Here is a 43100-nt window from a genome sequence, read left to right as displayed (position 1 = left end):
ATAATAACTCCCCTAAGCGTGTACAGATTTACTTGACCACATCAGATGGACTCTATTCCTGGTTTTTATAAGGATGTATTAGTTCTCGATTTTAAAAGTTTATACCCTTCAATTATTCGTACTTTCTTAATCGACCCCAAAGGATTAATAGAAGCGGAAAATCAACTTAAGGAGCATACGGTCCCAGGTTTTTTAGAGGCTCAATTTAGTCGTGACAATCCCATTTTACCAAAACTTATTGCTCAGCTCGCTGTGCAAAGAGAGTTAGCTAAACTTAATCATGATAAACCTCTTTCTCAAGCTATTAAGATAATCATGAACTCTTTATATGGGGTTTTAGGCTCTAAAGGTTGTGTGTTTCATGATGCAAAACTCGCAAGCTCAATTACGATGCGTGGCCATCAGATAATGAAGCAAACTAAAACATGGATTGAAGCAGAAGGTTATAAAGTAATTTATGGCGATACTGATTCAACTTTTGTTTGGCTTGGTCAACATCATCAAATTGAAGATATCGCCAAGTTAGGAAATAAACTTGCAAAAATGGTCACTGACAAGTGGACGAAAACCTGTAAGGAGCAATACCGAATTGAGAGCTATCTTGAGTTAGAATTTGAAAGTCATTTTAATCAATTTGTGATGCCGACTTTAAGAGGCTCTGATGCGGGTAGTAAAAAACGTTATGTAGGCGCAACAGAAGATAAAGAAGGACAAATGGAACTTACCTTTAAAGGAATGGAGCAGGTGCGAAGTGATTGGAGCCCTGTTGCGAGAAGGATTCAATATCGCTTGTATTTTTTACTTTTTACTAAAGGTGACGTGAAGGCGTATTTGCAACAAGAGCTGCAAGATCTTGATGACGGTAAATTGGATGATGAACTTATATTTAGAAAAAGATTAAAAAGACATGTTGAAGAATACACTGCGAAATCGTCACCTCATGTAAAAGCTGCGATTAGACTTTGTCAATTAACAGGAAATGATAAAGCGGGCAAGCGGGGCACTATGATTGAATACCGTATGACATTAAATGGCGCTCAGCCCATAAAGGCTACCGGTGAAAAAATTGATTATCAATATTATGTTGAAAAACAGATAAAACCGATTGCTGAACCTGTTTTAGCGTTACTTGGAGAAGGGTTTGAAAGTCTAAGCAGTAATCAGATGATGTTAATTTAGTGTTACTTAATATTGCATTTGTGGTAAATCGTTACTATTTTTGAGTGGTTTGGTAGTTGATTGTGCTGTTTGATGTGTTGTTTTAGTTTATTCAGGCGTAAAAAGCACGCATTTCTTTGTTTTGATATATTTCAGCATGCTAGCCTTTGATGAAAGGATAATACAAACAAAATGGACTGTTATCAGAAATTATGATGAAAATAAAATGGGAAGGTTTAGTTTAATGAAAAAGACTTTAATCGCTTCGACACTGGCAGCAGTGATGTTCGTACCAACAGCTTCAGCAATTGAAATCTACAAAGATAGCAAAAACTCTGTAGAAATTGGCGGCTTTATTGATGCACGTGTATATCATGGTCAAGACACAACAGAAGTGGTCAATGGTGCATCACGCATTAATTTCGGCTTTGATCGTCAAATGGGCGACGGCTGGAATGCATTTGCTAAATTAGAGTGGGGAGTTAATCCATTTGGTGACAGTGAAATTATTTATAATAACGACCAACTTTCATATGAAAACGGTGACTTCCTTTCTAATCGTTTAGGTTATGTTGGTGTGAATCATGACACTTACGGTACGTTAACTGTTGGTAAACAGTGGGGCGCATGGTACGACGTTGTTTACAACACTAACTACGGCTTTGTATGGGATGGTGATGCTTCTGGTACTTACACATACAACAAAGGTGATGGTTCTGTAAACGGAACTGGTCGTGGTGACAAAACGGTTCAATACCGTAATGCATTCGGTGATTTTAGTTTTGCAGTTCAAGCTCAACTAAAACAAGATGAGTTTGAAGTTACTGCTGATGGTACCATTGATGGTCAACCTCCTGCATCTCCAATGATCAGTGCTCAACAGACTGTTGCGACAATTGATTATAACAACACTTATGGCTTAGCATTAACTTACCAAGCCACTGACAACTTTGTTGTTACTGCAGGTGCTAACGTAGGTGAGTTTAAAGGTTCTACAGTTGAAAATGAAAAAATCAAAGAAACTGATATCATTTATGGCTTCGGTTTAACTTACGGTGGTTGGGATGCTGAAGGCCTATACGCAGCGGCTAACTACAGCAAACAAGAATTCCATGATACAGATAACCTAGGTCGTCTGATTTCAAAAGCTTATGGCGTGGAAACGCTTTTATCATACCGTTTTGATAACAACATTCGTGCGTTCCTTTCATACAACATCTTAGATGCTGGTGATGAATATAAAGCAGATTACAACGGTGATACGTTTAAGCGTCAATTCACAGTTGCTGGCCTACATTACATCTGGGATGCTAATACAGTCATCTACTTAGAAGGTCGTGTTGATAACAGCGACTTTAGTGGAAGTGAAGAAGCTGCAATGAAGTTATCTGACGATGACGGAATTGGTTTCGGTATTCGTTACACTCTTTAGTACCTTATTAAATGAAAAAACACCCTCTTAAGGGTGTTTTTTTTGGCCTTTTTTTTATGAACGCAACAACAAATGTTAATTACTTGTACATGCTTTGTGCTTTTATTAGGCATATCTTCTACTTATTAGAGCTTAAAAAAGAACCAGTTAGAAACAAATTTTTAACATTAAGCGTTTTTGATGGTGATTAATTTAATTGTTTATTTTCAAATGGTTGAGTGGGTGTTGCAGAGTATAACTCTGTTTGTGTTCATATATTTGAACAGATCAACTGCATTAATGCCTCAATCTCTCGTTATGTTAATGAAACATATGTTGAATAAATGTTTTATTTGTGATTTTATTGCTCTTGAAATGTAGTAGCGGTGTAACTCGCACACATTCACCAACTTGATTTTGTTCAGTTGGAAAAATAAGAAAGATATAAGTCCAGGGAGATTGACAATGCATAAGAATTTATTAGCGAAATCAGTGCGTCTAGCAATGATTAGCGGTGCAGCTGCGGCAGCACTTAGTTCACCGGTAGCTTTTGCTGCTGAAGAAGGCGCTAAAGTTGAACGTATCGAAGTAACAGGTTCACGTATTAAACGTACAGATATTGAAACCTCTACTCCAGTTCATATTACAACAGCTGAAGATATTAAATTAGCCGGTTTTACCAATGTCGAAGACATTATGAATAACCTGCCTCAGATCGAAACATCAGAAAACTCACTTTCATCAAACGGCGCTTCTGGTACCGCGACACTTGATTTACGTGGTTTGGGTGCTAACCGTACTCTAGTTCTTGTAAATGGTCGTCGTTTGCCGTCAGGTGGTGTTTACTCACAATCTCCTGATGTTAACCAAATTCCTGCTGCGTTAATCAAACGTGTTGAAGTATTAACTGGTGGTGGTTCATCTACTTACGGTGCTGACGCTGTTGCGGGTGTTGTTAACTTTGTAATGAATGATGAATTTGAAGGTTTCCAAGTAAATGTTGGTGCTTCTGGTTATCAGCATGATAATGATAACAGCTACATCCAAGGTTTAATGGATGATAGAAATTTTGAATACCCTACAGGTAGCTCTGGTATTGATGGTAAAACTTTTAATATCGATGTGACTATGGGTAGTTCTTTTGCTGATGGTAAAGGTCATGCAACTGTTTACGCTACTTGGAAAAAGACAGATGAGTTACTACAAGGTTCACGTGATTACTCTTCTTGTGCATTGAATGGTGCTGGTACTTCTTGTGGTGGTTCTGCTAACGCTGTTGTTCCAAACTTCTTCTTCTACCCAGTTGTAGATGGTGCAGTTGATTACACTAATGAGCTTTTTTGGGGCTTAAACGAAAATAATGGTTTCACTCCAGATGATGGAACAAACCGTTATAACTATGCTCCGGTTAACCATTTTCAACGCCCTGATGAACGTTACACTATGGGTGCATTTGTTGATTATGAAGTAAACGAAAACTTCCACCCATATTTAGAAGTTTCGTACATGAATGATAACACCAATGCTCAAATTGCTGAGTCTGGTACATTCTTTAACGAAGAATATCTTTTAGATTTTAATAATCCTTTATTAAGCGATGGCCAAAAAACACAATTACAAGATGCTTTCGGTATCGGTGCTGATGATCAATTCGTTGCATATATTGGTAAACGTAACGTAGAGGGCGGCCCTCGTGCTTCATTACTAGAACATAACTCTTTCCGTATCGTAGTCGGTGCTGACGGTTACATTAATGATAATTGGTCGTACGATGTAAGTTATGTACACGGTCAAACAAGCTCACGAGCTGGCTATGTAAATGATTTCTTTGGCCCTCGTATCGGTACTGCAATCGGCGCAATCGGTTCTGATGAATGTACTGATGAATGTATTCCTTATGAAGTATTTACTTATAATGGCGTAACAGAAGAGGCTGCAGGTCAGTTAACTGGTACAGCAATGCTTTCAGGTGTAACTACTCAAGTAGTTTACAACGCATTCGTAACTGGTGAGTTTGATTTTGCTTTACCGACCTCTGAAAACCCAATTGCTGCAGTATTAGGTTTCGAAAGAAGAGAAGTTGAATTCGATAGACTTTCTGATGAAGTTTTCGAAAAAGGTTTACTACTTGGTCAGGGTGGTCCAACGCCAAGCCTGAACGGTGGATATGATGTTAATGAAATATTTGGTGAATTAAGTATTCCTTTAGTTGAAGATGTATTCTTAGTTGATAGCCTAATTTTAGAATTAGGTGGTCGTTACTCTGATTACAGTACTTCAGGTAAAGAGCCTACTTACAAAGTCGGTATTGATTGGGGTGTACTCGAAAACTGGAAAGTACGTGGTAGTTATAACCGTGCAATCCGTGCTCCAAATGTTGCCGAGTTATTCTCAGCACAAAGTGTAGGTTTGTGGAGTGGTGATGATCCATGTACTGGAACAACTCCATCTGCATCAGCAGAAGCTTGTGCTCGCTCTGGTGTAACTGCAGCGCAATACGGTAATATCTCTGCTTCACCAGCGGGTCAATACAACCAATTTGGTGGTGGTAACCCTGAAGTTAAACCAGAAACGGCTGATACTTATACGGTAGGTTTAGTTGGTCAGCCATTTGATAGTCTTGGCTTTGCTCTTGATTACTGGGATATTGAAGTTACAGATGTAATTGGTACACCAGGTGCTCAACTATCATTAGATGCCTGTATTAATGATAATTTATTCTGTGATAGTGTGAATCGTAGTGCTGCAGGTAGTTTATGGATTGGTGAAACTGGTTTCGTAAACAACCTAACTTCTAATCTTGGTGGTCGTCATTGGCAGGGTGTTGATTTAAGTGCTAACCATGTTACAGATTTATTTGGTGGTACTTTATCTACGAAATTAATTGGTAGTTATAACATCAAGAAAGAAGTTGAGCCTGTATCAGGTCTTGATGAGCTAACTTACGAGTGTTCAGGTAATATTAGTGTAGATTGTTTTGCTCAACCTAAGTGGAGACATAACCTTTCTATTAGCTATGGTATGGACACTTGGTGGATGGCTACTGCTAAATGGCGCTACTATGGCGAAGTTGATTACACATCAACTAACCCAGTAGATACTTTAGTCGCTGATGGTATCGATGCTCAAAACTACTTTGATTTAATCGGTACATTCTACATCACTGATAATTTATCTTTACAAGCAGGTGTTAATAACCTTCTTGATAAAGAGCCTCCAATGGTTGGTAATACACTAGCGTCAAATGGTAACCAAGTTTCTGGTTTCTATGACACGTTAGGTCGTTACTTACATGCAAGTGCAACATTGAAGTTCTAAAATTATTGTATAAATATTTTCATTGATAAATGGCCTCTTATGAGGCCATTTTTATTTCAAATTCGAATGGATTCAATTATGAAAAAAATAACAACTCAATTAATGTGTTTAAATGTTGCACTGTTAACTTGCACAGGTGTTATAGCGAGTGAGATTTCTGACAAGTTCTCTAAATACGATGCAAATTCAAACATTGAAATTTTATATGATGATTACGATGCGGTATTGAAAGCCAGCGTACTCGCTGTTGGGCAGTCAACTAGAGCTAAAGCTAAAGAATCTAATGCCTCTATTGGCACAAGAATGAAGGTAAGGATTAATAAATTAACAGCTTTAGAGGGAAACCGTTTTTTTTATGAACAATTTCAAGATGATGATAATCAAGTATTATTAGAAAATATTCAGAAAAGTCTTGAAACTGTCCCTAGTGAGGTTTCATTAAGTAAGCTTAATCGAGATGAACAATTAGCTTATTGGTTAAATTTGTATAATTTGACCGTGTTAATTGAGCTAATTGACATGTACCCAATAAAGAAAATAGATGATGAATTTGAAGATGATGAAACTATATTTTCAAAGAAAACTCTGACTATTGAGGGTGTTGAACTAAGTTTAAATGATATTGAAAATGAAATATTATTTAAAAATTATGATGCTAACCCAATAATCATATACGGTATGTACCAGGGAAATGTAGGAGGACCAAGCATTCGTAAAAATGCTTTTACCTCCCGAAATGTTTATCAGAATTTAAGGTCTAATGCTAGTGAATTCATTAACTCTAATCGAGGCACTTACTCCCAAGGAAAAAGTACCTTTAGAGTTTCAAGTCTCTATGAGAGAAAAGAGAAGTACTTTCCAGAGTTCCAATCAGACTTAACTGCACATTTAAGTAAATATATTCATGGAACAATGAGTAATTATTTAAGAGAAGGCCCGACGCTTAAACCAAATATTAATGATTGGAAAATAACTGACCTTTATAAATCTCAGAAAAGTCGAGGTATGTCCAGTGCAGCAAATAGCGCAGCATTAATGGATTCTGTTGGCATCACTTCTGGCGGAAAAGGAGAAGGGGTTCCTAATGCATCATCTCCGACCTTAGGGCTAGCTGCTGAAGTCTATTCTGACAGAGGTGTTACTTATGGTCGTTTTTCACCTGAACAAATTGAAATGTTGATGAAAGTTGATGAGATTCGATTAGAGAATGCTGGTGAAGTAACAATAACTGACATTAAGACTGAAGAACAATAGAGATAATTTGTTTTTATCAAAATGGCTGAATTTGTTCAGCCATTTTTTTATGTTCTGAATAGGTGATTTTATCATTGTTGATGTTTATTTTATTACCGAGGTAATCCTTACTACTTGTGGTAATTGTCTTTACTTTTATATTTATTTTGAAAGGATAAATAAGATTAAACTGCATGTTTATTCGAAGAGAGTTTATCCATTACACATTTTTCCATTTATATTATTGGCGTACTGAGCCATTTTATTAATGTGATGAGATGATATTTACTCCTGTTGAAGTGATTTTGAGCTTACTGGATATTTCTAATCTATTTCTCAAAGTAAGAACCTTTTTGATATGTGTATAAATTGAGCTTTCAGTAGTGAGTTTAAATGAAACACTTCTTTATGGCTGTTTTGATGTTCTCAATTGTTGACACAGGTCAACATATTGTGAAATGATGCGAGCGGGTCTATGCCTTAGCAGGTATAGAATAGGGAAGAAAAAACTAACAATCACAAGAGAAAGATAGACTTAGTAGCAGCAACAAAGATTAACAAATTAATCTTGGTTGTTACTCATTAGTTAAGCTTTCTAATTCACTATAAATTGGTTGGGAACTATGTCCAAGGTAAGCAATAGAACAAAAATCGCTACTGCACTTGTTGGCGCGCTTGCATTAGCTAGCAGCAACTTCGTGATTGCAGATCCTCTAAGCGATGTACAAAAAGCAGATACTAAGATTCATACAGATGCTGCTGCGTCGCAAAACAAAGTAGACAAATATTTTGATCAAGCACAAGACATGCTATTTGAGTATGGCTCAGTTGCTGATGAACGTGAGTCTCTTAAATCATACAACGATTACGTTGCAGGCTTAGTTGCAGATCAAGAAGCAACTATGAAACTAATTCAAGATGATATCGACGGTGTTGATGCTCTTAGACAAGGTGTTGTTCCTTTAATGTTTAAAATGGTTGATGCACTAGAGCAATTCATTGCTTTAGACCTACCATTCAATCTTGAAGCGCGTGAAACTCGTGTTCAACGCTTAAAAGATACATTAAACAGTGCTGAAGTTACATTAGCTGAAAAGTACCGTTTAATCCTTGATGCATACAATATTGAACGTGAATACGGTTCAAAACTTATTGCAGAAACAGGCCAATTAGAACTTGACGGTAAAGAAATCCTAGTTGATTTCTTAAATTTCGGTCGAGTAAGTTTATATGCTCAAAGCCAAGATCAAAAGTCGGCTTGGATGTATAACGAAGATTCTAAAAGCTGGGATAAGTTAGAAGATAGCTATCTTCGTAACTTAAGCAAAGCAATTAAACAGGCTCGTGGTCAAGGTGCTCCTGATCTATTCGCCTTACCAATCCCTGCTGCGGAGGCTGCGCAATAATGAAAAAGTTTATTACTACAGCAATCGTTGCTGCAACTCTGTCACTAACGTCTGGAATGGTTAGTGCTGCTGATGCACCAAAGACGATTGAACAATTGTTGAAACAAGTACAAACAGATCGTGCAAACGCAAGTAAAACAAACAAAAAGCGTGAAGCAGAGTTTTTGAATGAGCGTGGCGATAAAGCGGCTCTTTTAAAACGTGAAAAATCAGCTTTAGCTGCTGAAACTCAACGTGGTAAAGATTTAGCTCAAGCTTTTACTGACAACGAACGTAAAATTGCCCAACTAGAAGAAGATCGTAAGATTGCTTCTGGTGATTTAGGCGAAATGTTTGGTGTTGTTAAAGGTGAAGCCGGTGATTTTGCTGGTAAGTTAGTTTCATCTAACATTACTGCACAGTTCCCAGGTCGTGATGCATTTATTGCAGAACTAGGTGCTCGTAAAGAATTACCTAAAATTAACGAACTAGAGCAGTTTTGGGAAGCACAGCTTTTCGAAATGGTTGAATCTGGCAAAGTTGTTAGTTTTGATGCAGACGTTACAGGTTTAGACGGTAGTGTTCAGAACACCTCTGTTATTCGTGTTGGTGCATATAACTTATTAGCTGACGGTCAATATGTTGTTTACAACGCAGACCTTGGTTTAATTCAACAACTATCACAACAACCGGGTGGCGCTCAGGTTTCAAGTGTTAAGTCATTCACTAGTGCAACTTCAGGTTACGAAAAATTATTCGTTGACCCTGCACGTGGCGTATTACTTAGCGTATTCACTCAAAAAGCGACAATCGAAGAACGTATTGAAGCGGGTGGACCAATTGGTTACATCATTATTGGCTTACTTGTTCTTGGTGCTTTAATTTCGATTGAACGTCTAGTAACGCTATATGTTGTTGGTGCTAAAGTTAAAGCGCAACGTAAAGATATCAATAATCCAGGTAACAATGCATTAGGTCGTGTTCTTAAGGTTTACCAAGAGAACAAAGATGTTGATGTTGAAACACTTGAGTTGAAACTTGACGAAGCAATTTTGAAAGAAACACCTGCTCTTGAAGCTCGTATCTCAATCATTAAAGTACTAGCAGCTATCGCTCCAATGATGGGTCTACTAGGTACAGTAACGGGTATGATTGCAACCTTCCAAACAATTCAATTGTTCGGTACAGGTGACCCACGCTTAATGGCTGGTGGTATTTCAATGGCATTGATGACAACTGTTCAAGGTCTAGTTGCTGCACTACCATTAATGCTTATGCATGCAATCGTAGTAGCACGTAGTAAAACAGTGGTTCAAGTTCTTGAAGAGCAAAGCGCTGGTATTATTGCAGAGCATGCTGAGAAGAGGGCTGACTAATGATGCTAATCCTGATGGATGTTTGGGACTCTGTCAGGGGCTTCATGGCCACCGGAGGAGATATCCTCTGGCTGGTAGCGGCTGTACTATTCCTAATGTGGGTATTGATGCTAGAGCGCTTTTGGTATGTCAATTGGGTAGCACCAAAAGAGCATAAAGGTATTATTAACTTATGGAATAATCGAGAGGATTCAACCTCTTGGTATGCGCACCGTATCCGTGAAGCTTGGATGTCCCAAGCAAAACAAGATATGAATGCTCGTATGCTGATGATCAAAACCTTGGTAGCCATCTGTCCTATGATTGGTCTACTTGGTACCGTAACCGGAATGATTGCAGTGTTCGATGTGATGGCAGTTCATGGTACGAGTAACGCTCGTATGATGGCGGCTGGTATTTCAATGGCAACCATGCCGACAATGGCAGGAATGGTTGCAGCATTATCTGGTGTATTTTTTAGCACTCGATTAGATGCAAAAATGAAAATCAGTCTCGAAAAGCTTAAAGATAGCTTGCCACACCACTAGAGAGAGTATTTAAAATGGCACGTAAAAAGCATTTAAATGTAGAAGAAGAAGCACAAGTAGATATGACTCCGATGCTAGATATCGTGTTCATTATGCTTATCTTCTTTATTGTGACGACTTCGTTCATTAAGCCTTCAGGTCTTGATTATAAGAAACCTGAAGCTTCTACAGCGACACAACAGAAATCTGCAAACATCTTTATTGGTGTGAGTAAGACAGGCGTAATTAAGATGGAAAACCGTCAGGTTGACATCGAGCGTGTAACAGCAAACGTAGAACGTATGTTAGCTGAATCACCTGAAGCGGCTGTATTAATCGAAGCAGACCAAGAAGCCGAGCATGGCCTTGTAGTTAAGGTTATGGACAACGTTAAGAAAGCGGGTATCGATAAAATTTCGATTTCAGCGGGGAAAGACTAATATGCTGAGAGCAATAGTATCACTCATTTTAGGTGCTGCTGTTACTTTCGCCCTGTTTGTCTTCATGGCCTTCTTGGTCGGTGGCGGCGCCAAGCGCGCCGATACCAAAACTGATTCTCCTATTATTGAGATCAGTATGGATAAGCAGGATACGAAAGTTCAGGACAAGCCAAGGGTTAAACCGAAGCCACCAGCGCCACCTGAGCAACCACCAAAGCCGGATACGACTCCGCCTGACACGTCATCAGATATTGATACGAATATGGCATTTAATATGAGTGGTGTTGTGGCAGGCGGTGCTAGCACAGGTTTTAAACTTGGCAACATGATGACGCGAGACGGTGATGCAACACCAATTGTACGTATTGATCCTCAATACCCAATTGCTGCAGCACGTGATGGTAAAGAAGGTTATGTTCAACTTTCATTTACTATTAATGAACTCGGCGGAATCGAAGATGTTAAAGTTATTAAAGCTGAACCTAAGCGTTTATTTAACCGCGAAGCAGTTAGAGCACTAAAGAAATGGAAATATAAGCCTAAGATTATTGATGGAAAAGCAATGAAAGTTCCTAATATGACAGTACAGCTTGATTTCTCATTGGATAAAGGAGGTAACTAATGCGTAAGATATCTACACTAGCTAGTGCGTTATTACTGACTTTATCATCTAGCTCTCTACTTGCTGTTTCAACAGCTCAAGCCGCTGAAAAGTGTCCGATTGATGACCGTCAATCTAGAGCTGTTGGTGCAAGTGCTGGTAAAAAAGTGCAAAAAGCTTTTGAAGAATATACAGAAGGCCGTCTTGACCAAGCGATTGAAATCTTATTAGAAGTTAATACTAAAAATGATTTCGATAAAGCGTATATCGATCGTATGATCGGTTCGTTTTATGCTGAAAAGGGTCAAATGGCGACAGCAGTTAAATACTTAAAAACTGCTGTTGATGCTGATATTCTTGGTGGTACAGATCATGCTGCGACATTACGTCTCTATGCTGATTTGTTACTTCAGGAAAAGAAGTTCAAAGACGCTATTCCTTACTACTACAAGTGGATGGATTTCACTTGTAAAGTTGACCCAGTAGTATTCCGACGTGTCGGTATTGCCTACAGTGAACTTAAACAGTGGGATAAAGTCCTTGAAGTAGCCGATAAAGGTCTTTCGTTAGTTGAAAAGCCTGATAAAGGCCTTTACCAAATGAAGTTGACTGCTTTCTTCAACCAGAAGAAGTATAAAGAAGCTGTAAAGATACTAGAAGTTATGGTGCCTTTATTCCAAGACGACAAACGTCTTTGGGTTCAGCTTGCTCAATTTTATTTGATGACTGAAGATTACACTAAGTCATTAGCAACTTACGATTTAGCTTATAAAAATGGTTTTCTTGAGTCTGACGGTAACATTACTCGTCTAGCTCAGCTTATGTCGCAAAACGGTGCTCCGATTAATGCTGCTAAGCTTTATGAAAAGCATATGAAATCTGGTTTAATCAAAGAGTCTGAAAAGACAATTAAGATTTTAGCCGGTTTCTATCATAATGCTAAGGACTTCACGAAAGCTGCTAAACTTTATGGCCAAGCCGCTGAGTTGTCAGGTGACGCTGATCTTTACCTTAAACAAGGTAAGATTTTAGCAATAGCTGAAAAGCCAAAATCTGCAATTCCTGTGTTTGAAAAGGCACTGTCAATTGGCTTAGATGAGCCAGGTGAAGCAGAACTTGAGTTAACATTAGCGCATTTAAGTTTGAAGCAGTATAAGTCTGCTTACAAACGTGCAAATCGAGCTGCTAAGTACAGCAAGACGAAGCGTAGTGCTAATAGCTATATTTCTTATATTAAAGAAAAAGCACGTATTAACAATATTACGTTATAATATTTGTTAATAAAAAAGCCCCATTATGGGGCTTTTTTTATGCCTGTAAATCTTATAGTTATCTGTAATAATCGGTTTTCTTTGTTATCCTCTGTTACAGTTTTCTACTGGCTATTAGTCGCTAAATTTCATAAATTACTCATAAAAATTAAAACTAGATTAACAATTGATTTCGGTAAACTTGTTGCCGCAAATAGGGAAATACCAATGAACAAAAATATTCTAGCAGTAGCTATAGCAGCTGTTGTTGCCTTATCAGCTTGTAGCGATAAAGATATTACTAATAATGTTAGTAACAAAAATACTTCGACTACAGAAGCACCTGAATCTGCAACACAATCAGAAGCAGAGCGATATAACCAAATGGCTGATAGCTATTTTAAAGATTTATTGGCTTTAGAACCCATTTATGCCACATATGTAGGAGTAAATGATTACAACGATCAGTTTGGTGGTTCATTAACACCGGCCTACCTTAAACAAAGACATGAGCTTAATTCTCGCTATTTAAAGCAAGCTAAATCTATTGATGTCGAGCAACTACCTGAAAACTTAGCGCTGAGCTTTGACATGTTTATCTATGATCGTCACATGGATTTAGTTGCTGAGTCTTATCCTGAATACTTGATGCCTATGAATCAGTTTTATAGCACTGTCATTAGTATGATTCAGTTAGGCAGCGGTGAGAGCGCCCAACCATTCAAAACAGTTGAAGACTATCAAAATTGGTTAGGTCGTCTAAAAGGTTTTATTAATTGGACTGTGTTAGCCCAATCTCAAATGGATGAAGGTATTAAGAGCAAAGTTGTGCTGCCTAAAGTGTTAGTTGAACGTATTATTCCTCAACTAGATGCACAATTAGTTTCATCACCAAGTGAAAGCTTATTTTATGCGCCAATTAATGCACTACCAGATGATTTTAGCGAAGCTGAAAAGAAAGCCATAACAGATGAATATAGTGTGTTAATTGAAGCTGATTTATTACCAGCATTAACACAATTACGAAACTACTTTAATGAGACGTATTTGCCTCATGCTAGAGCATCTGACGGTTGGTGGGGACTTCCTAACGGTAAAGAATGGTATCAATCTCTAGCCAATAGCCATACAACAACAAAAATGTCAGTAGATGAGATTCATCAAATTGGTTTGTCTGAAGTAAAACGTATTTTAACTGAAATGGATGTGGTGAGAGAACAAGTAAAATTTGAAGGCGATTTAACTGCGTTTTTTGCATCATTAGGGAGTGAACCTGAGTATTTCTTCAGTGAAAGACAGGGGCTTATTGATGGTTATATGTCGTTGAAAGATGACATTAATAAAGAGTTACCAAAATACTTCAATGTTATGCCCAAAGCAGATTATGTTGTAAAACCTGTAGAAAGCTTTAGAGAACAATCAGCAGCAGGCGCTTCTTATCAATCTCCTGCTGTGGATGGGTCTCGCCCAGGTGTGTTTTACATCAACACTTATAACCTAAAAGCTCAACCAAAGTGGGGCATGACGACGCTCTCTTTACATGAAGCCGCTCCTGGTCATCATTTTCAAATTGCCATCAAGCAAGAGCTTACTGGTATACCTGAATTTCAACGCTTTCAAGGTTACACGGCATTTGAAGAAGGTTGGGCGTTATATGCGGAATATTTAGGGATCGAAATGGGCCTATTTAATGACCCTTACCAATATTTCGGTAAGCTGTCAGATGAAATGTTACGTGCAATGCGCTTAGTGGTCGATACTGGTCTGCATGCTAAAGGTTGGAGTCGAGAGCAGGCAATTCAATACATGAAAGATAACTCGCCAATGGCGGAGTCAGATATTGTCGCCGAGGTTGAACGGTATATGGCAATTCCAGGCCAAGCCTTATCTTATAAAATCGGTCAACTTACGATTTTGAAGCTAAGAGCTGATGCTGAAGAGCAACTGGGTGAGAAATTTGATCTGAAAGGTTTTCATGACCAAATATTATCCACTGGTTCATTACCAATGGCGGTTATGGAGAAAAAGATTGCACGTTGGGTTGAAACTGAATTGGCAAAATAGTTAATTACTGTTAGCTTAGCGATTGTTATTTAAATTTAGGGAGCAATTGATGCTCCCTAATATTTTACGTTTTATTATTTAAAAGTAGGGGTTCACCATGGTACAGGCAACAGCAAGACACCTTTTAGTTAGTTCAGAAGAGCAGTGTGAACAATTGAAGCAACAAATCGTTGCAGGTGCTGATTTCGCTGAAATCGCAAAAGCGAACTCTTCTTGTCCTTCAGGTGCGCAAGGCGGTGAATTGGGTTCATTTGGCCCTGGAATGATGGTTCGTGAATTTGATGAAGTGGTATTTAGTGCTCCATTAAATGAAGTGCAGGGTCCTGTAAAAACTCAATTTGGTTATCACTTGCTTGAGGTGACTAGCCGCGGTTAATTCAACATTAATCGTTGAAGGCAGCTTCGGCTGCCTTTTTTGTCTTTAAAATATGAAGCGCATAAGGAATGTGAAATGGTTGAACTGTATACGGATAGGTTAGTGATCAGAACAATTAAAAAGGAAGACTGGGCTAATGTTTTCGCCATAAATTCAGACCCATCGGTTTTGAAATATATTAGGGAATTTACTTCAGAAGAAGATATTAAAACTACTTTTGAGCAACGCTTATTACCTTGGGATTTTCAATCAGGTAAATGGCTAACATTGGTTATTGAAACTTTTGATACTCATGAATTTGTGGGGTTGACGGGATTTATCCGTGATTGTGAAATAATGAATAGGGCTGAAGTGGGTTACTTGATCACACCGAGTAAGCAGGGATTTGGTTATGGTACAGAAAGTCTTAAAGCGGTAATTGATTGGGGAATTTTCCAGTTTAATATTGAAAAGTTTATTGGTCATTGCGCTGCAAAGAATAATGCATCAGCACAAGTCATGAAAAAGTGTGGTTTCATTGAGGAAGGTTTGCTTAGAGAAAACCATAGAATCGGTGATGTGAAAATTGATGAACATATATTTGGTCTGCTTCAATCTGACATACGCTCTTAATCCTAGATAACACGAAAGACAACACGAATTTCTTTTATCTGTAAATTTACAAAATTAATACACAAAATATCTTCTTAAACATGGATATTTATCACATAATTACCAATACAATTGAAAACTATTCTCGTTTCCACTTGCAAAACATGATCTAGGTAAAGGTATTGCTTACATGGCTCATATAAAATCAGCCCATAACAAAATTTTTGAACGCAAGGTGAATGTCTAATGAAGCTCAGTGAACTCAACCCCGGAGACACGGCGAAGATTGCTGAAATCGGTCAACTTTCTTTACCTCAAACGGTAAAGCGTAAATTGTTATCAATGGGGATTACACCTCATACAGCGTTCAAAATGCTCCGCCGTGCACCGATGGGATCAGGCGTTGAATTAGAGTTACGAGGCAGTCGTTTATGTATGCGCCGTGATTTAGCGGATATTATTGAGGTGGTAGTAACAAATGACTAAAGAATTCCATTGCGTAACAGTAGGCAACCCAAATGCAGGTAAGTCTACTTTATTTAATGCTTTGACAGGTTCTAACCAGCAAGTGGGGAACTGGTCTGGTGTGACTGTTGAGAAAAAAACAGGTTATTTCACCCTAGATAGTACAGATGTTCATTTAACAGATTTACCGGGAATATATGATTTACTACCAGCTGGAAATAGTTGTGACTGTTCTTTAGATGAGCAAATTGCACAACAATATCTCGCTGAGCAACGTGTTGACGGCATCATTAATTTAGTTGATGCGACAAACATTGAAAGACACCTTTACTTAACCGTACAACTTAGAGAGCTTGGTGTTCCTATGGTTGTGGTGCTTAATAAAATCGACGCTGCCAAAAAATTGGGTATCAACACTGATTTAGCGTTAATGAGTAAAGAGTTAGGTTGTCCTGTCATTGCTGTTTGCTCACGAAAAGAAGCAGACGTAAAGCAAGTGCAAGATCAAGTATTAAGATTATTAAATGGTGAAATAACTGAATCACCGCTTATGCTTCAATACGATGAAAGTATTGAGTCAGGCGTAAAAACTTTACAGCGCCATTCGGAAGAGCTCAGCCGCGGTCGTGCATTAGCTATGTTGGGCAATGGTAATGGTTGCGGTCAATGTGATAGCACTAACCTTAAAGATGTTGTCAAAGAATGCACCCAAATAGCAGAACAATCAGGTACTGATATTGAAGTATTGGTAGCTACAACACGGTTTGATTTCGTTCAAAAAGTTTTCGATGGTTCAGTTGATATTGCGGGGCACGAAAGTGCCAGTGACAAGTTAGATAAAGTATTATTACACCCGGTTTTAGGGGTGCCAGTATTCTTATTTGTTATGTACTTGATGTTCATGTTCAGTATCAATGTTGGTAGTGCATTTATCGATTTCTTCGATATCGCTGCAGGTGCTGTATTTGTTGATCAGTTCGGTGCACTACTGGAGTCGATTGGTTCGCCAGTTTGGCTTGTAACAATCCTTGCAGGCGGTATTGGCCAGGGTATCCAAACAGTAGCGACTTTTATTCCTGTCATTGCAGCGCTCTTTTTAGCCTTGTCAGTATTAGAAGCGTCGGGTTACATGTCTAGAGCCGCTTTTGTGGTCGACGGTTTGATGCGTCGTATCGGTCTTCCTGGTAAAGCATTCGTTCCAATGATTGTTGGTTTTGGTTGTTCAGTACCAGCGATTATGGCTACCCGTACTTTAGGCAGTGAAAGAGAAAGAATCGTGACAGGCATGATGGCGCCATTCATGTCTTGTGGTGCACGTTTACCGGTTTACGCATTGTTTGCTGCTGCGTTTTTTCCTGAGTCAGGACAAAACTTAGTCTTTTTACTTTATATCATCGGTATTATTGCTGCAGTGGGTACAGGTTTATTACTAAGAAGCACAGTATTACCAGGAAGTAGCAGCGCGGTTGTAATGGAATTGCCTAGCTATGAAATGCCTAAGCTTAAAGCAGTGTTTTCCCGTACAACTAAGCGTACAAAAAGTTTTATTTTAGGTGCAGGTAAAACCATTGTGATTGTGGTGACCTTGCTTAACTTTGTAAATGCTATTGGTACTGATGGTAGCTTTGGCCATGAAGACAGTAAAGAATCTGTACTAAGTGTATTAAGCCAAAAAGTCACTCCGTTATTCTCGCCAATGGGTGTTGAGCAAGATAACTGGCCAGCAACAGTAGGTATTATTACAGGTATTTTTGCGAAAGAAGCTGTTGTAGGCACATTAAACAGTCTTTATTCAGATCCATCTGATAGTGATGAAGAGCTTGCAAGCCTTTCGGAAAGCTTCTCTGAAGCATTAGGTACAATTCCTGAGAACCTATTTGGTATTGCACCTGAGGATCCATTGTCATTAGATGTGGGTAATGTTGAAAGTATTGAAGAAGCTGCTGAGGAGCAGGGCGTGGATCGCTCAACGTTTAGCGCACTTCAAGCTGGCTTTACCACTAAGGTGGCTGCATTTTCTTACCTATTATTCGTATTGCTATATACGCCTTGTGTTGCTGCAATGGGTGCATTAGTGAATGAGTTCGGTAACAAGTGGGCTCGATTCGCGGCTTTATGGACATTTGCTTTAGCTTACGGCAGTGCTACCGTGGTGTATCAAGGTGCTAATATTGCCAAACACCCAGTGCAATCGGTCAGCTGGATTTCGTTCTTTACTATTGCTTTAGTGAGCTATTATTTCTGGCTTAAGAAACAAGGTAAAAAGAACCAACAGATTATTCCAGGTGTAAGAGTTATCACTGAATAAGCCTTTTTAATGTTCAAATTAAAACCAGCATTTTGATAAATGCTGGTTTTTTGTTTTTAGACTATTATTTTTATCAAACAGGCATTGTAACTCGCGTAAAACTGTAGGATCATCGAAGGTCTGAAAATTTTACCATCGTGCACTAAGAGGAACTCCATGAGTCAAGTGGACAACGAAGTACGTCCAAGTAACTTCATACGTAATATCATTGATGAAGACTTAAAAAGTGGCAAGCACACTAGTGTGCAAACCCGTTTCCCGCCAGAGCCAAATGGTTTTTTACATATTGGTCATGCGAAGTCTATTTGTTTGAATTTTGGTATTGCACAAGATTATCAAGGTCAGTGTAACTTGCGCTTTGATGATACCAATCCTGAAAAAGAAGATATCGATTATGTTCATTCAATTCAGGATGACGTTCGTTGGTTAGGTTTCGATTGGTCTGGTGAAATTCGTTATTCGTCTAATTATTTTGATCAACTACACCAGTATGCGGTGGAGTTAATCACTAAAGGTCTGGCTTATGTCTGTTTCTTAAATGCAGAAGAAACGCGTGAGTACCGTGGCACATTAAAAGAGCCAGGTAAGAACAGTCCTTATCGCGACACTTCTGTTGAAGAAAACTTAGCGTTATTTGAGAAAATGCGATTAGGAGAATTCAAAGAAGGTGAATGTGCACTAAGAGCTAAAATTGACATGGCTTCGCCGTTCATGTGTATGCGCGACCCTGTAATTTATCGTATTCGTTTTGCACATCATCACCAAACCGGTGATAAGTGGTGTATTTACCCGATGTACGACTTTACTCATTGTATTTCTGATGCCATTGAAAATATTACGCATTCATTATGTACCTTAGAGTTTCAAGATAACCGTCGTTTGTACGATTGGGTATTAGATCATTTGGATGATTTCAATCAGCCTAACCGTACTCGTCAATATGAGTTTTCAAGATTGAATCTTGAATACACTTTGATGTCGAAACGTAAATTGAACGACCTAGTGACTAATAATTTAGTTAACGGCTGGGATGACCCTCGCATGCCTACTATTGCAGGGTTACGTCGTAGAGGTTATACACCCGCATCGATTCGAGAATTCTGTCAACGCATTGGTGTGACCAAGCAAGAAAACTTGATTGAAGGTGGTGTTCTAGATGCTTGTATTCGTGAAGAATTAAACGAACATGCACCGAGAGCAATGGCTGTATTGAGACCAATTAAAGTGGTTATTGAGAATTATCCTTCAGCAACGCCTGAAACGATCAATGCACCAATGCACCCTAATAAACCAGAAATGGGTACGCGCGAATTAGCTTTTGGTAAAGAGTTATTTATCGATGCGGAAGATTTTCGTGAATCAGCAAATAAGCATTTCAAACGCCTAGTATTAGGCAAAGAAGTTCGTTTACGTAATGCTTATGTGATTAAAGCTGAGCGCTTTGAACAAGATGACGAAGGTAATGTCACAACGGTTTATTGTACTTACGATAACGAAACCTTGGGTAAGAACCCAAGTGACGGTCGTAAAGTAAAAGGTGTGATTCATTGGGTCGAAGCAAGTACAGCTAAACCTGCTGAGTTCCGCATTTATAATCGTTTATTTACTGATGCAACCCCAGCTGCATTCGATACTATTGATGAAGTTATCAATAGTGAATCATTGGTTGTCTTACAGGGAGTTGCAGAAGCAGGCCTAGTGAGTGCTGAAGCTGAAAAAGCTTATCAGTTTGAGCGTGAAGGCTACTTCTGTGCGGACAATAAAGATTCTAGTAAAGAGCATTTAGTGTTCAATTTGACTGTGCCATTGCGTGACTCTTTCGCATAATCAGTCAATATAGCAGTTAATGCCTCGTTGCTTAAAACGGGATTTAAAATTAAAAATGCCAGAGTGAATACTCTGGCATTTTTTTATTAGCATTTAAAAGCTAAAAAGCGAATTGAAAATAAGTTATTGATTAGCTGTTATCAAATGTAGCGGAGCACTTTCGCTGAGATAAGCTTCATCTACTTGTTCAAGTTTATTGAATCGAATCATTTGTTGAATTCCATCAATATATGCCTGGCCTCGTTCCGAGTATTTATCCAATGTATTGGCTAACTCTAAACCTGTAATTGGCTGATTATTTGCTCTTAAATCTCTTCGTAGCTCACGTAATTTCAAATAGGCAGCATTAGTATTGATATTGAGCATATAGCCTTCAACAGAAGCTTGAGGCGTGTCAAAACGAGCTAAGCCATAATTGCCTAACTCTTTTCGTTGTTGTTTTGGGATCATGCCATTGCCACTGAAGTCCCATTGGCCAAAGAAAGCATTACCTTCAAGAGTAAACCTCGAGGTTGCCCAGCCGCTTTCTTCTGCCGCCTGAGCCAATACTAGAGAAGGTGGCATGATATCAACACGTTTTAATAGCTGCTGGCGTTGATCTTCGGTTATTGCTTCAATTGGATCACTAATGACTCGGTATTTACGAGCAATAGTGATCAGTTGCTCATCATGTAATGAAGCCTCTTTAACTGTTTCTCTTTCTATTGTTATGTTCTCATTGCTGATAAGAATAAGTGGCGCCATTAACCTAAAAAACACCATTTTTTTTAGTTGTACCGGTATTTCATTAGATGTTTGTTGCCATTTTTCGCTGACACTTTCAAACGTTAAGCGAGGGACCTCTCTAACTCCAGCGGCCCAGCTTTCTGTGTTGTAATTAAGTGAGTTAAACAATTCGATTAGTTCATCTAAAGAGTTCAAACTAATGTCTTTAGCAGGTGGTTGGCTACTCTTATTTATTACAGGTTTAGGTTTTGCATTAGCAGGCTTGGTATTTGAAGGTAAGGTATTTGAAGGTTCGCTATTAGCAGGTTTGCTAGCTGACTCTGCAATATATGAATTTTTCTCTTGCTCAACTGGCGAAGGAGGAGATTTTACCCAGTAATTAATGGCAAAAAGACTGGCTAGGAGTAATACAACAAAGAGTATTTTTTGGTAGGTGTTTTTGGTCATATTTTATCCTAAACATAATTATTTCAAACTGCGCGAAAAAGGCTAAATCATTTACGCAATAAAAAAGGCGCCGAAAGCGCCTTTAATTATAGTATATAAATATTTATTGCATCATAGGTCCAAAGCCTAAGCTCCATAAAATAACGCTACTTCCCATTAAGCCGACTAATAACACGAGTCCTGCTGTCACTACAGAGCTGGCATAAATAAAGCCTTTTTCTTCGGGAATATTCATGATGATAGGTACGCCTGCATAGAGTAAATATACTGAGTAGGCTAAACCAGCAAGTCCAACCAGCATGATAAACCATAACACTGGATATAAAACTGAAATACCGACCATGAATAATGGTGTCGCTGTGTAAGCTGCTAATTCTAAGGCTTGAGTGAATGTTGGAGAGGCGTCGAAGGTCTTAGCCATCCAATAAGATAAATAAGCTAGCGCTAAAACACCGCCAATCAACCCGAAATACATACCCACAGACATAAACATCGCACTTTGTGGGGTTAAAAATAATGGTTCACCATTTGCTGGGTGCCATCCAATATAAGCTGTTGCGATAAAGCTGCATACTGCAGGAATTAATGCGATAAGTAAGATGTGACTGAGACTGCTTTTGACAGCCTCATGGTTGCGTTCAATTGTTTTCCACTCTTCCTTCGGATGAGTGTATAGCCCCATTAAGTGATTTAGTATCATTGTTATTATCCTTGTTTAGCATTCATACATAGCTCGCCAAACTTCAGACGAACTGATCATAGCCCCATATATCAACCGCCTTAATCAGTCCAACACATACTGTCTTAAATGCTCTGCTTTTTGAGCGATTTAATCACAGTAATAACTTCATCCCTATAGAAGTTTATCCATTAAAGGCAATCGAAATACAACTTTAGCAACTATTGTTACGAAGATGTATAGACTATTTATTGAACATAAGCATCGATTCGTCAAGGGTTAATCGTGTTTTATCTGTAGAAATATCCTCAACGAAGGTAAAATACGTTCAAACCCTAACAAAAGTTTAAGTACATGCAGCAATTATTGGCGCCCATTTATCGTTTCTTAAAGTGTGAGACACCAGATAGTTGGATTAAAAAAGCGAGCCATTCTGATAATTTATCGGTTATATTACGCGACCATTTACTTTGTGAGCTTAAAGCGGCGCAAAGTGCGATGTTCCTTATTCGAAAATACGCTGTAGATAAAGAAAGTGCTAGCAGATTAACTGAGTGGGTTAAACCTTATGAAGAGTTTGCTTACAAACGTATTGGCGATCTAAGCTCTTTAAAAGGTAAAAGTAATATTACCAAGCAAGTTACTGTGAGAGAAAACTGTCCTTATGGACAAGATCTCGTTGATAAAATGGTGCTGCTGATTAAAGAAGAATTACATCATTTTTATCAAGTCATGGAGCTGATGGAAAAAAAGAATGTCCCTTATGAACTTCTTGAAGCGGGTCGCTATGCTAAAGGCATGATGAAACATGTTAAAACGTTTGAACCTGATGCATTAGTCGATAAGTTAATTATTGGAGCGTTTATTGAAGCCAGGTCGTGTGAGCGTTTTGCAAAACTTGCTCCACACCTTGATGCTGATTTAGAAAAGTTTTATATCTCTTTACTTCGCTCTGAAGCGCGGCATTATCAAGACTACTTATCACTTGCAGAGTCTATTTCTGGCAAAGATATCAGTGAAAGGGTCGCTTTTTTTGCCACTGTAGAAGCAGATTTGATTTTATTGCCCGACGAAGACTTTAAGTTTCATAGTGGCTTACCAGTTTAAACCTCAAGACAATCAGTTTAATCAGAGCGTGATTGCTAACCATAGGATGATTTAGTGCGATTATTGGTTGGTTGAATAAAAGTTATCAGCAACTAGAGCTGATTATTTTTTAGCAGAGAAGGGCAGTTGCTGTAATTCAGCACTGTCTTTTTTTACAATTAAAATGCTGCCTTGATCGTACCAATCACCGACAACGATACGTTGTTTATTATTGTTTAACTCATGAATGGCTGGGCGATGAGTGTGGCCGTGGATCATTCTTTGGCAATCAGTGTCACTGAGTAATGCATCAACCGCTGTTTGCTCAACATCCATAATCACATAGCTTTTATCTTTATTGCCATTTTGACTTTTGTGCCTGATATCAGCTGCAATTTTTTGTCTAGTTGACTTAGGTAAGTGGCAATATATCCATTTCACAATGGCCGAATTTCTAAAGCGGCGAAAACGCTGATAAGACTTATCAAGAGTACATAAGCTATCACCATGCAGCACAACCGTTTTAATGCCATATAAATCGAGTATTTTAATCTCTGGTAGCAATTGCATCCCAGATTTAGCAGCAAATTCTTTGCCTATCATGAAATCACGATTACCATGAATAAAAAACACTGGCATGTTTTCAGACACTTGTTTGATGTGCGCCGCTATGACGTCAGTAAATGGTTCAGCAATGTCATCACTGGTCCAAACTTCAAACAAATCACCAATGATATACATCGCCTCAACGTCAGATAAATCTGAATCGAGGTAATCGATAAAGGCTTGTGAGATATCAGGACGATCTGCACTTAAGTGCAAATCGCCCATAAATACAGTATGCACTATTGATTATTCAGCAATAGACGCACTGTTGATGACTACTGCTTCCAGTGGTACATCTTGATGCATACCACGGTTACCCGTGCTTACAGCTTTAATTTTTTCTACGATGTCCATGCCTTCAACTACTTCAGCAAATACACAGTAACCCCACCCTTGGCCAGTTTCTGCTTTGTGATCTAAGAAAGTATTGTCGCTGACGTTAATGAAGAACTGCGCCGTCGCCGAATGCGGATCAGAAGTACGCGCCATTGCTAATGTGCCAACTTTGTTTGATAGGCCGTTATTCGCTTCATTCTTTACAGCAGCGTTAGGTGTTTTCTGAACCATATCTTCAGTGAAACCACCACCTTGAACCATAAAACCATCAATCACACGGTGAAAAACGGTACCGTCGTAAAAACCGTCTTTAACGTACTTGATGAAATTTTCAACAGTAAGAGGCGCTTTTTCAGCATTTAGAGCAATTTTGATGTCGCCCATGTTTGTGTGCAAAGTGATCATATTTAAATACCTAGATAAAAATTGTTGCGCGATTCTAACTTATCTAACTTGAGGCTTAAAGTGCAGTGTTCAAAACAGTGTTGCTCATGATAGACTTTGTTCCCATTATATTGGTATTAAAACGAGTAAAAGAGAACCATCGATGTTGAAAATTTACAATAGTATGAGTCGTGAAAAGCAAGAATTTAAGCCGATTAATCCAGGCAAAATTGACATGTATGTATGTGGGATAACCATATACGATTTATGTCACATTGGTCATGGTCGTACTTTTGTTTCTTTCGATATGATTGTTCGTTACTTACGTTACCGTGGTTATGACGTGAATTACCTTCGTAATATTACTGACGTTGATGACAAAATCATTAAACGTGCTGCTGAAAACAAAGAAAGTTGCGATACGTTAACAGAGCGTTTGATTGGCGAAATGCATAATGATTTCGATTCATTAAACATGATGCGCCCAGATTTCGAACCTCGCGCGACATTACATATCGATGAAATTATCGAAATGGTTCAAACATTAATTGCCAAAGAGCATGCTTATGTCTCTGATAATGGCGATGTGTTATTCAGTGTGTCTTCTTATGCGCAATACGGACGCCTATCAGGGCAAAACCTTGAGCAACTTCAAGCTGGTGCGCGTGTAGAAGTAGAAGATACTAAGCGCGATCCTATGGATTTTGTATTATGGAAAATGTCTAAACCAGGTGAGCCAACATGGGAATCGCCATGGGGACCAGGTCGTCCGGGCTGGCACATCGAATGTTCAGCAATGAACAGTAAGCATTTAGGCGAGCATTTTGATATTCATGGCGGCGGTAGTGATTTACAGTTCCCCCATCATGAAAATGAAATCGCTCAATCCTGCTGTGCCCATGGTTCACAATATGTGAACTACTGGATGCATACAGGTATGGTCATGGTTGATAAAGAAAAAATGTCTAAGTCATTAGGCAATTTCTTTACTATTCGTGATGTATTAGCGCATTACGACCCTGAAACGGTTCGTTATTTCTTACTGTCTGGTCATTACCGTAGCCAGTTAAATTACTCTGAAGATAACTTGAAGCAAGCAAAGTCTGCACTTGAGCGCATTTATACTTCGCTTAAAGGGTTAGATTTAACTGTTACCGCAGCGCCTGCACAAGAGTTTATTGCCAAATTTAACACAGCGATGGATGATGATTTTAATACGCCTGAAGCCTATTCAGTTATTTTTGAAATGGTACGCGAAATTAATCGTTTGAAATTAGTCGATATGACACAAGCAAGTGCGTTAGGTGTGAGCCTAAAATCCTTGACTGATGTATTAGGCTTAATCAATCGCGACGTTGATACTTTCTTCCAAGGTGAAGGAAGTGATGACGAAGTTGCAGAGATCGAAGCGCTTATTGTTGAGCGTAATCGTGCTCGCACAGAAAAAGACTGGCCTGCAGCAGATGCGGCGCGCGATAGACTAAACGCATTAAATGTTGTTTTAGAAGATGGCGAAGAAGGCACGACTTGGCGTAAAAAGTCGTAATCCAAACTGAAAGTTAAGTCTTAAATAACAAAGCCTGCTCATTGAGCAGGCTTTTTTGTGGGGGCGAATAAACGAATAATCAGTTAATTCAGATGAGCACAGTAAATTGATTAGTCGTGATATTGCTCAGCGGCATACAAGGTATTTTCAAGTAAGCTTGCAATCGTCATAGGGCCCACACCACCCGGGACTGGCGTTATAAATGCGGCTTTTTCAGCTGCTATATCAAACTCTACATCACCAACAAGTTTGCCGTTTTCAAGTCGGTTAATACCAACATCGATAACAATAGCGCCAGGCTTAATCCAATCACCAGGGATAAACCCAGGTTTACCCACTGCAACAACCAGTAAATCGGCCTGACGTACTTTTTGTTCAAGGTTCTGAGTAAAGCGATGACATGTTGTGGTTGTACAACCTGCAAGTAATAACTCTAGTGTCATTGGACGACCGACAATATTTGAAGCGCCTACAATGGTTGCATCTAAACCGTACGTGTCAATTCCTGTCGACTTGATTAAGGTGATAATGCCTTTTGGCGTACATGAGCGAAGTACTGGAATACGTTGAGCTAAGCGCCCTACATTGTATGGATGGAAACCATCAACGTCTTTATCAGGTCTGATACGCTCAATGACTTTCGAGTCTTCAATATGATCAGGTAATGGCAACTGTACTAATATGCCATCGATTTTTGGATCGTCATTACATTGATCAATCAGTGCAAGCAGTTCTGCTTCTGTTGTGGTGGTTTCAAGGTCATAAGAGTATGACTCAAACCCAACTTCTTCACAGGCGCGGCGTTTACTGCCAACATAAACCTGTGATGCCGCATCAGCGCCAACTAAAATTACAGCAAGACCAGGAACACGTTTTCCAGCTGCTTTGCGCGTCAATACTTTTTCTTTTAATGTGGTTCTTATAGATTGAGCTATCGCTTTGCCATCAATGTTTTGGGCTGTCATGTGTGTATAGTTTCCTTTATATGGCGCGATTGAGGTAAAATTTAACGTGGCGTATTCTACCAGTCAGGCATAGGCATGTCATGAATAATGGCTAAACGATTTATTAAAAACAGAATTTTTTGTTTGTAAAAACAGCAGATGAACGAGTTTGTAAAAAAAGTCGTTGACGATATTAAAGTGACTCGCTAATATGCGCTCCGTTCTCACAGATAAGCCGATTAGGGCAACTTAATACTTATTTGCAGTAGACATCTCGGTGATTAGCGCAGCCCGGTAGCGCATCTCGTTTGGGACGAGAGGGTCAGAGGTTCGAATCCTCTATCACCGACCAATTTTATATTTGTAAAGCATAGGCTTTGCGAATAAGCTTGAAACATAAGTTGAAGACCAAATCAATTTATTAAGCTTACAGGTTATACAGATAATATTTGTAAACCATGCGCCACTAGCTCAGCTGGATAGAGCAACGCCCTTCTAAGGCGTGGGTCTCAGGTTCGAATCCTGAGTGGCGTACCATATTATGGTGATTGTAGCTCAGTTGGTAGAGCCCCGGATTGTGATTCCGGTTGTCGTGGGTTCGAGCCCCATCAGTCACCCCAAATTTTGCATTAAAAATGCACGATTGTAGAGAAAGCGACCTTAGGTCGCTTTTTTTATGTCTAAAATCCCCATTTTACCCCGTTTTCACACTCGACTCAGCAGTAAACCGTCGCTATAATGTCGCGTCTTGATAAATATCTAATACGAATTACTACGGGTAATGGCGCTGAAAAGCTGCTGTATCGCACTTTTATTAGTAAACATTAATCATCAAGAAATGAATATTTAATAGTTGAGCTTTCGACTATTACAAAGGACGTCAGACATATTTCGAGGTAAAACAATGCAAGTTTCTGTTGAAACAACTCAAGGCCTAGAACGTCGCCTAACAATTTCTGTTCCTGCTGAACAAATTGAGAAATTAGTTAAAGACAACTTATTACGTGAAGCGAAACGTGCAAAAATTTCAGGTTTCCGTCCAGGTAAAGTACCTGTATCAGTGATCAACCAACGTTACGGTGCAGCTATCCGTCAAGATGTGACTGGTGAAGTAATGCAACGCAACTTCATTGAAGCGATCATGGCTGAGAAGTTAAACCCAGCTGGCGCACCTGTTTTCGCTCCAGGCGAAAATGAAGGCGAAAACTTCGTCTTCGTTGCGACTTTCGAAATCTACCCAGAAGTTGAGTTAACTGGTTTAGATGCAATCGCAGTTGAGCAACCACAAGCTGAAGTTAATGACGCTGACGTTGATACAATGATTGAAACGCTTCGCAAGCAACACGCTAAGTTCGCTGTAGTTGAAACTGCTGCTGAAGAAGGCAACAAAGCTAAAATGAACTTCGTAGGTTCAGTAGACGGTGAAGAATTTGAAGGCGGCAAAGCTGACGACTTCGAACTAGAGCTTGGTAGCAACCGTATGATCCCAGGTTTTGAAGCTGGTGTTATTGGTCATAAAGCCGGTGATGAATTCGAAATCGAAGTGACTTTCCCTGAAGATTACCATGCTGAAAACTTAAAAGGTAAAGCGGCTAAGTTCGTTATTACCCTTACTGAAGTTCAAGCTGCAGAATTACCAGAAGTTAACGATGAGTTCGCTTCTTTATTCGGTATCGCTGAAGGTGGCTTAGAAGCGCTTAAAGCTGAAATCCGTAAAAACATGACTCGTGAACTTGAACAAGCGCTTAAAGCGAATGTTAAAGAACAAGTAATCGAAGGCTTATTATCAGCTAACGAAATCACAATTCCTTCAGCATTAGTTGATGGTGAAGTGAATGTACTTCGTCAGCAAGCAATGCAGCGTTTTGGTGGTCAAACTGAAAACATGCCTGAGCTTCCAGCTGATTTGTTCACTGAACAAGCAGAGCGTCGTGTAAAAGTAGGTTTACTTTTAGGTGAAGTTATTAAGACTAATGAACTTCAAGCTGAAGACGAACGTGTTCAAGGTTTAATCGCTTCAATGGCTTCTGCTTACGAAGATCCAAGTGAAGTTGTTGAATACTACAATGGCAACAAAGAGCTTATGCAAAACATGCGCAACGTAGCGCTTGAAGAGCAAGCTGTTGAAGTTTTATTAAAATCTGCAAAAGTGACACTTAAAGATGTCGAATTTGAAGAATTTATGAACAAGGCAACAGGTAAAGCGTAACCTTCGCTTGACTTGATTGGCGGTTCGCCATTTAATGGCTCGTATGAGGTTCCTCATACGAGCCATTTTTATTTTAGGGAAGCATAAAATGCATAAAGCGCCAGAATCTGTACTCAATGCTCTTGTACCTATGGTTGTTGAACAAACGGCTAAAGGTGAGCGTTCATATGATATTTACTCTCGTTTATTAAAAGAGCGAGTAATTTTCTTGGTTGGCCAAGTGGAAGAGCACATGGCTAACTTGATCGTGGCGCAATTATTGTTCCTAGAATCAGAAAGCCCAGATAAAGATATTTCTATCTATATTAATTCACCTGGCGGCTCAGTTACTGCCGGTATGGCAATTTACGATACTATGCAATTCATTAAGCCGAATGTAAGTACTGTGTGTATTGGCCAAGCATGTAGCATGGGTGCGTTTTTATTAGCAGGCGGAGCGGAAGGTAAGCGTCATTGTTTACCTAATTCACGTGTGATGATCCATCAACCACTTGGTGGTTTCCAAGGTCAAGCATCGGATATCGCAATTCATGCTCAAGAAATCTTAGGCATTAAGAATAAATTAAACGAAATGTTAGCTGAGCATACTGGTCAACCGATTGAAGTTATTGAGCGTGATACAGACCGTGATAAGTTTATGAGTGCGCAAGAAGCTGCTGATTATGGATTAGTTGATTCAGTTTTTGAAAAGCGTAGCTGATCTTTAGGCCTGAGTAGGCTATTCTGTGATGAATAGCGTATAAAAAATATTTGACTGTTCCTGTGCAGGTTATTAATTGTACAGATGGTTTTCTAAAAACAGTGAACAGGCTGCAACAGAGGTAGGGTAATGGGCGATAACAAAAGTACCGGTGACAGTGGCAAACTACTGTACTGCTCTTTTTGCGGAAAAAGCCAACATGAAGTTAGAAAGCTAATCGCTGGACCTTCAGTATATGTTTGTGACGAGTGTGTCGAGCTTTGTAATGACATCATTCGCGAAGAAATTAAAGAAATATCGCCTAAGCGCGATCATGATAAATTACCAACACCACATGAATTACGAACGCATCTAGATGATTACGTAATCGGTCAAAATCAGGCCAAGAAAGTGTTGTCGGTAGCAGTTTATAACCACTATAAACGTTTGCGTAATGGCACACCGATTGAAGGTGTTGAATTAGGTAAAAGTAATATTCTACTTATCGGTCCAACCGGTAGTGGTAAAACGTTACTTGCTGAAACGTTAGCGCGCTCTTTAGATGTGCCATTCACGATGGCCGATGCGACTACGTTAACTGAAGCCGGTTATGTGGGTGAAGATGTCGAGAACATCATTCAAAAATTACTGCAAAAGTGTGACTACGACGTTGAAAAAGCGGAACGTGGTATTGTTTACATTGATGAAATCGATAAGATCAGCCGTAAATCTGATAACCCTTCAATAACACGTGATGTGTCAGGTGAAGGTGTTCAGCAGGCCTTATTGAAATTAATTGAAGGTACTGTTGCTTCTGTTCCTCCGCAAGGTGGTCGTAAGCATCCACAGCAAGAGTTTTTACAGGTTGATACCTCTAAGATCTTATTTATCTGTGGTGGTGCGTTTGCTGGACTTGAAAAAGTGATTGAGCAACGCGGCTTAACAGGAACAGGGATTGGCTTTGGCGCTGAAGTCAAAGGCGAAGCTGACAAAACGACGATTTCACAAACGCTAGGTAAAGTTGAGCCAGAAGATTTAATCAAATTTGGTTTGATCCCTGAGTTCATCGGCCGTTTACCTGTTGTTGCAACGCTAACAGAGTTAGATGAAGCAGCTTTGGTACAAATTTTATCTCAACCTAAAAATGCACTGACGAAACAATATGGTGCGTTATTTGAGATGGAAGAGGTAGAGTTAGAGTTCCGTGAAGACGCACTTAAAGCGATTGCCCATAAAGCAATGACGCGTAAAACAGGTGCTCGTGGTCTACGCTCAATCATCGAAGATATCTTGTTAGATACCATGTATGACATCCCTTCTGTAGAAGGTGTGATTAAGGCTGTAGTTGATGAATCAGTAGTAAAAGGTGAGTCTGCACCTATATTGATTTATGAAAACACCGACAATCAAGTCGCTGGTGGCGAACAATAAATAGACGCTTTTAGCCGTTTATGAAAAATAAGGAGTCCATTGGGCTCCTTTTTTCGTATTAACCATTGAAAGTTCAAGAAACATCCCAATATACTGATTATAAAATCCATTCATCAAACGGAATCGAACTATGACCCAAGAGCGTGAAGCGCATATCGAACTCCCCGTGCTGCCACTTCGAGATGTAGTGGTTTATCCCCATATGGTAATTCCGTTATTCGTCGGACGAGAGAAATCAATTCGATGTTTAGAATCGGCAATGGAACAAGATAAACAAATTTTATTGGTCGCACAGAAAGAAGCTGATTTAGACGAACCAACAAAAGACGATATTTTCGAAATTGGTACAGTGGCGTCAATTCTGCAATTACTTAAATTGCCTGACGGCACAGTAAAAGTATTAGTTGAAGGTGGTCAGCGTGCAAAAGTTGACAAATACACCCAAGAAGAAGAGTTCTTTGTTGCAACAGCACAATACTTAGAATCTGAAGAACTTGCTGAAAAAGAAGAAGAGGTGCTCGTTCGCAGCGCTATCAGTCAGTTTGAAGGTTACATTAAGCTTAATAAAAAGATCCCGCCAGAAGTACTGACTTCGTTAACAGGAATAGAAGAAGCGGCTCGTCTTGCTGACACTATGGCTGCACATATGCCGCTGAAGTTAGAAGACAAGCAGTCTGTACTTGAAATGATTAACGTCGGCGAGCGTCTTGAATATTTAATGGCGATGATGGAAGGCGAAATCGACTTATTACAAGTTGAAAAACGCATTCGTGGCCGCGTTAAAAAGCAGATGGAAAAAAGCCAACGCGAGTACTATTTGAATGAGCAAATGAAAGCTATTCAAAAAGAACTTGGCGATCTTGATGAAGGTCAAGACGAGTTTGAAGTACTCGCTCGCAAGATTGAAGAAGCGAAAATGCCAGCAGAAGCCAAAGAAAAAGCTGAAGCTGAGCTAAACAAATTAAAAATGATGTCACCAATGTCAGCAGAAGCGACAGTGGTGAGAAGTTATGTTGATTGGATGACGTCAGTGCCTTGGAGTCAACGTTCTAAAATCAAACGTGACTTATCTAAAGCTGAAGAAATTTTAGATACCGATCATCACGGCTTAGAGAAAGTGAAAGAACGCATTCTTGAGTATCTTGCGGTTCAAAGCAGAGTTAAGCAGCTTAAAGGGCCTATTTTATGTTTAGTAGGGCCTCCAGGCGTCGGTAAAACGTCACTGGGTCAGTCAATTGCTAAAGCTACTGGGCGTAAGTATGTACGTGTGGCACTAGGCGGCGTGCGTGATGAAGCTGAGATCCGTGGTCATCGTCGTACCTATATCGGTTCTATGCCAGGTAAAGTCATTCAGAAAATGGCAAAAGTGGGCGTAAAAAACCCATTATTCTTATTAGATGAAATTGATAAGATGAGTTCAGATATGCGCGGTGACCCATCATCAGCATTACTTGAAGTCCTTGACCCAGAGCAGAACGCAGCATTTAACGACCATTATCTAGAAGTTGATTATGACTTATCTGATGTGATGTTCGTTGCGACATCTAACTCAATGGATATTCCTGGACCGTTACTTGACCGTATGGAAGTGATTCGTCTATCGGGCTATACCGAAGATGAGAAACTCAATATCGCTAAAAAGCATTTGCTGACTAAGCAAATTGAGCGCAATGGACTTAAGCCTAAAGAAATCAATATCGAAGATAGTGCCATTATTGGCATGATCCGTTATTACACCCGTGAAGCTGGTGTGCGTTCATTGGAACGTGAACTGTCTAAAGTGTGTCGTAAAGTCGTTAAAATGATTTTATTAGATAAGTCTGTTAAAACCGTAAAAGTGAATCAAGATAACTTGAAATCATTCCTAGGTGTGCAGCGATTTGATTACGGTAAAGCTGAGTCTAATAACCAGATTGGCCAAGTCACAGGTTTAGCATGGACTCAAGTTGGCGGCGATTTGCTAACAATTGAAGCAACGTCAGTATCAGGTAAAGGCAAGCTTGCTTATACCGGTTCTCTTGGCGACGTAATGCAAGAGTCGATTCAAGCTGCTATGACTGTTGTTAGAGCGCGAGCAGAGCAATTAGGCATTAATGGCGACTTTTACGAGAAACGTGATATTCACGTTCACGTACCTGAAGGGGCCACACCTAAAGATGGTCCTTCAGCTGGTGCAGCGATGTGTACTGCATTAGTTTCGAGCTTAACAGGTAACCCTGTTAAAAGTGATGTGGCAATGACAGGTGAAATTACCCTTCGCGGTGAAGTGTTGCCTATCGGTGGCTTGAAAGAAAAGTTACTTGCAGCACACCGTGGCGGTATAAAAGTTGTTCTTATTCCTAAAGAAAATGAACGCGACTTAGAAGAAATTCCTGCGAATGTTATTGCAGATCTTAAAATCCACCCAGTTAGATGGGTTGATGAAGTGCTTGAATTGGCCTTAGAGAGACCTGTAAAGGGCTTTGAAGTGGTCAAAAAGTAGCTAAATAGCAAAAAAAGTTGCTTTGAACCTAAAAAAAGTGAAAAAAGGGGCTTAACAAACGCGAAAGCTGTGGTAGCCTAGATAAGTGGAGAGTCAGTTAGCACCAAACCCTTGGCGCAACTGACTTTGAGCTGTATCCAAGTACATTTTTTATGGTTTTCCAATTAAGTTTGGTGTGGTATCAAACTTATAACAAAAAAGCCTCCGCAGACCGCTCTAAAGACGGATTTGGTTGCGGCGCGAAAATAAACATTCAAGGGGATGACATGAACAAATCTGAACTAATCGAGAAAATCGCTTCTGGTGCTGACATTTCTAAAGCAGGCGCTGGCCGTGCATTAGATTCTTTCATTGGTGCTGTTACTGAAGCACTTAAAGAAGGCGATAAAATTTCTCTAGTTGGTTTTGGTACTTTTGAAGTACGTCAACGTGCAGAACGTACTGGCCGTAACCCACAAACTGGTGCGGAAATCAAAATTGCAGCAGCAAATATTCCTGCTTTCAAAGCTGGTAAAGCTCTAAAAGACGCTGTTAACTAAATAGTTAATATCGTTGCCTTTTGTAAGGCATTTGTAGAAAGCACTGTTTTAACAGTGCTTTTTGCGAAAAAAATATCAGAAAGAACACAGTTAGTTTTGATATTCGGAGGAATTGGGTCATACCCGAGGTAGCGTCTGATAACTCCATATAAATTACAAGAAGGCGCATCCCGAAGTGGTGCGCCTTTTTATTTTTAATCGCAACAAGCGAGAATTCAGATGTTAGAAAAAATTCGCGAAGGTTCACAAGGCGTTATTGCTAAAAGTATTTTAGTGCTAGTGATTCTTTCGTTCGCATTTGCTGGTGTAAGTAGTTACCTAGGGACTTCAACTGATGTTGCTGTCGCCGTAGTTAACGGTGACGATATTACTGCAAATGAACTAGAACAAGCTTACCAAAACGAACGTGGCCGCCTAGAGCAACAACTGGGTGAAATGTTTGATGCATTATCTGCTGACGATAACTACATGAATGGTATCAAGCAAAATGTATTAGACCGTCTTATTGCTGACAAATTAATGAGTCAAGCTGCTGACGATTTAGGCCTACGTGTTTCAGATGACCAAATTAGACAAACGATTGTTAACGAACCTGCTTTCCAAACGGATGGTGTGTTTGATAACGAGCGTTACTTAGCTGTTTTACGTCAGCTAGGCTACCAAACTGCTAGCTTCAGAAATATGATGCGCACTGACATGACGCGTCGTCAGTTACTGACTTCGTTAGTCGGCAGTGAATTTGTATTAGATGGCGAAGCTAAACAATTAGCTGAAGTCCAAGGACAAACTCGTGATATTCGCTATTTAGTTGTTGATTCAGCCCCATACTTAGCATCAGCTACAGTATCTGATGAAGCGATTAAAAATTACTACGACAGCAACTTGATGCAATTTATGGATCAAGAAAAAGTGAGCTTGCAGTATGTAGAGCTAAATGTTGCGAACATTGCTGAAGGTGTTGACGCTTCTGTTGAAGATGCACGAGACTTTTACGAAGAAAATAAGCAACAGTACCAAACTCCTGAAAAACGTTTAGCTGCGCACATTCTATTTGCATCAGGCGATGACAGTGCAGACGAAGCGAAAGCTGAAGCCAGTCTTGCTAAACTCAATGCAGGTGAAGATTTTGCTGACGTTGCTAAAACTGATTCAGATGATCAATTTAGTGCAGAACAAGGCGGTCAATTAGACTGGTTTGAACAAGGCGTAATGGATCCTGAATTTGATACTGCATTATTCTCACTTAACCAAGATGAATATTCTCAAGTGGTTAAAAGTGAATTCGGATATCACATCGTTAAGTTACTTGACGTTCAATCTGGTGCTGCTGCGCCATTTGAAGATGTTCAAGACAAAATTGTGGCTGATCTAAAGAATAAGAAAGCAGTAGATGAATTCTACAGCTTACAAAGCATCTTAGCTGATACTAGTTACGAAGTGCCTGATACGTTAGATGAAACTGCGCAAGCACTTAATGTTGAAGTTCAGTCGACTGAGTTATTCTCACGTAATAATGCACCTGCTAACCTAAACAAGCCAGACTTGATCCGTGCTGCTTTCTCTGATGATGTTATCGGTAGCGGTATGAACAGCGAAGTGATTGAGCTTGAGCCTAATCATGTTGTTGTTATTCGTTTATTGAAACACCAAGATGCAGGTACTTTACCACTGAGTGAAGTAAAAGCAGGTATCGAAGCACGTTTAGTGCAAGACCAGGCTAACCTTGAAGCCAGTGAGAAAGCTAACGAGTTATTAGCTGAGTTAAAAGCGGGTAATGAAATCACTGAAGTGACTATTGCAACTAAAGCGCAATTACCTCGTTTCAGTCAAGATATCGACCAAGCTATTACAACTAAAGCATTCCAAATGCCAGCGCCAGAATCAGGTGCAGTTGCATTTGATACCGCTGCATTAGCCAATGGTTTTGCCGTTATTGCACTTGATAAAGTGAATGCCGCTGAAGGTATTGATAGCAATGTTGTTGATAGCATCAAACAACGTTTAGCTCCTCAGTACAGTGAAGCTGATTACCGCTCTATTATTGCAGCGTTAAAAGCAAAAGCTAAAATTGAATATCCTGTAGCTGAATAATTTTTTAGCACACAAGATAGATTAAATAGCCAAGGGAAACCTTGGCTTTTTTATATTTGTTTTTTAACAAAGCCAGTCAATGATGATTAATTATTTATTGGCTCATGCAGAAGGACCTTCATGAATATTGCGCTTTTTGACTTCGATGGCACCATCACAGAAACAGACTCTTACACGCCATTCATATACTTCAGTGCGCCTAAATGGCGCATAGTGATATGTTACCCCTTGCTAGTGCCATTGATTTTGCTTTATAAATTGAAGCTTATTGGCGGCTCAAGGATCCGCACTGTTGTCAGTTATTTTTGTTTCTTTAAACGTTCACAGAAAACCGTTTGGGCCCAAGGTAAAGAATATGCTTCGACGCTTGATTCAATCATCAAACCGGAAGCCAAACAAAGGCTAGCCTGGCATAAAGCGCAAGGAGATGTGATTGTCATCGTATCTGCATCACTCGATGCCTATTTAACGCCATGGTGTGAAAAGCACCAATATGAATTAATTTGTGCAACATTAGCATCAAGAAATGGACTGTTAACTGGAGCTTATTTAAATGGCGATTGCAGCGCCGATGAAAAAGCGCGTAGAGTAAAGCAATCATATCAACTGGATTCATTCGAAAAAGTTTATGCCTACGGTGACACAACAGAGGATAAGCAGTTGTTAGCGCTGGCTGATGAAGCCTATTTTTGTTGGAATAAAGTCAGTTAATGACTGGTTTGTATAAATCATCGCGAACGTTTTGAGTGCATTATTTGTCGTATAAGTGTTTAATTCAAGATCATTTATTTAAGGTTAATTGCAGTGGAAAAAATCAGCCAACGCTTTGAGCACGTTCTAAGCCATATCGATAACAATTTAACATCTCGTTTAGATTGTAAACTGTTGGCGAGCATCGCTCAGGTTCCTGAGTGTCATTTCGATTTTATCTTTCATAGTTTATTTCATACAAGGACTGAAGATTATATTGGCTTATTACGTAATCTTGAAGCGGCGCAACAACTGGGTTTTGATAAAACGATACCTATTTCAACAGTGGCTGAGTCTGCTGGCTTTGGTAGTGAAGCAAGTTTTACTGAGGCGTTTACTAAAGCGATAGGTCAAAGTCCAAGTCAGTTCCAGTTAACGCCTGACTGGGGGAATTTTTTCGAGAAACAGCAGCCATTAAAAACCTTGTCAGAAGGCCATGACGAATTAACGGCTGATCAAGTGAATATAGAATTGGTTGAACTTGAAGCTATTCCTCTAATTGCTATTGAGCATCGTACACAAGCTCAATATTTACCACAAACGATTGAGGCAATGAGAGCTTTTAGACAAGCTCATCAACTTTCACCCGATACAAGCCGTACGTTTAATTTTATTTATCAATCTGCAGCTGAACCTTTGCAGCAATTTAATATTGATATTGCAGTCAGCGTTACTCAAACGCAAAAAGCTGATTTACGCTCTGTCATTGATGTTTAAGACTACTTTATGAAGTCAATGATATTAGAAGGGCGTTATGCAACTTTTTTACATTCAGGCTCGGATGAGGATTTAAATAAGAAAGTGAAATACTTGTACGGTACTTGGCTTAATGAGCAAAGCCAGAATAAAGCTATCCAATTAAAAAACCTACCGCTGATTTTTGAAAAGCTAAACATAACTCAACCCCAACAGATAAAAACCAGAGTCTATTTAGGGTTTGTTTAACTATTGTCTTTATCGATTAAAATGAAGTCTTTAAATCTCGAATCGTCGCTCATTCAGGCGCTTACATAAAACAGGTACTACAAAACTGGCGCTTACAAAAAGGTATTTAGAGCTAATAATTAAGGCAGCGGTGGTAGCGTTAATTGTAACAATGTTACGTAACCTTTAGACTCAACTTTAAATGACAGCTATTGAGCTGTCATTCTCATCAATTCTGCACATATCCAAGCCATGTATGTTGCCCAAGCATAGCCAAATACCGAAAACAAAATTGCCACAGGGGCCAGTGAGCGGTGAAATGCCATTGCTACGACTGGTGATGATGCCGCTCCGCCAATACAACATTGACTGGCTAAAGCCATATAAGCGACAGGCGCCTTCATCAGCAACCCTGTTACAACCACCACGATGACATGAATAGAAAGCCAGACAAATCCGATAGCAAAATAGATAGGAAAATCATCAACCATAGACAGATCCATTTGCAGACCCATATTTGCAATTAAGCAATACAACATTACTGTTGATACTTTAGAAGCACCTACTGATTCAAGTTCCCGTATTTTGGTATTGGATAGGACAATACTGGTTGTGGTGACAATGATAACAATCCAGAAAAACGTTGAGGTTAAGCTATATTTTTCAGTTTGGGGGTAATTTTCGGCAAAAAAAGGCGCGATGATGTCAGCGCCGAAGTGAGCAAAACCAGTAACGCCAAAGGCAACGCTGAACATCAACATGTAACTTTTCAGTGTGGGTAAACCTTGTTGGTTTGATATGCCTCTGTCGGTCACTTCAATGAGTTTTTTAAACTGGCTGGCATCAGCGCCTATTTTCTTATCAATGAAGTTTGCGTTGTTAGCGCAAATCAGTAGCAATGACATCCAAATAGCCGAGTATATGACATTGACAGAAATCATAATCGCAAAAAGGTTTTCTTCGACCTGATAAATCTCTTTCATGGCGATTTGGTTCGCAGTGCCTCCGACCCAATTAGCCGCTAAGGTTGCCATTCCTTTCCAAGCCGCATCAGCGCCAACCCAACTTATCGTCTCAGGTGCTATTTTTGCAAACAACAGTAAGGTTAATGGGCCGCCAATGATCACCCCAAAACTGCCTAATAGAAATAAAATGATTATTTTGGGCCCCAGTAACAGCATTGATTTTATATCGACACTAATAATTAATAGGGTTAAGCAAGCTGGCATTAAAAATTTGGATGTAATCGTATTTAATTCACTTTGACTGGCATCGACAATATTGAAGGTATTAAGTAAAGAAGGGAGTACGTAGCACATCACCATGACAGGGACGAAGCGGTAAACCTGTTTCCACACTGGATGAGAGGACTGGCTAGTATAAAACACTAAACCAATGATGGTGGTGAGTAAGCCAAATATGACAGGATCTTGGTTGATCATAAACGCTTTGGCTACCTTACAGTGTTAAGTGACGCATTATGCGTTACAAAAACGAATGAACTCTTCTAATAATGGCGATAAAGCTTCGTCATTTCGGCTAATTGACCAATATTTACGTTGAAAATCCCAGCCTGCTAATTCTAATTCAACTATCTCACCACGACGAATTTCTTCTTTTACTGCAAGATATGGCAGAACACTAACGCCAATGCCTGTACCTATGGCACGTTTAATTGCGCCCATGGTATTCATCGATAATTCATTATTAATGTTGATTTTAGCACTGCGTAATAATTGGGTATTTCTGAGCCTTGAAACTGACATGGTAGAATCCAACACCCATAATTGTTCAGACAATAACTCAGCGGTAATCGTTTGTTCTAGTATCGGGTTATCGCAACTGGTGACAAGGCAAATCTTATCTTTAATCCATTGCTCATACTTAAGGTTGTTCAGCCCTGGTTTTGCATCAACAAAACCCAAATCCAGCTCTTTTTCTGAGACCATCTTTTCAATTGTCAGGCTATTATTAATGACTAACTTGATATCTACCAGTGGGTGGGATTTTTTAAACTGGGGGATCTTACGCGATAAAATATAATTACCTGCTGTTTTACTACTACCAATCTTTATCGTACCGCCAACCGCATTTCGCTCTGCAAACATTTGTTCAAGCTGAGTCCCTTTAGACAACATCTCATTGGCATAAGGGAGAATAACTTCGCCATTATCATTGGTGGTTAACCCATTGCTGCTTCGTTCAAATAAGCGTGTGCCTAAAGAACCTTCCAACTCTTTTAGCGCCATACTGACAGCTGGAACAGACATATGAAGCTGCTGCGCAGCTTTTGAGATCTGTCCGTTATCATGTATAGCTTTAAAAATAGTAAGTTGTTTAAGGGTTATTTTCATAATGACAAAGTAATTTATTAATGATTTAGATGATTATAACGATATATGAATAAACAACGCTAAAATCATTGTTTAAGTTGTATTTTTTGTAACACTGCTCATATTTTTTATAAAAGTGGCGCCTATTAAAGGAGGCGCTAAACTTCAACGTTTAGCGCATCGGAGGTATTAAAAGTCGTAACGAACACCAACACTAAAGATATTGTCTTCTTCTAAATCGATAACAGGACCAGCATTTTCGACTCTATATTCACCTTCGTATTTGGCGTAATGAGCGAATACCATCGTTGATTTTGAAAGACGGTAATCTGCGCCGATAACTAAAGAGTTAATATCAACATCTGTTGCTTGTTTATAGTCACTTGAAGACATTGCGCTATTTTTGAAATACTTACCAAAACCAGCCTCATCTTTACCTATTTCAGCTTTTAAATTAACGCCGTTTAAATTATAAACTGCACTTAAGAAGTATGAATTACCTTCTTTATAGCTGTATTCTTGGCTTTCAGTGTTTTGGAATAAACCACCTAATTTTAAGTTGCCGAACTTAACTTGAGCCACACCGCGATAAGCATCGACCCCACCGATAGTGTTATAGGCTGCAGCTAGGTAATAAGGTTGTTTTTTTAGTTTTTTGTCACCTGCAATAATACTGACAGCATATTGCTGTTCGTCATAATCACTGCGCTCACCGTTGTCATCATATTCTGCGTAGTTATCATCGAGTAAATATGTGGCGTTGAAAGTAATTAAATCAGCGATTTTTGGCGAGTAATAAGTAATGCCGTCAGCCTTACGATCTTGGCCGGCTATCATACGGTTGTATGCAGCATTGGTTAAAGCAAACGCTTCAGCAGTCCCTTTTGATGTTTTCATTACGGTGTCATTACGTCCCACCAACACCGTACCTAGATTTGCTTTTAAACCTAAATAGGTATTTCTTGCTTTGAATACGTCATCGTTACCTTCATTTGTTGCTGAATTGACCTGAACTTCAACGCGATAAAGTAACTCAATATCGTTAGCAATTGTTTCACTGCCATGTACACCAAGTCGTGAGAAATTATTCTCCAATACCGTTCCTGACTTACCATTTTGAGTTGTCGCACCGTTATCTGAATTGGTGACAGCCATTTCTAAACGACCATAAAACTGCGGTGAATCGGCAAGTGCTGAATAAGAGTTTGCAGAAAGCAATGCTATAACTGATAGCGATAGTAGTGATTTTTTCATGTTCAATCCCATTGTTTTAATTATAAATTTTGTCTTATTTATTATTGGAGTAAAAATCTTAACTGGATTAATGTGCCACTTTTTCAAATGGTTATTTATTAACGTTCTAGGCTAAAAATTTATGTAGATTCATTGTCTATCTATCTAGATAGGTAACTAGATTTGATGGTTCACATCGTAGTGATTTTGGTTATTGATAAAATGAACATGAGTCACAGCTGTTTGTTTTATGTTGCTGATTAAAGAAAATTGAATAGGTTTTCATTAAAACTTAACCGAAGCTTAAACATGACAAAGGTCTAAGTTTTGATACTCCTTAATGAGTAATCTTGCTCTCAACAAAGAGACATAAAAAACACTTATAAAGGATCGAACACATGAAACTTAAATATTTGGCTTCGGCAGTAGCAGTGATGATGCTTACTTCGGGCAGCGCAATTGCAAAAAATGACTTGGCATCATTCCATGCAGAGATGGGCGACTGTCAGACTTGTCATGTAACTGGCAAAATGAAAGACATCAAGAAAAGCATGACTGACAGTCAAACTCATGAAAATGCGCAATGTCTAGATTGCCATGGTAGTTATGAGGAGTTAGCTAATGACAGTTTAGAATTTGATCCACATACATCGCATTTAGGTGATATCAACTGTACTTCATGCCACACAGCACATGCTAAGCCAGAACTTACCTGTAATAACTGCCACAACTTTGAAATGGAGATGCCTTTTGCTGATTCAAAAGCGAAGAAAAAGTGGGATGGTGATTGGAATCAAGACAAAATCCAACAAGCGATAGCTAAAGGCCCTGTAGAAATACTTGATGTAATCGTTGTTGGTGGTGGCTCTGCTGGTTTCAACGCTGCAATTTCTGCAAAAATGGCGGGTGCTAATGTGGTGTTATTTGAAAAAGCACCATACACAGGCGGTAACTCAATGTTAGCTGCTGGTGGGATTAACGCTGTTGGCACACCGCAGCAAAAAGCCAAAGGCATTGAAGATAGTGTTGAATGGTATGCAGAAGATGCAATGAAAGGCGGCCGTTATCAAAATGACCCCAAGCTTGTACAAACTATGGCAGAAGAGTCTGCTGGCGCAGTGGCATGGCTTGAGTCTTTGGGTGCTGACATGAGTGAGCTTAAACGTTCAGGCGGTGCAAGAGCTGAGCGTACTCACGCGCCATCTGGTGGCGCTTCAATTGGCCCACATTTGATTGACACCTTGCGTACAGCTGCAATCGAACGTGATATCCCTGTTCGCGTTAACTCAAGGGTTGAAAAAATCGTTCTAAACGATGACCAATCAGTTGCTGGAGTGGTGGTTCACGGCCGTCATTCTGGTTACAA

General features: G+C 39.4%; 36 protein-coding genes and 3 tRNA genes (1 of these 39 cut by a window edge). 31 read left to right on the top strand and 8 right to left on the bottom strand.

The genetic code is table 11. From position 1 onward, the window contains the following. Nucleotides 1-45 precede the first annotated feature (45 nt). The 16 genes from LMH66_RS02975 to glnS all read left to right on the top strand — a co-directional run bounded on the left by LMH66_RS02975 (nucleotide 46) and on the right by glnS (nucleotide 20309). Nucleotides 46-1179, top strand: coding sequence for a DNA polymerase II (locus LMH66_RS02975; RefSeq protein ID WP_324295148.1), 1134 nt, complete (start codon nucleotides 46-48; stop codon nucleotides 1177-1179). Nucleotides 1180-1402: 223 nt separating this feature from the next. Continuing rightward, on the top strand, nucleotides 1403-2590 hold the full coding sequence (locus tag LMH66_RS02970) for a porin (RefSeq protein ID WP_229368457.1): 1188 nt from the start codon (nucleotides 1403-1405) through the stop codon (nucleotides 2588-2590). Nucleotides 2591-3034: 444 nt separating this feature from the next. After that, complete coding sequence (locus LMH66_RS02965) at nucleotides 3035-5887, top strand: TonB-dependent receptor domain-containing protein (RefSeq protein WP_229368455.1); 2853 nt, start codon at nucleotides 3035-3037, stop codon at nucleotides 5885-5887. A gap of 78 nt (nucleotides 5888-5965) precedes the next feature. Continuing rightward, a complete protein-coding gene (locus LMH66_RS02960; protein ID WP_229368453.1) occupies nucleotides 5966-7141 on the top strand; it encodes a DUF547 domain-containing protein in 1176 nt (391 codons plus the stop codon). A 602-nt stretch (nucleotides 7142-7743) separates the two neighbouring features. Continuing rightward, nucleotides 7744-8526, top strand: coding sequence for a DUF3450 domain-containing protein (locus tag LMH66_RS02955; RefSeq protein ID WP_102528591.1), 783 nt, complete (start codon nucleotides 7744-7746; stop codon nucleotides 8524-8526). Further along, a complete protein-coding gene (locus LMH66_RS02950; RefSeq protein ID WP_102528590.1) occupies nucleotides 8526-9881 on the top strand; it encodes a MotA/TolQ/ExbB proton channel family protein in 1356 nt (451 codons plus the stop codon). The genes LMH66_RS02955 and LMH66_RS02950 overlap by 1 nt, the downstream gene beginning before the upstream one ends. Continuing rightward, nucleotides 9881-10408, top strand: coding sequence for a MotA/TolQ/ExbB proton channel family protein (locus LMH66_RS02945; protein ID WP_102528589.1), 528 nt, complete (start codon nucleotides 9881-9883; stop codon nucleotides 10406-10408). The genes LMH66_RS02950 and LMH66_RS02945 overlap by 1 nt, the downstream gene beginning before the upstream one ends. Nucleotides 10409-10422: 14 nt before the next feature. Continuing rightward, nucleotides 10423-10827, top strand: coding sequence for an ExbD/TolR family protein (locus tag LMH66_RS02940; RefSeq protein ID WP_102528588.1), 405 nt, complete (start codon nucleotides 10423-10425; stop codon nucleotides 10825-10827). 1 nt (nucleotide 10828) lies between these two features. After that, nucleotides 10829-11449, top strand: a complete 621-nt coding sequence (locus tag LMH66_RS02935) for an energy transducer TonB (RefSeq protein ID WP_102528587.1) — start codon at nucleotides 10829-10831, stop codon at nucleotides 11447-11449. Next, a complete protein-coding gene (locus LMH66_RS02930) occupies nucleotides 11449-12699 on the top strand; it encodes a tetratricopeptide repeat protein (protein ID WP_102528586.1) in 1251 nt (416 codons plus the stop codon). Before LMH66_RS02935 ends, LMH66_RS02930 begins: the two co-directional genes overlap by 1 nt. Nucleotides 12700-12906: 207 nt before the next feature. Next, nucleotides 12907-14742: a DUF885 domain-containing protein gene (locus tag LMH66_RS02925; protein WP_229368451.1), complete on the top strand. Its 1836-nt coding sequence runs from the start codon at nucleotides 12907-12909 to the stop codon at nucleotides 14740-14742. 97 nt (nucleotides 14743-14839) lie between these two features. Further along, the gene (locus LMH66_RS02920; protein ID WP_102528584.1) at nucleotides 14840-15118 is read left to right on the top strand and encodes a peptidylprolyl isomerase; all 279 of its coding nucleotides are present in this window, start codon (nucleotides 14840-14842) and stop codon (nucleotides 15116-15118) included. Between the two features lie 75 nt (nucleotides 15119-15193). Continuing rightward, on the top strand, nucleotides 15194-15730 hold the full coding sequence (locus LMH66_RS02915; protein WP_229368449.1) for a GNAT family N-acetyltransferase: 537 nt from the start codon (nucleotides 15194-15196) through the stop codon (nucleotides 15728-15730). A gap of 225 nt (nucleotides 15731-15955) precedes the next feature. After that, complete coding sequence (locus tag LMH66_RS02910) at nucleotides 15956-16195, top strand: FeoA family protein (RefSeq protein ID WP_102528582.1); 240 nt, start codon at nucleotides 15956-15958, stop codon at nucleotides 16193-16195. Next, entirely contained in the window at nucleotides 16188-18482 is a 2295-nt protein-coding gene (gene feoB / locus LMH66_RS02905) for a Fe(2+) transporter permease subunit FeoB (protein WP_229368447.1), read from the top strand. The genes LMH66_RS02910 and feoB overlap by 8 nt, the downstream gene beginning before the upstream one ends. Before the next feature lie 156 nt (nucleotides 18483-18638). After that, complete coding sequence (gene glnS / locus LMH66_RS02900) at nucleotides 18639-20309, top strand: glutamine--tRNA ligase (protein ID WP_229368445.1); 1671 nt, start codon at nucleotides 18639-18641, stop codon at nucleotides 20307-20309. A 123-nt stretch (nucleotides 20310-20432) separates the two neighbouring features. On the opposite strand, the gene LMH66_RS02895 is transcribed toward glnS, so the two are convergent. Continuing rightward, nucleotides 20433-21482, bottom strand: a complete 1050-nt coding sequence (locus LMH66_RS02895) for a glucosaminidase domain-containing protein (protein WP_229368444.1) — start codon at nucleotides 21480-21482, stop codon at nucleotides 20433-20435. Between the two features lie 103 nt (nucleotides 21483-21585). Continuing rightward, the gene (locus LMH66_RS02890; protein WP_102528578.1) at nucleotides 21586-22182 is read right to left on the bottom strand and encodes a Yip1 family protein; all 597 of its coding nucleotides are present in this window, start codon (nucleotides 22180-22182) and stop codon (nucleotides 21586-21588) included. Nucleotides 22183-22515: 333 nt separating this feature from the next. Here LMH66_RS02890 and miaE point away from each other — a divergent pair, with 333 nt between their 5' ends. Next, nucleotides 22516-23268, top strand: coding sequence for a tRNA isopentenyl-2-thiomethyl-A-37 hydroxylase MiaE (gene miaE / locus LMH66_RS02885; protein WP_229368442.1), 753 nt, complete (start codon nucleotides 22516-22518; stop codon nucleotides 23266-23268). Between the two features lie 102 nt (nucleotides 23269-23370). Here the strand turns inward: miaE and LMH66_RS02880 are convergent, their stop codons facing one another. Together LMH66_RS02880 and LMH66_RS02875 are read right to left on the bottom strand one after the other, a co-directional pair. Beyond that, nucleotides 23371-24093, bottom strand: coding sequence for a UDP-2,3-diacylglucosamine diphosphatase (locus LMH66_RS02880; protein ID WP_229368440.1), 723 nt, complete (start codon nucleotides 24091-24093; stop codon nucleotides 23371-23373). A gap of 6 nt (nucleotides 24094-24099) precedes the next feature. After that, complete coding sequence (locus tag LMH66_RS02875; protein ID WP_102528575.1) at nucleotides 24100-24594, bottom strand: peptidylprolyl isomerase; 495 nt, start codon at nucleotides 24592-24594, stop codon at nucleotides 24100-24102. 142 nt (nucleotides 24595-24736) lie between these two features. On the opposite strand from LMH66_RS02875, the gene cysS reads away from it, so the two are divergent. Further along, on the top strand, nucleotides 24737-26119 hold the full coding sequence (gene cysS / locus LMH66_RS02870) for a cysteine--tRNA ligase (RefSeq protein WP_229368439.1): 1383 nt from the start codon (nucleotides 24737-24739) through the stop codon (nucleotides 26117-26119). 110 nt (nucleotides 26120-26229) lie between these two features. Here the strand turns inward: cysS and folD are convergent, their stop codons facing one another. Continuing rightward, a complete protein-coding gene (gene folD / locus LMH66_RS02865) occupies nucleotides 26230-27084 on the bottom strand; it encodes a bifunctional methylenetetrahydrofolate dehydrogenase/methenyltetrahydrofolate cyclohydrolase FolD (protein ID WP_102528573.1) in 855 nt (284 codons plus the stop codon). 254 nt (nucleotides 27085-27338) lie between these two features. On the opposite strand from folD, the gene LMH66_RS02860 reads away from it, so the two are divergent. From LMH66_RS02860 to LMH66_RS20535, 12 genes are all read left to right on the top strand, one after another. Beyond that, nucleotides 27339-27415 (top strand) — tRNA-Pro (locus LMH66_RS02860). Between the two features lie 108 nt (nucleotides 27416-27523). Then, nucleotides 27524-27600 (top strand) — tRNA-Arg (locus tag LMH66_RS02855). A 7-nt stretch (nucleotides 27601-27607) separates the two neighbouring features. After that, a tRNA-His gene (locus LMH66_RS02850) sits at nucleotides 27608-27683 on the top strand. 284 nt (nucleotides 27684-27967) lie between these two features. Next, nucleotides 27968-29272, top strand: a complete 1305-nt coding sequence (gene tig, locus LMH66_RS02845; RefSeq protein ID WP_229368436.1) for a trigger factor — start codon at nucleotides 27968-27970, stop codon at nucleotides 29270-29272. A gap of 88 nt (nucleotides 29273-29360) precedes the next feature. Then, nucleotides 29361-29972, top strand: a complete 612-nt coding sequence (gene clpP, locus LMH66_RS02840) for an ATP-dependent Clp endopeptidase proteolytic subunit ClpP (RefSeq protein WP_229368435.1) — start codon at nucleotides 29361-29363, stop codon at nucleotides 29970-29972. Between the two features lie 129 nt (nucleotides 29973-30101). Then, nucleotides 30102-31382 carry an ATP-dependent protease ATP-binding subunit ClpX gene (clpX, locus tag LMH66_RS02835; protein ID WP_102528570.1) on the top strand — a complete coding sequence of 427 codons (1281 nt, stop codon included), beginning with the start codon at nucleotides 30102-30104 and terminating at the stop codon, nucleotides 31380-31382. 130 nt (nucleotides 31383-31512) lie between these two features. Then, entirely contained in the window at nucleotides 31513-33864 is a 2352-nt protein-coding gene (gene lon / locus LMH66_RS02830) for an endopeptidase La (protein WP_102528569.1), read from the top strand. A gap of 266 nt (nucleotides 33865-34130) precedes the next feature. Further along, nucleotides 34131-34403 (top strand): HU family DNA-binding protein, encoded by a 273-nt coding sequence (locus tag LMH66_RS02825; RefSeq protein WP_055023877.1) that lies wholly within the window; start codon nucleotides 34131-34133, stop codon nucleotides 34401-34403. Between the two features lie 219 nt (nucleotides 34404-34622). After that, nucleotides 34623-36494: a SurA N-terminal domain-containing protein gene (locus tag LMH66_RS02820; protein ID WP_229368434.1), complete on the top strand. Its 1872-nt coding sequence runs from the start codon at nucleotides 34623-34625 to the stop codon at nucleotides 36492-36494. A 120-nt stretch (nucleotides 36495-36614) separates the two neighbouring features. After that, a complete protein-coding gene (locus LMH66_RS02815; RefSeq protein WP_229368433.1) occupies nucleotides 36615-37205 on the top strand; it encodes an HAD-IB family hydrolase in 591 nt (196 codons plus the stop codon). Nucleotides 37206-37298: 93 nt separating this feature from the next. Further along, a complete protein-coding gene (locus LMH66_RS02810) occupies nucleotides 37299-37961 on the top strand; it encodes a helix-turn-helix domain-containing protein (RefSeq protein WP_229368432.1) in 663 nt (220 codons plus the stop codon). 9 nt (nucleotides 37962-37970) lie between these two features. Then, nucleotides 37971-38189, top strand: coding sequence for a GyrI-like domain-containing protein (locus tag LMH66_RS20535; protein ID WP_229368431.1), 219 nt, complete (start codon nucleotides 37971-37973; stop codon nucleotides 38187-38189). Between the two features lie 188 nt (nucleotides 38190-38377). On the opposite strand, the gene LMH66_RS02800 is transcribed toward LMH66_RS20535, so the two are convergent. From LMH66_RS02800 to LMH66_RS02790, 3 genes are all read right to left on the bottom strand, one after another. Next, nucleotides 38378-39610, bottom strand: coding sequence for a DUF819 domain-containing protein (locus tag LMH66_RS02800; protein ID WP_229368430.1), 1233 nt, complete (start codon nucleotides 39608-39610; stop codon nucleotides 38378-38380). A 36-nt stretch (nucleotides 39611-39646) separates the two neighbouring features. Next, on the bottom strand, nucleotides 39647-40522 hold the full coding sequence (locus LMH66_RS02795; RefSeq protein WP_229368429.1) for a LysR family transcriptional regulator: 876 nt from the start codon (nucleotides 40520-40522) through the stop codon (nucleotides 39647-39649). Between the two features lie 168 nt (nucleotides 40523-40690). Next, on the bottom strand, nucleotides 40691-41755 hold the full coding sequence (locus tag LMH66_RS02790) for a porin (RefSeq protein WP_229368428.1): 1065 nt from the start codon (nucleotides 41753-41755) through the stop codon (nucleotides 40691-40693). Nucleotides 41756-42132: 377 nt separating this feature from the next. On the opposite strand from LMH66_RS02790, the gene LMH66_RS02785 reads away from it, so the two are divergent. Continuing rightward, on the top strand, nucleotides 42133-43100 hold the 5' portion of the coding sequence (locus tag LMH66_RS02785; RefSeq protein ID WP_229368426.1) for a flavocytochrome c. It continues 805 nt past the right edge of the window; only the first 968 of its 1773 coding nucleotides appear in the window; the start codon lies at nucleotides 42133-42135; its stop codon lies beyond the right edge, outside the window.

This window comes from Shewanella sp. 10N.7 (genome assembly GCF_020806285.1).
Lineage (GTDB): Bacteria > Pseudomonadota > Gammaproteobacteria > Enterobacterales > Shewanellaceae > Shewanella > Shewanella electrodiphila.
This window is presented reverse-complemented; position numbering and strand designations above follow the sequence as displayed.

Coding starts and splice junctions, on each gene's coding strand:
- LMH66_RS02800 (WP_229368430.1), bottom strand. CDS start 39,610: ATGATCAACCAAGATCCTGTCATATTTGGCTTACTCACCACCATCATT.
- cysS (WP_229368439.1), top strand. CDS start 24,737: ATGTTGAAAATTTACAATAGTATGAGTCGTGAAAAGCAAGAATTTAAG.
- lon (WP_102528569.1), top strand. CDS start 31,513: ATGACCCAAGAGCGTGAAGCGCATATCGAACTCCCCGTGCTGCCACTT.
- miaE (WP_229368442.1), top strand. CDS start 22,516: ATGCAGCAATTATTGGCGCCCATTTATCGTTTCTTAAAGTGTGAGACA.
- clpX (WP_102528570.1), top strand. CDS start 30,102: ATGGGCGATAACAAAAGTACCGGTGACAGTGGCAAACTACTGTACTGC.
- LMH66_RS20535 (WP_229368431.1), top strand. CDS start 37,971: ATGAAGTCAATGATATTAGAAGGGCGTTATGCAACTTTTTTACATTCA.
- LMH66_RS02790 (WP_229368428.1), bottom strand. CDS start 41,755: ATGAAAAAATCACTACTATCGCTATCAGTTATAGCATTGCTTTCTGCA.
- LMH66_RS02910 (WP_102528582.1), top strand. CDS start 15,956: ATGAAGCTCAGTGAACTCAACCCCGGAGACACGGCGAAGATTGCTGAA.
- LMH66_RS02890 (WP_102528578.1), bottom strand. CDS start 22,182: ATGATACTAAATCACTTAATGGGGCTATACACTCATCCGAAGGAAGAG.
- LMH66_RS02820 (WP_229368434.1), top strand. CDS start 34,623: ATGTTAGAAAAAATTCGCGAAGGTTCACAAGGCGTTATTGCTAAAAGT.
- clpP (WP_229368435.1), top strand. CDS start 29,361: ATGCATAAAGCGCCAGAATCTGTACTCAATGCTCTTGTACCTATGGTT.
- LMH66_RS02970 (WP_229368457.1), top strand. CDS start 1,403: ATGAAAAAGACTTTAATCGCTTCGACACTGGCAGCAGTGATGTTCGTA.
- glnS (WP_229368445.1), top strand. CDS start 18,639: ATGAGTCAAGTGGACAACGAAGTACGTCCAAGTAACTTCATACGTAAT.
- LMH66_RS02875 (WP_102528575.1), bottom strand. CDS start 24,594: ATGATCACTTTGCACACAAACATGGGCGACATCAAAATTGCTCTAAAT.
- LMH66_RS02960 (WP_229368453.1), top strand. CDS start 5,966: ATGAAAAAAATAACAACTCAATTAATGTGTTTAAATGTTGCACTGTTA.
- LMH66_RS02920 (WP_102528584.1), top strand. CDS start 14,840: ATGGTACAGGCAACAGCAAGACACCTTTTAGTTAGTTCAGAAGAGCAG.
- LMH66_RS02825 (WP_055023877.1), top strand. CDS start 34,131: ATGAACAAATCTGAACTAATCGAGAAAATCGCTTCTGGTGCTGACATT.
- LMH66_RS02895 (WP_229368444.1), bottom strand. CDS start 21,482: ATGACCAAAAACACCTACCAAAAAATACTCTTTGTTGTATTACTCCTA.
- LMH66_RS02815 (WP_229368433.1), top strand. CDS start 36,615: ATGAATATTGCGCTTTTTGACTTCGATGGCACCATCACAGAAACAGAC.
- folD (WP_102528573.1), bottom strand. CDS start 27,084: ATGACAGCCCAAAACATTGATGGCAAAGCGATAGCTCAATCTATAAGA.
- LMH66_RS02795 (WP_229368429.1), bottom strand. CDS start 40,522: ATGAAAATAACCCTTAAACAACTTACTATTTTTAAAGCTATACATGAT.
- LMH66_RS02930 (WP_102528586.1), top strand. CDS start 11,449: ATGCGTAAGATATCTACACTAGCTAGTGCGTTATTACTGACTTTATCA.
- LMH66_RS02925 (WP_229368451.1), top strand. CDS start 12,907: ATGAACAAAAATATTCTAGCAGTAGCTATAGCAGCTGTTGTTGCCTTA.
- LMH66_RS02945 (WP_102528589.1), top strand. CDS start 9,881: ATGATGCTAATCCTGATGGATGTTTGGGACTCTGTCAGGGGCTTCATG.
- LMH66_RS02915 (WP_229368449.1), top strand. CDS start 15,194: ATGGTTGAACTGTATACGGATAGGTTAGTGATCAGAACAATTAAAAAG.
- feoB (WP_229368447.1), top strand. CDS start 16,188: ATGACTAAAGAATTCCATTGCGTAACAGTAGGCAACCCAAATGCAGGT.
- LMH66_RS02950 (WP_102528590.1), top strand. CDS start 8,526: ATGAAAAAGTTTATTACTACAGCAATCGTTGCTGCAACTCTGTCACTA.
- LMH66_RS02955 (WP_102528591.1), top strand. CDS start 7,744: ATGTCCAAGGTAAGCAATAGAACAAAAATCGCTACTGCACTTGTTGGC.
- tig (WP_229368436.1), top strand. CDS start 27,968: ATGCAAGTTTCTGTTGAAACAACTCAAGGCCTAGAACGTCGCCTAACA.
- LMH66_RS02975 (WP_324295148.1), top strand. CDS start 46: ATGGACTCTATTCCTGGTTTTTATAAGGATGTATTAGTTCTCGATTTT.
- LMH66_RS02940 (WP_102528588.1), top strand. CDS start 10,423: ATGGCACGTAAAAAGCATTTAAATGTAGAAGAAGAAGCACAAGTAGAT.
- LMH66_RS02935 (WP_102528587.1), top strand. CDS start 10,829: ATGCTGAGAGCAATAGTATCACTCATTTTAGGTGCTGCTGTTACTTTC.
- LMH66_RS02965 (WP_229368455.1), top strand. CDS start 3,035: ATGCATAAGAATTTATTAGCGAAATCAGTGCGTCTAGCAATGATTAGC.